The sequence below is a fragment of the Vibrio sp. 779(2023) genome, from assembly GCF_033344285.1.
Classification (GTDB): domain Bacteria; phylum Pseudomonadota; class Gammaproteobacteria; order Enterobacterales; family Vibrionaceae; genus Vibrio; species Vibrio alginolyticus.
Genome location: NZ_JAWPOM010000002.1, coordinates 403,454 through 461,124, shown reverse-complemented (window position 1 = coordinate 461,124; position 57,671 = coordinate 403,454). Strand labels below are relative to the sequence as shown.

Genomic DNA, 57,671 nt, shown 5'->3' with positions numbered 1-57,671 from the left:
GGCCTTGAAAGTGCGATGACCGACAAGCAGTTTCATTACCTTTCGATTCCGGTACTCGACCACAAAGCCCCGACGCTAGAGCGCCTTCGCCATGCGATTAACTGGATTGATACTCAAATCTCGTGCTCGCGGGCAGTGGTTGTGCATTGTGCGTTAGGGCGTGGTCGTTCAGTGTTTGTTGTGGCGGCGTATTTATTAAGCAAAGACCCGTCACTGACGGTTGAATCCGTGATGAAAAAAATCAATGACGTACGCAGTACCGCGAGATTGAATAAATTACAGATTAGGACGTTACGAGCGATCAGTGAAAAAGGCGTACTGGGGCTGGATCAATCCACTTGGATGGTGGTTAACCCTGTTGCAGGTGGCGGCAAATGGGAGGAAAACGAACAGCACTTGATTCGTGAACTAACCAAAAAATATCGCTTGAGTATTCATCAAACCACCACAAACCTCAGCGCCGAGCAGCTAACACAACAGGCAAAAGAAAGTGGAGCTAAGCAAATCATCGTAGCTGGTGGCGATGGCACAGTAACAGAGGTGGCGAGCCAATTGGTGGATACCGACCTCAAACTCGGTATTGTTCCGCTCGGAACTGCCAATGCGTTATGTCATGTGCTCTATGGCGTTGGCGCAAAATTCTCACCGGTCGAAAAAGCGTGTGAAGCGTTGCTTGGCGGACACTGCCAACGTATTGATACTGCGGAATGTAATCAGCGGCTTATTTTATTGGTCTTAGGCATTGGGCTAGAACAGAAAATGATCGAGCACGCTCAGCGAGAAGAGAAAAATGTTTTTGGACAACTCGCTTACCTCACTGGCTTTTTTAATGCTGTAGTGGCGGAAGAAACGCAAGCTTTAACCGTTTCGTTAGACGCTCCCACTGAAGATGGAAATCACGACAATAATACACAAACGCTTGAAGTCCATAGTTTTGTCGTTGCGAATATCGCTCCATTTAGTACGTTGCTTGCCCAAGGTGGTGATGCGCCGCAGCCTGATGATGGCAAGCTGCATATCACATATTTAGATAACACCGAGTCTTTAGGCGGACGTCTTATCGCCTTGTCGGATCTGACATTAACGAGCGTAGGCGCACAGGAAGAATCGACACATTTTCAATACGCGACGGCTCAGAGCGTCACTATTTCTGCGAATAAACCGATTGAGTATGTGATTGATGGTGAACTGTATTCTGATGAGCAATTGGCAATCAAGCTGCGTCCAAAGTCATTGAACGTATTTGTTCCAAGCCAGAGACGTAAATCAGCTTCGCTTTAACACAGATAATCCGCGGATAACGCGCCATTTGCTTCGTATTCTACATGGCGCTTTTTCTGTGTTGTTTGATGATTTGGTGTGCGTCGTAAAAAGGCTATTAAGGTCGCTGCGTAGATGCAGCGGCTTTTTTCTATCTGCCCCTTTTACTAGGTTGATTGGGGATGAGGGTTAAACAAAGTGAAGAAAGAAGGGCGAGTATAATTACTCACCCTGAGGCAAGTGCTTTTCAATTTCATCGTTTTCAACTTGTAAAGCAGCTAACCAATAAGAAACAAGTGCGGTTAAGTTGGTGTCGTCAATGGCTCTAAGCAGGGCTTTTAAATCATCTAACAGTAATTTATTCATAAAATGCATTTCTTTGTAATTACCTAGCTCGGCAACGCCGTATTCGGTGGCATTTTCTGCAATGAATTGTTCACCATCTTGGTCGAAAAACAGCTTCGCCATCTTTTTGATCATCACTTTTTCTATTTTCACGAATCGATATGCCGCTCTTGCGAGTGTCATATGTGATTGCGGGTTAACGAGAGGCAAACACGTTTGGCGATGGTGTGTCATTTTTACGAGTAGCTCCCTTACTCGATTGTTATCCAATGTCATAGTGACCTCTTTATTTATGACTATTGTCGTGGGACATTTCTCGTGATGGTTATGTTAATGCGCCTGTGGGCTTGTCAGAAATGGCCAAAGCAAGTTGGCCATTTCTTTGCTCAATACCGAGCTTTATTGCAAAGGCGACCACCAAGTTTTAGCTAATAAGGCTGATGCTGCTGAGTTTTTCTTTGCAGATTTTTATATCGCTACGAACTTTCAGCAGAACCGAGTTATCCGCCTGCTCTGGGTGGGAAGTAATCAAATTCTCAATCTCTTTGAGTACCTTGCTTTCGACACCTTCAAGCTGTTCTAAATACATAGACTCTTTGTCAGAGGACACTTCCTTCATCACGTCGCTGTAGACCTCACGCGCCTTGATGGTGTAGGAAACCGGAGTGTCGTCGGCAGATTCTTCATTGTTACTTGCTAGAGAGTAGGGAGTGAGCTCAATGACTGCACGCTCACGTACTCTGAGCAGTTCTACCAACACATTATTCAAAGAAGTGTTGTCGATGTTCTCGATGGCCTTGTTGTAAATTTCATTTCCGCTTTCGATAAGCTCAATGATTGAGGCGATGTTTTCATTTTTCATATGCCACTCCTTATTTACTGGTGATAGGGGTGTTTGAGCGTATGGAATACAAACACGATGTTTCATCTTCAGTTGCAGGTTGTATGCCAATGAACTTTAAGTCTTATTAATCAGTGACTTAATATCTTGTTTTGCAATAACTTGCTAACAGTCGGTAAGGCGCTAAGAAAAAATTACAAGAATGGCGGGGAAAGCCTGGAAAGAATTACACGTACAGATATGGCTTTTTATCGAAACAAAAATAAAATCAATAAAAAACAATAACTTAAAATCATGGCATGGATATGGCTTTGTAGGGAGTAAGTGAGGTCAAACATTGTTTCACTTGATTCACTATTCAACTCATTAACGGAGGCTAGTTATGGCTACTACAAAAGAAAGCACAGTAAAACCTCAAGAGCAGTTAGAAGAAGCATATCACTTAGCGGAGCAAGCCACGACGGAAGCCGTTGGCGCGATGAAAGACCAAGCCAAAGAGAAGCTGGATGTCGGTGCGCAGCAAGTTCAGCAGGCGACTAAGTCGGCAGAGAATGTAATCAAGGAGCGACCATTGCTGAGCATAGGTTGTGCCTTCCTTGCTGGTTGGGCGGTTTCGAAGCTGATCAAATAATAGTGGTCACCAAGGATTAAGCCACACAACAGAAGGGCGAGGCTTCACATGAATAATTCAGGGCAAGTTACCAATCAGCAATCAGGCTCGGCGGCTTCAGACAGCGGTCGAGCCCCTGATGGGGCCGAAGAACAGGACATCCAACAGACCATTAATGGTTTGAGCAGCATTCTTGCGCAATTGGACCAACTGACGAAATCGCTAAAAGTATGGTCAGGTTCAACGTTGGATTTGTTCCTCTTGGAGATGAAAGTTAACGTGTCCGCAGTGCGTCAGATTTTGCTGTGTACCGTTGTTTTTACCCTATTGTCGGTATTGTTCGTATTCAGTTTGTGCCTTGCCTCTGGGGTGGTGGCTTATCAGTTAACTGCCAACGTATATGTTGCCGTGGGTGTATTTATCACATCATTAGGCTTGGCATTATTTGCTTTAGCCTGGTGGCAGAAGCGTTTAGTTGGATTTCTTGGATTCAAAAATACGACAGAACAATTACAGGAGGGGTGGGATGCGCTCGCTACAAAAGCTCAATCGAGCCATGCGGATCAAGCGGATGGAAGGTAAAGCGTCTCTAGAGCAATGCTGTTTGTCGATGGAAATGTTCACGTTTACCACCAAGAAGTTTGTGAGAGAAAACCCTTGGACGACATTAGGCATTAGTGCTGTCGTTGCCGTTACCGCAGCAAAAGCAGGTCGATTGTCTCGACTGACTTCTTCTATTTCGTCAATGGGGCTATTGGTTAGCAGCGTGTCTGATATTACCGATTCGCTCACAAAGCCGGTCGCGGCAGCTTCTCTGGATGAGTCAGATGCGGAGCAAAATGGAAATGCAGCAACACAAGTAAGCAACGCTGCGACGACAGAGGGCGAACCACTCTAATAGCGGATTTCACCGCAAATTTTCTTACCGATTCTGAGCTTATTATGACAGCGAAATTGAACATTCCTGCCAACACTGCGATTAGTGCAACGCTTCTCGTCCTGTTACTCGTCCCAGGGCTGTATTTTGCCAAGCCAATATTGTTACCTATTGTGCTTAGCACCTTTATTTCTCTGCTGTGCAGCCCTTTCATTAATTATCTTGAAGACAAAGGCTTACCACGTGCTATTACCGTCGTGTTGACGCTGTCATTCCTCGTTGGCGCTTCAATTATTGGTCTTGCCGCCATGTCGGAGCCCGCCAAGCAATGGTGGTCTGAGCTGCCCAGTATCGTGAAAAATGTGTCGCAAGAAGTGAGTGAAGTGACTAAAGCTTCGGCTGATCACCTTAATACTCCATTGAATATCGCCAACGATATGAGTATGGATGAGGTCGGGAACAACACCGTATTTTCTTTGGTAAAAACGCTCGCGACCACTACGCCGACGATTTTGACACAAGCGATGATCGTGCTGTTTATGGTTTACTTTATGCTCAATCATGGACGAAGCTTATTTCGAAAGTCAGTGTCTTACTTACATGGGTTCGCCAAACAGCGCCAAGCGATTGAGTTGGTCAAAGCGCTACAGAAAGACCTATCTCGATACATTGGCACCATCACTTTAGTGAATGCGGGGCTGGGGTTGAGTGTTGGGGCCGTGTTTTTTGTTCTAGGCCTTGAAGATCCATTTCTATGGGGCGCATTTGCAGGCGTGATGAATTTTGCGCCGTACCTCGGCCCTGTCATATCCGTGGTGAGCTTTGGCTTTGTTGCTTATCTTCAGTTGGAGTCGGTCAGTTTTATGCTGACGGTGGTGTCTATCTATTTACTGTTCAATTTGATTGAAAGTCAGTTTGTTACACCAACACTATTGGGGAAAAGGTTTAACTTAAACCCGTTAGTGATTTTTGTTTGGCTTGTTTTTTGGGGCTGGCTTTGGGGCGGAATGGGACTATTGATCGGTGTGCCGTTACTGGTTTGTATCAATATTTTGGTTGATCGCCTAGAGCTATGCCAATCAACCCAAAATCAAGCAAAGCAAATCACCTCCGCGGACGTGGCACCGCGAGAGTGACTTGAGGAGCAAGCTGGTTCAACGAAACAGTTTTTCAGCGCTCACTGGCTGACTAAATAAATATCCCTGACCATAAATACAGCCTTTTTCGAATAAATAATCGGCTTGTTCCCGAGTTTCTATCCCTTCCGCGACGACTTTCAACGACAGCGTTTTTCCCATGGCAATAATGGCATTCACAATCGCGTTGCTGTCGCTATTACTTGGGACATCACTGACAAATGAGCGGTCAATTTTCAGTTTGTTGATTGGCAAACCTTTCAAGTAAGACAAAGACGAATAGCCAGTTCCAAAGTCATCCAGAGAAATCTCAATACCCAGCTCTCGTAATTGATTTAACGATGCAATGGCTTGTTGAGGGTCGATCAGTAAAAAGCTCTCTGTGATCTCCAAATCTAACCGTTGGGCAGGGTATCCGGTGTTATCGAGGATAGTACTTAATCGCTGAATGAAATTTGACTGCTGAAGCTGCAACGCAGAAACATTGACGGCGATTTTGCCAAACTCGATGCCCTGGTCCAGCCAAGCATTACCTTGCAAACAAGCGTGTTGTAACACCCACTCACCAATGCTTTGAATCAGCCCTGTTTTTTCTGCAATTGGAATAAAGTCTGCTGGTGGTACAAGGCCAAACTCTGGATGCTGCCAGCGCAATAAAGCTTCCACGCCGACAATCGTATTTTGTTCCAAATTGTATTGCGGTTGGAATTCTAACCGGAGTTGTTGTTTTTCTATTGCTTGATGCAAAGCGGATTGAATGCGTACATGGGATACGGATTTATCGGTCAAATCCGGTGAGTAAAACGCGTAGCCGTTGCGTCCATTTTTCTTCGCTAAGTACATCGCGGTGTCTGCGTTTTTCAGTAAGGTTTCACTGTCTTGACCGTCTCTTGGGTACAAGGCAATACCAATACTGGTCGAGACACGAAGTGAGTCGTGATTTGCTAAGTCGAATGGTTGCTGGAATACGCTTAGAATATCGCCGACGGTTTCCAGTAAGGCAACATCACTATGGATGTCTGGCAAAATAATCACAAATTCATCGCCGCCAATGCGAGCCACATGCGCATTGAGGTGAAGCACATCTTGCAGACGAATCGCTAACTTAGACAGCAATTGGTCACCACAGAAGTGGCCCATGCTATCGTTGATGTGTTTGAAATGGTCGATATCTAAGAATAGGGTGGCAAACGTCTGCTGGTTTTTGTGTCCGGTTTCGATGTGTTGTTCGAGTAAGCTGAGTAAATGGGTGCGATTAGGTAGATTGGTTAATGGATCGTAAAAAGCCATGCGCTGCAGCTTTTCTTCGTGTGCCTTACGCACAGAGATATCTTCAAACACACAAATGTAGTTAATAAGGTGGTTTTTATCGTCCATTACGGCGCTAATGGTCGCTAATTGCGGATAAATGCTGCCATCTTTCTTTCTGTTGATGAATTCGCCTTTCCATTGGCCTTTGTTTTCGAGTTGATGCCACAACTGTTGATAGAAACCTTGATCATGATGGCCTGAGCGCAGAATTCGTGGGTTTTTTCCTATCACCTCTTCAGAGCGGTAACCTGTAATTTGGGTAAAAGCCGTGTTTACATCAATGATGTTGGCATTGCGGTCTGTAATGACCATGCCTTCTTGCGAATTGTTGAAAATTTGGGACGCTAAGGAGAGCTGCGTTTCTACCATTTTTCGGCGGGTGATGTTACGTGTCATCCCCAGAATGCCGATTAAGTTTCCCGCATGATCACGGACAGGAGACTTAATGGTTTCTAACCAAGTGGGGTTATTTTTTTCATCAATTTGACGGCATTCTTCAACAATATTTTGCGTGCCAGTGGCTACCACCAATTTATCGGCATCAATGAATTTTTCCGCACGTTCATGGCTAAACAGGGCAAAATCGTCTTTTCCAATGATTTCACTGTTGGTTTTTTGCCACGCGTTTTCTACGCTTCGGTTGGTCATCGAATAAAGGCCATCCATGCCTTTTATCCATACGTGGTCTTCAAGGCAGTCGATAAACTCTTGTAGTGTTGGTGTTGGCTTTATTTCCGCGCTTTGATGTCGCGTTTGTTCTTGCTGACAGTGCAAGTTGATATCAAAGCTGATCCGCCCCGCGATTGCGCTTAGCCATGCCGAAACAACCGTCGATTGATCATTAGGGTGAGTCAATGTCAGTACGGCAAGCAATTCGCCATTAGGTAGCCAAATCGGTCCTATGCTCAAGGTTTGCTCTTCAAAAGGGGTATGGCTAACTGTAAAATCTGTCGGCGTAAAGTGATCGACAACTTGCGTTATCACATCGACGATAGCACGATGATTTTGGGTTGAGGTGGACACCTCAGTCGATAGCCACTGCTGAGTATCGCTCAGAGTATAAAGCTGTCCCTGAGCTTGAGTTACATCACAGCATTGTCGCAGAACGTGTTGCCAGTCTGCCATCAAAGGCGAAGGAATAGCGAAGCGAAACATAATTAATAACGAGTCCTAAATCGCCCAAAGGTAATTATATTAGAATCTAGCGTAAGCTATTGGGCTTTGTGAGTATCGTATCCAACGCGTAGCTAAATCCTAGCAGCGTAAAGTGCTTTCTATCATTAAAATGTTATCTATATCTCTTTTTTATCCAACTTATTGCATCGTTTTTTAGGGCTTTTGATAGGTGATTAAGAAGCGTTTACCGCTTTGGTTTTCTTGCCCCATGAGACTTGCTGAATGACTAAGCCACTGATGATCAACACCAGGCCAATCAAGGTTGAAGGATGAATTTCTTCGCCGATGATAGTAGCTAACAACATGAGTGAGATAAATGGAGAAGCAAAGATCAGATTACTGATACGCGCGGTGTTTTGCGTTGATTTGAGTGCGCTCAGCCACAAAACGAAAGTGATCCCCATTTCAAACAGTCCGACATACGTCACCGCTGCCCAGCCTTTAGCTGAGATCATCTGCCAGTTCGCACCTTCATAAAGACTTAAACCAATGGTGAATGGAATAGCGACCAAAAAGCCGAGCAGAACGCCAACCACAGGGTCGGCCTTATTTTTGGTATTTAAAATCCAGTAACCGGCCCACAGCAGCGTTGATAGCAGCGCAAGACCAACACCCAACGGGCTCTCAAATTCCATGCCTAAAAGATTGCCTTGTGTGGCAATCACTATCACGCCGACATAACTAAAACCGCAAGCCAGCCAGTCCTTACCACGGATCTTTTGTCCTAAGAAAACAGCGGCCATTAGCGTTAAGGTGATGGCCCAGCTGTAGTTGATCGCTTGAGCCTGAGATGCGGGCAGCAAGTCATATGCTTTGAACAGAATAACGTAATACGCCAAAGGGTTAATCAACCCAAGCAGTAGGTAATACCAAGGGTTTGAGAAAAATGTAGCGCTTAACTGGCCCAGTTTACCTTGCACACCACAGATTACTGTTAGCGCAATCGCAGAGACGATGCTGGCAATGCATAGCATTTGAATCGGCGTAAATTCTGCCAACGTGAGTTTAAATGCGGTTGCAACGGTAGACCAAAGTAATACTGCTGAGAGCCCAAATCCTAGGGCGCGACGCTCGTTCATGATGCCTCTGCGTGATGATGTGCCGCTCGGTTTGGATAATTTGAGCGGAAGAAAGAATATTATAGGAAGGCCTAGTGTATGCGAGGATTTTTCATCCAACAAACTGGACATTTATCCAGTGTCTAAATACCATTGTTATAGATACAAAACACAGGCTAACTCGCTATTATGCAATGGATTCTTGAGTACCAATCTCTCATTCTCTCTTCTCTTTGTGCTGCCACGCTTAGTGGTGTCGCTGCCGGTTGGTGGGTGAAACAGCGTTTTATCACCCAAACTCAGCTTCTCGAGCAACAACTTGTTTCAGAAAAACAGCTTCATCAACAGCAACTTGAACAGGTCAAGCAAAGCCTTGCCGATGCCCAGCAAGAGTTGGATGAATTAGATGATGAGCGCGATAAAGCCGCGTTTGAAGTGCGTCAAACGCACGGAAAGCTGATGGCAGCTATGGAAAAACTGCGTTACTTCGAGGCCGTAAAGCAAGAGCGCCAGCAATACTTCGATGAGCTTGGTCAAATGCGTGAACACAAATCACGTCTAGAAACGCAACTGCGTGAACAGCAAGCTCGCCATGAGCAAATTAACCAAGCCAATGCAGAAAAACTGCAAATTTTAGAACAAGCGGAAGCACGCTTGAAACAACAATTTGAGCACTTGGCAAATCAACTGTTTGAAGAAAAAACCGCGAAGGTCGATTTGCAAAACCGTCAGAGTTTAGAAGGCTTGTTGTCACCGCTTAGAGAACAGTTAGAAGGGTTCAAAAAGCACGTTAATGACAGCTTTAGCCAAGAAGCTAAAGAGCGCCATACCTTAGTGCATGAGCTGAAAAACCTGCAACGTTTGAACGAGCAAATGACGCGCGAAGCAGTTAATTTGACCCAAGCGTTGAAAGGGGACAACAAACAACAAGGTAACTGGGGCGAAGTGGTGCTCGCTAGGGTACTTGCCGAATCTGGCTTGCGTGAAGGGCACGAATATCAGACTCAGGTGAACTTACAAAATGAAGCAGGCAAGCGTTACCAACCTGATGTCATTGTTCATCTCCCACAAAACAAACAAGTGGTTGTGGATTCTAAAATGGCGCTGGTTGCCTATGAGCGCTACTTCAACGCCGAAACTGATGCTGAGCGCGATCAGGCTTTGAATGCGCATTTAGCCGCTCTACGTGCACATATCAAAGGGTTAAGCATGAAGGACTACCACAAACTCAAAGGTATTCAGAGTTTGGACTATGTTCTGATGTTTATCCCGGTTGAGCCGGCGTTCCAAGTCGCGATTCAAGCCGATCCAAGTTTGATCAAAGACGCGATGGAGCAAAACATCATTTTGGTGAGCCCAACAACGTTGCTGGTGGCATTGCGCACCATTGATAATCTATGGCGCAATGAACGCCAAAATGAAAACGCCAAAATGATTGCGCAGCGTGCGACAAAACTCTACGACAAATTACGATTGTTTGTAGACGACATGGAGGGGCTCGGTGGTGCGCTGGATAAGGCGAATCAAAGCTATCAAGGTGCGATGAACAAGCTTGCCACAGGGCGCGGAAATGTGATTCGTCAAGCCGAAAGCTTTAAACACTTGGGAGTTGAAATTAAACGACCGATTTCTTCCGACCTCGCGCAGTTAGCGCAGAGTGATGCATTTTCAGAAAATGACCCGTTAGTAGAAAGACATCCGGCTGAGGATAAAGTAAACTAATCGCCCGCAGTGCAGTGGGCGATTTTATTTGTCAACAAACGCCCCGTAGAGGAAAGCGCTGCCTAAGAGGAATTAGAATGACGGACACAAGTTTGCAATCCAATACAGCGTTAGAGAATGAAACCACTCACTTTGGTTTCTCTACAGTGGCAAAAGACGAAAAAGTGACTAAGGTTGCCGAAGTATTCCACTCCGTGGCAACAAAATACGACATCATGAATGACCTGATGTCAGGTGGTATTCACCGCCTTTGGAAGCGCTTCACTATCGATTGTAGTGGCGCTCGCCCTGGCCAGCGTATTCTTGACCTAGGTGGTGGTACGGGGGATTTGACGGCGAAATTCTCGCGCATTGTTGGCGATGAAGGCCATGTCATCCTTGCCGATATCAATAACTCAATGCTTAACGTTGGTCGCGATAAACTGCGTGACAACGGTATTGTGGGTAACGTGCATTACGTTCAAGCCAACGCAGAAGAACTGCCGTTCCCTGATGATTATTTTGATGTCATCACCATCAGTTTTTGTTTGCGTAATGTGACAGACAAAGACAAAGCGCTTCGTTCAATGTTCCGCGTACTGAAGCCAGGCGGCCGTCTATTGGTGTTGGAATTTTCAAAACCAGTGCTAGAGCCGTTATCGAAAGTATACGACGCATATTCATTCCACTTGTTGCCGAGAATCGGTGAGCTAGTTGCGAATGACTCAGAGAGTTACCGCTACCTAGCGGAGTCAATCCGTATGCATCCAGACCAAGAAACGCTGGAAGGCATGATGCAAGACGCAGGTTTTGAAAACACCAAATACTACAACTTAACTGGTGGTATTGTGGCTTTGCATCGCGGTTATAAATTCTAAGGGTTAACGGCATGCCATTTGAACCACTTATCACCGCTGTGATTGAAACGTCACTGAATACACTGATCAAAGACGACCCTGCATTGGGCCGTCGTTTAGCGCGTCTAAAAGGTCAAGTTATTCAAGTTCACCTGAAAGAGATCAATAAAACACTGACATTCGTTTTTAGTCAGCAAATTGATGTGCTCGGTCATTACGAAGGGCAGCCTAACTGCTATCTATCGCTCAACTTGAGTGTGTTACCAGAGCTGCGCGATCAGGCCAACATCACTCGTCTTATTAAACAAGATAAACTTGAACTCGAAGGCGATATTCAATTGGCGCAGAAATTCTCTCAGTTGATGGTGGATTGCAAACCAGATGTTGAAGAGTGGTTGTCTCGCGTGACTGGCGATGTCGCCGCACATACCTTTGTGCAAGGTTCAAAAAACATCGGCAACTTTCTTGCGTCTCAAGCAGAAAAACACCAGCGTCATCTTGCGCAAGTAGTGACTGAAGAATGGAAACTGGCTCCCGCTCCGTTAGAAGTGGCCTATTTCTGCGACCAAGTTGATGAGGTTCGCAGCCAGGCTTCTCGCATTGAAGCTCGTTTAACGGCTTTGCTGAATAAGCTGGATGCAGATAAGCCTGCATTGGAGAAACCATGACGCCAGCAGAACTAAAGCGCTTATACCACATCGCCAAAGTACAACTGGAATACGGCTTAGATGAGCTGCTTCCCGATCATCAACTGACCAAAGCTCCGCTTTTACTGCGCAAAAGCTTGTTTTGGATTAAGAACAAGCACCCAGAAAAACCACTCGGTGAACGTCTGCGTTTAGCACTGCAAGAGCTGGGGCCGGTTTGGATTAAGTTCGGTCAGATGATGTCGACGCGCCGTGACTTGTTTCCTCCGCATATCGCTGATCCCCTAGCTTTACTTCAAGACCAAGTCGCGCCATTTGATGGTGAGCTAGCAAAAAAGCAGATGGAGCAAGCATTAGGTGGTCCGTTAGAAAAATGGTTTACCGAGTTTGATATCAAACCACTGGCGTCTGCGTCGATTGCTCAAGTACATACTGCGCGCATAAAAGACACTAACCAAGAAGTGGTATTAAAGGTTATCCGCCCAGATATTCGCCCAGTCATTGATTCAGATCTAAAACTGATGCACCGAATGGCGCGTATAGTCGCCGGAGCGATGCCTGAAGCACGTCGTTTAAAACCAGTTGAAGTCGTGCGTGAGTACGAGAAAACCCTGCTTGATGAACTCGACTTGCGACGTGAGGCGGCGAATGCCATTCAGTTGCGCCGCAACTTTGAGGGCAGCGAAGAATTGTATGTTCCTGAAGTTTTTCCCGACTTCAGTAATGAAACTGTCATGGTTTCTGAGCGAATATATGGCATTCAAGTCTCTGATATTGAAGGCTTGAAAGCAAATGGCACCAATATGAAATTGCTCGCGGAACGCGGTGTGAGTGTGTTCTTCACTCAGGTGTTCCGAGACAGCTTTTTCCATGCTGATATGCATCCGGGTAATGTGTTCGTCAAACCCGAACATCCAGAGAACCCAATGTGGATAGGGCTAGATTGCGGAATCGTTGGTACACTTAATAGCGAAGACAAGCGTTATCTGGCGGAAAACTTCCTGGCGTTTTTCAATCGTGACTACCGCCGAGTGGCGGAGTTACATGTGGATTCAGGATGGGTGCCTGCGGATACCAATGTCGATGAGTTTGAGTTCGCGATTCGCATTGTGTGTGAGCCTATTTTTGCTAAGCCATTGTGCGAAATCTCCTTTGGTCATGTGTTGTTGAATTTGTTCAACACGGCACGTCGATTCAATATGGAGGTTCAGCCACAACTTGTACTGTTGCAAAAAACGCTGTTGTACGTGGAAGGGCTTGGTAGGCAGCTATATCCTCAACTTGATTTGTGGGAGACCGCAAAACCATTCCTGGAAGAATGGATGATGAATCAAGTTGGGCCGCAAGCTCTAGTGAATGCGATTAAAGACCGCGCACCATTTTGGGCAGAGAAATTACCTGAACTGCCAGAGCTACTTTACGATAGCCTGAAACAAGGTAAAGCGATGAATCAACGTATGGATCGGCTTTATCAAGGGTATCGCCAGAGCAAGCGCCAGCAGGCGACAGGAAAGTTTTTGTTTGGCGTTGGCGCGACTTTAGTCGTATGCTCGGCAATATTGGTGAACGATGCTTTTGAGCAGCTTTCGTTGGCCTGCGGTATCGCAGGTGTCACATTTTGGCTGCTTAGTTGGCGAGCTTATCGTCAATAGACGTTAAACTCTTGAAATATTTTTGTTTGTTTAAAGACCCGAGGTAAAGAGAATGGGTGGTATCAGTGTTTGGCAACTTCTAATCATTGCTGTAATTGTTGTATTGCTATTCGGAACAAAGAAACTACGCGGTATCGGTGGCGATCTGGGTGGTGCCGTTAAGGGCTTCAAAAAAGCGATGAGCGAAGATGAACCTGCGAAAAATGACAAAGACGCAGACTTCGAACCAAAAAGTCTAGAAGAGCAGCAGAAAAAAGAAGCTGCTCCTGAAACGAAAAAAGACAAAGAGCAGGCGTAAAACGTGTTTGATATCGGTTTTTGGGAACTGGTATTAATATCTGTTGTTGGTCTGGTCGTTCTTGGGCCGGAGCGTTTGCCTCATGCTATTCGCAGCGTGTCTCGCTTTATCGGTGCCGCTAAGAGTATGGCAAATAGCGTCAAAGACGAATTGTCACACGAGCTGAAAGTCCAAGAGCTGCAAGAAAACTTGCGCAAAGCAGAACAAATGGGGATGGATGATTTGTCCCCTGAGTTGAAATCTTCAGTTGAAGAGTTGAAGAAGGCAGCGCAATCTGTAAATCGTCCTTACGCAAAGAACACCGATTCAGAGGCTGAGCCTGTAAAAACAGAGCCAGCAGCAGAAAAGGTAGAGAAAGCGCAAGAGAGCAAGGTTACAGCGGCAGATAAGAAAGCCGAATAGTCTCATTAGGAGGAGCTACTAGTGATTGGTAGCTCCTTTTTGATCTGGTTTTTAATAAGAGGTTTGCCATGTCTACCGTCGAGCAGACACAACCTTTAATTAGTCATTTGTTGGAGCTTCGCAACCGACTACTGCGCTCAATCCTCGCAGTGTTGGTCGTGTTTGTCGGACTAATTTATTTCTCTAACCACATTTACGAGTTTGTTTCCGCACCTTTAGTAGAACGTCTACCTGAAGGCGCGACCATGATTGCTACGGATGTAGCGTCACCTTTTTTTACGCCACTTAAGCTGACGTTAATTGCTTCGGTATTTATTGCGGTGCCGTTTATCTTGTATCAAGTGTGGGCATTTGTAGCGCCAGGTTTGTACAAGCATGAACGTCGATTGATCATGCCACTGCTGTTCTCTAGTTCGCTATTGTTCTACTGTGGAGTGGCATTTGCCTACTTCGTGGTATTTCCATTGGTGTTTGGCTTCTTTACCGCCATCTCTCTTGGTGGAGTAGAGTTTGCAACTGATATCTCGAGTTATCTCGACTTTGTGCTGGCGCTATTTATGGCGTTTGGTATCGCATTCGAGGTGCCTGTTGCGATTATTTTGTTGTGTTGGACTGGGGCCACTACACCAGAAGATTTAAGACAGAAACGTCCTTATATTATAGTGGCTGCGTTTGTCGTAGGTATGGTGTTAACGCCACCAGACATGATCTCGCAAACCTTACTCGCTATTCCGATGTGTTTACTGTTTGAAGTCGGTTTGTTCTTCGCGCGTTTTTATACTCGTCGAAGCGAAGAAGTAGAAGCGGAAACCGAAGAATAAGGCTAATCTAGATGTGAAAAGCGGCTCAATTGAGCCGCTTTTTTTTGCGGTTGGTTTTTTCTTGGGCTAATTACTTAACTTTCATGACGTAACCACATTTTGTGCATACGTATACTTCCTTGATGCCCAGCAGCTTTTGAAAAAAACTGCGCGGTACGCGTTGTAAGTAAGCACCATGTGTACACACTTCAACTTCCATATTCATGCTGTTTTACATTTGTGCTAATTAATGGGCGTAAATCAGTATAGAAAAATAATGTGTCGAGTTGTCGACAGTTTTGCAAAGCGGACGAAGTAAAGTGACGATATGAGAAGTAAGTAGAGTTGCTAGTTAATTATTATGTTTATCAATAATTTTGTATGGATTGTTCTACTATTTCAACGGGTTGAATCGTTCATTCAATAGTTTAGGTGATAAAAAAGCGACGTTGATTTCGTCGCTTTTTTCAATTCTCGTGAATTAAATATTAAACAGCGTTTTGGCATTCTCAGTCGTTATGGCATCGATGGTTGCGATGTCGACATCACGCAAGTCGGCAACACGTTGTGCAACGAGAGAAGTGTAGGCTGGTTCATTACGTTTACCACGGTGTGGCACCGGCGCTAAATATGGACAGTCGGTTTCTAAAATGACCCACTGCATATCCAAATGTGGAATGACTTTATCCATCCCGCCATTCTTAAAGGTCGATACGCCACCCAAGCCTAAGTGGAAGCCTAGCTCATTGATTGCTTGCGCTTCTTCTAAGCTGCCTCCAAAACAGTGGAATACACCACGCAGACGACCATCTTGCTCTTGTCTTAGCAAAGTGAGTGTTTCTTCAATCGAATCACGAGTGTGGATAACGACTGGTAAGTCCATCTCTTTTGCCCAGTTAAGTTGAGCTACGAACGCCATTTCTTGCTCAGCACGATAGGTTTTATCCCAATACAGGTCGATACCGATTTCGCCCACCGCAATAAACTTGTGTTTCTCAAACCAACCGCGGATGATCTCCAACGTTTGTTCAACATTGCTGTCCACATAACAAGGGTGGAGTCCCATCATTGAGTGGCACACGTCAGGATATGCCGCTTCGGTTTGTAGCATGGGCTCAATAGAGTCCAGATCGATGTTTGGCAACAGGATTTTATTAATGCCTTGCGTTAAGGCGCGTTGTACTACTTCATCGCGGTCGTTATCAAATTCGCTGGCATAGATGTGCGCGTGGGTATCGATCATCGTTACTCTCTGTGCTTCATAGTTGGTTTCGTATTCGAAGTATACTTGAGTGTGAGTGCTGGGTCATTTTCAGTTTTTTTCATTACCTTTTTCCAGATTGTCACTCGCAACATGCATCAAGAGTGATATGATTTTGTTCACCAGATGATTTGATCATCATAACCGTCCAGACAAGGAGAAAATGGTGTCTGTATCAATTCAAGGTCCATTCCCTGCACGCCGTATGCGTCGTTTACGTAAGCACGATTTTAGTCGTCGTTTGATGGCTGAGAACCAACTTTCTGTTAATGATCTGATTTACCCAATGTTCATTCTTATGGGTAAAGATCGTCGTGAGAGCGTGGAGTCCATGCCGGGTGTAGAGCGTTTGTCGATTGATTTAATGCTAGAAGAAGCACAATACCTTGCAAATCTAGGCGTTCCAGCAATCGCGCTTTTCCCTGTCGTAAACCAAGACGCTAAAAGCTTATGTGCTACTGAAGCCTACAACCCAGAAGGTTTGGTTCAGCGAGCAGTACGAGCGCTTAAAGAACACATTCCTCAAATTGGTGTAATCACAGACGTGGCACTCGACCCATTCACGACACATGGCCAAGACGGCATCATCGATGAAGATGGCTACGTAATGAATGATGAAACCACAGAAGTATTGGTTAAGCAGGCTTTGTCTCATGCAGAAGCGGGTGCTGACGTAGTCGCGCCTTCAGACATGATGGATGGCCGAATTGGTAAGATCCGCGAAGCATTAGAAAACGCGGGCTACATTCATACTCAAATCATGGCTTACTCGGCTAAGTACGCATCGAACTACTACGGACCATTCCGTGATGCGGTTGGCTCTTCTTCAAATCTAAAAGGCGGCAACAAGAAAAACTACCAAATGGACCCAGCAAACATTGATGAAGCGATTCACGAAGTGGCGCTAGACATCAATGAAGGTGCGGACATGGTGATGGTTAAACCTGGTATGCCATACTTAGATGTAGTTCGCCGAGTAAAAACTGAACTTCAAGTACCGACATTTGCTTATCAAGTCTCTGGCGAGTACGCGATGCATAAAGCGGCGATCATGAATGGCTGGCTCAAAGAGCGTGAAATTGTGATGGAATCACTATTGTGCTTCAAACGTGCAGGTGCAGATGGCATCTTAACGTACTTTGCGAAAGACGTTGCTGAGTGGTTGGCAGAAGAGAATGCACAAACTGCTCAACACCTAAATCGTACTCCGGAAGCGACAGAAGAGTAATTATCGCTCAGTGAGAAATACCAGACCAACAAGAGTTGTTCGTCTGTATATACCCAAGTAACCTCAGGCGGATTACAACAGTAACAATCCAAGGTGCTTGGGTATTTTTATTTTGGAGAAGAGAACAATGACAATGCTGATTCGTGAAGGCACATTGGAAGAAGCACTTCAAGTTGTGGCGCGTGTTACCGAGTTTTCGAAAGGAGAAACGGTAGACTCCATGACTCAACGTTTAGAAGAGAAAAACAGTTTAATCCTCGTTGCAGAAAAAAATGGCACGATTGTCGGCTTCAAAATAGGTTACGAATTAGAGGATGGTGTTTTCTATAGCTGGTTAGGTGGTGTTGTCCCTGAAGCTCGAAATGAAGGCGTGGCACAACTGCTTTTGGAAGCTCAAGAGGATTGGGTGGCAGAACAAGGCTACAACACATTAAAAGTGAAATCTCGAAACCAGTTTCCGGCTATGCTTCGCTTGTTATTGAGAAATGGCTATATCATTGAAAAGTTTGAAGAAAAAGTAAATCTTCGAGAATCTAGAGTGCATTTCATTAAAGCAATGTGAAAATAAATGAGATTTTTTCTCATTTAACTGTTGACTACGAAATGAGAATCATTATTATTAAACCTGTCTTAGGGAATGAGGAAAGTTCACAAGGACGTTGAGTGACTTATTAACAGAAGTTAATTAACTGAAAGTTGAGAAGTGATGAAACATTTTTCCGAGAACTTGCACGAATTCTTTTTGACACGACATTGCTCACATTGCTTCCAGTGTAATTTATAGCTTCTTGGTTAAGCTGCTCTATTTACAGAATTTGCTTTACCACTTCTGCTAGGCGACCCCATTCGGGTCGCTTTTTTCTTTTCTACGATTTCTATTTGACGTCACTATTAATATCTTTTCCACATGCGATGATCATTTTAGGATCGTTGATCTTCTCGCCGTTATGCGAATTTGTTGTTATTAATCAATGGTTTGGGTTGGTGTTTTCTTGTGTTTTTTGTTATTGGATAACCAGTGGATAATTTCTATAAACAGAGTTATCCACAGGAGGTGGTGTTTTCGTGAATAAAGTCGGAAAAATTTACGCGACCTAGATCGAGCGAACAAGATAGATTCAGATCAGCAGTCATGGCATCCTAGGCAGATCTCTCAAGTACTGAATTGGATACAGACAATTATGGCAAGTATTCCTGAAAATCCGTTGATCCTTATCGACGGCTCTTCTTACCTATATCGCGCTTTTCACGCCTACCCGGGCACCATGAGCAATGGTGAAATTCCAACTAATGCCGTTTACGGCGTCGTGAACATGTTACGCAGCATGATGCGTCAGTTTGCGTCTGAGCGCATCGCGGTGGTTTTCGATGCAAAGGGAAAAACCTTTCGTGATGATATGTATGCAGAATACAAAGCGAATCGTCCGCCAATGCCGGATGACCTGCGTTGTCAAATTGAACCATTACACAATGTTATTCGTGCAATGGGTTTGCCGCTGATCTGTGTTCCTGGCGTCGAGGCGGATGACGTCATCGGTACGTTAGCATACCAAGCATCACAAAAGGGCATGCCTGTATTGATCAGTACTGGTGATAAAGACATGGCGCAGCTAGTGGATGATAACATTACCTTGATCAACACCATGACGAACGTCGTAATGGATCGTGAAGGTGTGGTTGAAAAGTTTGGCATTCCACCTGAGTTGATCATCGACTACTTAGCACTGATGGGCGATAAAGTAGATAACATTCCTGGTGTACCGGGTGTCGGTGATAAAACAGCGACCGCACTACTGCAAGGTATTGGTGGTCTGACGAAGTTGTATGAAAACCTCGATGATATTGCAGGGCTTGGTTTCCGTGGTTCTAAAACCATGGCGAAAAAGCTCATCGACAACAAAGAAAATGCCATGCTTTCGTATGAGCTCGCGACCATCAAATTGGATGTTGAGCTTGAGGAAACGCCAGAATCATTGCTGAAAGCGGAACCAAATAAAGACGAATTAGTGAAGCTGTATGGCCAACTGACGTTTAAATCTTGGTTGAATGAACTACTTGAAGGCGGTTCTGGATCTGTGGAGGCCGTAGAGCTTGCAGGATCTTCACAAGCTTCTTCTTCTCAAGCCGAGATGGAAACTTCTGCGGTAACAATCGATCGCAGCCAATATGAAACAATTCTGGATAAAGAAACCTTCAATGCTTGGCTAGATAAACTTCAAACGGCTGAGCTGTTTGCATTTGATACGGAGACCGATAACCTAGATTACATGCTAGCGAATCTAGTTGGTTTGTCATTCGCTGTCGATGAAGGTATTGCGGCTTATGTGCCAGTTGCACATGACTATTTAGATGCGCCTGAACAGCTTGATCGTGATTGGGTACTAGAACAGCTGAAGCCAATTCTTGAAGATGCAACGAAAGCAAAAGTCGGTCAAAACTTAAAGTATGATGCGTCTGTACTCGCTCGTTACGACATTGAGCTAAAAGGTATCAAGCACGACACGATGTTGGAATCGTATATCTACAACAGTGTCGGCGGTAAACACGATATGGACAGCTTGGCGCTTCGCTTCCTACAGCACAGCTGCATTTCTTTTGAGCAAATTGCAGGTAAAGGCAAAAATCAGCTTACGTTTAACCAAATCGAACTGGAACAAGCATCGCCATACGCGGCAGAAGATGCGGATGTGACCCTTCGTCTGCACAATCGCTTGTTTGCTAATATCGAGCAGGATGAAAGCCTGAAGACAGTTTACGAAGAGATTGAAATGCCGTTGGTGCCAGTTCTTTCGCGCATTGAACGCACTGGGGTCTTTATCGATGAAATGAAGCTGAGTGCGCAGTCGGTCGAGATTACCGCTCGCCTTGATGAGCTTGAAAAGAAAGCGTACGAAATTGCAGAGCAAGAGTTTAACATGAACTCGCCAAAGCAATTACAAGCCATCCTATTTGAAAAAATGGGTTTACCGGTTGTGAAGAAAACGCCATCAGGCACACCATCGACGAATGAAGAAGTTCTGCAAGAACTCGCGCTAGACTACCCACTACCAAAACTGATTTTGGAATACCGTGGTCTGGCGAAGCTAAAATCAACTTACACGGACAAACTGCCGAAGATGATCAACCCATCAACGGGTCGTGTGCATACTTCTTACCACCAAGCAGTGACCGCAACGGGTCGTCTATCTTCTACTGATCCGAACTTACAGAATATTCCAATTCGTAACGAAGCCGGCCGTCGTATTCGTCAAGCGTTTGTCGCGCCATCTGGGCATAAAATCTTAGCGGTCGACTACTCGCAAATCGAACTACGCATCATGGCGCACCTTTCTGGCGACCAAGCGTTGTTGGATGCATTCCGTGATGGCAAAGATATCCACGCGGCAACCGCAGCAGAAATCATGGGTGTTTCTATTGAAGACGTTTCAAGTGAGCAACGTCGTCGTGCGAAAGCGGTTAATTTCGGTCTTATTTACGGCATGAGTGCGTTTGGTTTGGCGAAGCAATTAGGCATTCCTCGTGGTGAGGCTCAAGCGTACATGGATACATACTTTGAACGTTACCCAGGCGTGATGCAGTACATGGAAGACACACGCAGCACGGCAGCAGATAAAGGGTATGTTGAAACGATTTTTGGTCGACGTTTGCATTTACCAGAAATCAAATCGCGCAACGGGATGCGTCGTAAAGCTGCTGAACGTGCGGCAATCAACGCACCAATGCAAGGTACGGCTGCGGACATCATTAAGAAAGCGATGCTGTTGGTTGATCAGTGGATTCAGGAAGAAGGCAATGGTCGTGTGAAGTTATTAATGCAAGTACACGATGAATTGGTCTTTGAAGTTGAAGAGTCATCATTGTCCGAAATTGAAAGTAAAGTACAGAAATTGATGGAATCTGCAGCAGAGCTAAAAGTACCGTTGGTTGCAGAAGCAGGTCACGGTGATAACTGGGATCAAGCTCATTAGTCACTTTTAGACCAAAATAACCAATTAATTATGAGCCAGCGCACAAACGCTGGCTTTTTTTTGAGATTAAAAAAGCTAGCGCAAAGTTAACTTTGATGTTGCTTAATAAAAATTTCATGAAAAAAAACTACAAAAATTCTTTGCAATTCTGACCAATTGTTGTACATTAATACTCGTAGGGTACAGAGGTAAGATGTTCTATCTTTCAGACCTTTTGTTTCACGTTATTGGATTAGGCTGATTCAGCCGCCCCAGTCAGTTTTTGACTGGGGCGTTTTTTATTGGGCGAAAGAAAATTATTCTTTTGGATCAGCAGCTTAAAGTTAGCCTTCAAAAACCTTCTTTTTTGACCTTTCTAAGTCACTGCAAAATCTCGATTTTTCCTTCAAATTTATTGCGTTATTCATCCTGTAAATTTACGTCAGTCACACTATTATTTTTTCTTGAAAGAAACTAAGTTACATCTTTTTGAAGATTTGCTTGGCTTAACTGTCTGAATTGTAACGCTATTGGGTGTTTTTGGAGTGAATGTTTGGTGATACACAGGAAACAAGAGCGCTTTTTAACCTATTGAAATCGAATCTCAGTTCAGCAATGCTTCGTCACATAACAATAATTACCAATTTTTCTCTCCCGTTATCCCTGCCAGGAAGGCGGGGATTTTTATTGCCTGTTATTTAGTTCAGATAAACAAAAGCCCCACCAAATGGCAGGGCCGTGTCGAAGAAATTTAACAAATATTGTTAATTATTCTTCATCGCTCGCAGGTATCTCTTGTTCGTCTTCTTCTATCAGGTGTGCTAGTGCTGGTGCAAACCAGGTATCCAGTTTTGCACGTAGCTGATCGACACCTAATCCTTTCAGTGAAGAGAACACATCAACAGAAACGTCACCACCGAAAGTTTCTACTTGCTTACGAACTTTCAGTAGAGTTTGTTTGCGTGCACCACTTTTTAGTTTATCTGCTTTGGTTAGCAAAACTTGCACAGGAATGTGGCTATCGATGGCCCAGAAAATCATTTGTTGGTCGAGATCTTTCATTGGATGACGAATGTCCATTAGAACCACTAAGCCTTTTAGGCACTCGCGTTTCTGTAGGTATTCACCCAAAGATTTCTGCCATTTGTTTTTCATCTCTACCGGTACTTGAGCAAAACCGTATCCAGGTAGATCGACAATGTGACAACCTTCTTCTACTTTGAAAAGGTTGATTAATTGCGTACGACCAGGTGTCTTTGATGTCTTGGCTAAGCTTTTTTGATTAGTTAGACGGTTAAGTGCACTCGATTTACCAGCGTTTGAGCGTCCTGCAAACGCAATTTCGACACCTTCGTCTTCCGGCAGGTGACGAATATCGGGTGCGCTGGTGATGAAATGCGTATTTTGGTAATGAATTTTTACGCTCACTGTTAACTCCATCTCGACTTTGTGTAGTCGATTGATTACTTTTTTGTGAAAATGTGTAAAATAACCGTGCTCGGCATAAGGTCGCCTATTGTACCATGAGTGTACGCGGTATGTTCACATTCCGTGGTACTGGAAGCTTGATAATTATAATGGAATGTCATGAATAAATTAGCGCTAATTTTGAGTCTTTTAGCCAGTTGCTCAGTATGGGCCCAAGGTAATATTGAGGCTGGTAAAGCAAAATCACAAACCTGTGTCGCCTGTCACGGAGCAGATGGCAACAGTGCAATAACAACGTACCCGAAACTCGCAGGCCAACACGCTAAGTATCTTGAGAAGCAGTTAAAAGAACTTAAGCTAGGCATGACAAGTGGTGGTAAACAAGGTCGTTACGATCCTGTAATGAGTGGTATGGCAATGCCACTGAGCGATGAAGATATCGCAGACCTATCTGCTTACTACGCTTCGCTACCAGTTTCAGAAAACTCAACACCTGAAGATGTAGTAGCAAAAGGCAAAACGCTTTATACCGCTGGTGATGCCGAGCGTGGCCTAACCGCATGTATTGCATGTCATGGTCCTCGTGGCAATGGTACTGAGCTTTCAGGTTTCCCGAAAATTTCTGGTCAGCATGCTGACTACATCAAAGCTCAGCTAGAAAAATTCCGTGATGGCGACCGTGGCAATGATATGAATGCCATGATGCGCGACATCGCGAAGAAAATGACAGACGAAGATATCGAAGTGCTGTCTAAATACGTTGGCGGTCTGCACTAATATACCTAAATCGCTCAAGATCCTGCATCTTGAGCTGGTTGGGTAGATGTCCCTACATCGTTCGAGCAACTTGTACAAAAATGCCCTAGTGAATCCACTAGGGCATTTTTGTTCGTGACAGATATCACAGTCGAGTTTGGATGCGAAAGCGATAGTTGGCTCGGCAGTTTGTGAGACATTTGCCATACTTGATGTTGGCTTTTTCTTGTTAGTGTTTTTAAGCTTTTGATTAAATGATAATTTTGATTTTTTAGAAAAATAGGCGGATTATTTTTTCAACCCATTACTTGTGAGCATAACGGGATGGCGTAAAGTAGAAGTCGTTCACAGGGAGTGAATGTAAGGATTTAAGACCACGGTTTAGGTCTCCAAGGATGTAGCTCGGATGCTTGGTGATTTAGAAAGGGATTTAGATAGGTAGGGAGCCTATCAGATAAGGATGGTCATCTCGTCTGACGGTTAAGACAGTGAAACGGATTAGGCACAGGAAGTTGCTCAGTAGACAGGAAGTAAACGGATAGCCAAAACTCATCAGGAAGATGAAAAACAACTCTTTTTGGCAGGGAAAGCTCTAAAAACAAAGGGATCATTGGTGCACCAAATGTGTGCAACACAGTTTCGCCAATTGATGGCACTTAGAAAGCGACAGTCTGACTGTCGCTTTTTTTATATCCGTTGACTTGCTCAGTCGTAACTTGAATTGAGATTACTGCACTTATTTAGCTTTATAGGTTGTAAACAAAGTTTTTTAATAAAAATTGCTGAAAAAATACTCAACAACACTCCAATCCGAGTTCACTTTCTGGTATGTTTCGCATCCCTGTTTGAGGAAGTCAGCATGCATACCTGTCCTTTATGCCAAAATCAGCGCACTCACCATTATTTTGAAGATAAGCGTCGTGAATATCTTCAATGTGAGCAGTGCAGCTTGGTATTCGTAAATCCAGACCAACGTTTGGATGCGGAAAGCGAAAAAGCTCACTATGATTTGCATGAGAACAACCCCGATGATTTGGGTTACCGACGCTTTTTGTCGCGTATTGCTGACCCGATCACAGAGCGAATTTCTCCACAATCAAATGGTATCGACTTTGGTTGTGGTCCTGGCCCAACGCTCTCCTTGATGCTGGAAGAGGCGGGGCACAACATGGCGTTGTACGATCTCTACTACCACCCTGATACGTCGGTTTTAGAAAAAACGTACGACTTCATGACAGCAACAGAGGTGATAGAGCACCTCTACCACCCAGATTTGGTGTGGAAGCAATGGTTGAATTTAGTTAAGCCAGGGGGCTGGATAGGCCTGATGACGAAAATGGTCATCGACGTGGAGGCTTTCAAATCATGGCATTATAAGAACGATCTCACTCACGTAGTGTTCTTTAGTCGTGACACGTTCCAGTTCCTAGCAGAGCGGGATAAGCTCGAACTCGAATTTATTGGTAATGATGTAATTTTACTGAGGAAACCCCAGTAATGAGCCGTAGTAAAAAATCTAGAAAACCGGGTGCCGCTGGTGCACCTGAGTTTGTTGTAACTCGTAACCGTACAGAATCTGATGTGGAAGGCCGCTTACGCAAGCGTGCTAAAAAGCGTAAAGGTCTGAAAACGGGTAACCGTAACTCAGAAGTTAACGAGCAGAAAAAGCAAGCTGCTGCACAAAATCGCGACCCGCGCTTAGGCAGCAAAAAGAAAATACCTCTGATTGTTGAACCTGCGAAGAAAATGACGAAGCAAGAGCGTCGTTTGTCGGCAGAGCAAGAACTAGAGATGCTAGAAAATGACGCGCAATTGAACGTGTTGCTAGACCGTATTGAAGCGGGTGAAAACCTGGGCACAGGTCTACAGAAATTCGTCGATGAGAAACTCGATCGCATTGAGAAGCTAATGGACCAACTAGGTTTGTTGGAACCTGAAGAAGAGGAAGACTTCACTGCACCTGCTGAGAAAAGCACGCGCAACGATGATGACTTGCTAGCAGATTTCGACGACATTAATTTCGACGACTATAAAGGATAATTAAGCTATGAATGTAACCTTATTAGCTATTGCTGGTGTTGTGATTATCATCGCACTCGCTTCTTATGCAGGTTACCTTCTGCTTCAATTGAAAAAGCAAAAGGAATTGCAGCTGAAGCATCAAAAATTGGCGATAGACAAACGTAACGCCAACATTTTTGAGAATGTGCATACCTTGTGTCAGGCGGGCATTCAAGGGCAGTGCGATTTATCTGAAATCAGTATCCGTGTGTATAACATCATGGATTATGTACAAGGTGAAGACCGCGTTGATTTCGATAAAACGTACCCTGCGATTTCTGAGCTTTACCACATAGTGAAAGATATGGCGCGTGGCGAAGAACGCCAAAAACTTGCCAAGAAAGAGCGTATGCAACAGAACTTGACGCGTCATAAAGCGGAAAGCCGCCTCACTGATGCGATTATTGAGGAGCTCAAAGTGTTGCAGAAAAACGTCCAGCCACTGAATAATCAAATCAATATTCAGATGATTTAAGCGCGACCTCCAATAGTCTCCTTATGGCTAATGGGGGTATCGTGATCACGCTAGCACTTCTTTAGTTTTATACTTAAAAAGCCAGTCGGCGTTGCCACGCTTGTCATCGTCGTATGGCAAAATAGCGGCTCTGAATATCGGGTGACGGCTTTCGTTGCCCTAGCATTTAACGGAAAGTACCACCATGTCGAATCAACACACTGAATCGAAACAGCAAATCGTCTGGGATCAAGCGGTATTGGATAAGTACAACTATTCCGGGCCTCGTTATACGTCGTACCCAACGGCGCTGGAGTTTCATGAAGCGTTCACCATTTCTGATTATGATATGGCATGCACTCAATACCCAGAACGCCCATTATCGCTGTACGTACACATTCCGTTCTGTCACAAGCTTTGTTACTACTGTGGATGTAATAAAGTCATTACGCGCCACTCGCACAAAGCGGATGAATACCTCGACGTGCTTGAACACGAAATTCGTCAACGTGCTGCATTACTTGTGGGTCGCACCGTGACGCAATTGCATTTTGGTGGTGGTACACCGACGTTTCTCTCTGAAAAGCAAATCACGCGTGTAATGAGCCTGCTACGCCAAGAGTTTACTTTTAGCAGCGATGCTGAAATCAGTATCGAGGTTGACCCGCGTGAAATAGAGCTGACCATGCTGGATCATCTGCGTAGTGAAGGCTTCAATCGCTTGAGCATCGGTGTTCAGGACTTCAACAAAGAAGTGCAAAAGCTGGTGAATCGTGAGCAAGATGAAGAGTTCATCGTTGCGATGGTTGCGCGCGCAAAAGAGTTAGGCTTTCGTTCGACGAACCTAGATTTGATTTACGGTTTACCGAAGCAGACCAAAGAATCTTTTGCCAAGACTCTAGAACAAGTGCTAGAAATGCAGCCGGGCCGTCTATCCGTGTTTAACTACGCGCACATGCCACAGCTATTTGCAGCGCAGCGTAAGATTAAAGACGAAGATCTGCCAAAGGCAGAAGAGAAGATGGCGATTCTGCAAGACACCATCGCGACACTGACTGATGCTGGCTACCAATTTATCGGTATGGACCACTTTGCTTTGCCGGACGATGAACTTGCTGTTGCCCAGCGCGAAGGTATTTTGCATCGCAATTTCCAAGGCTACACCACACAAGGTGAATGTGACTTGGTTGGCTTTGGTGTTTCTGCAATCTCGATGATCGGCGATGCGTACGCGCAAAACCAGAAAGAGCTGAAGAAATACTACGCTCAAGTCAACGAACTTCGTCACGCTCTATGGAAAGGGGTCTCTCTGGACTCCGATGATTTGCTCCGTCGTGAAGTGATTAAGCAGCTGATTTGTAACTTCAAGTTAGACAAGAAAGCCATTGAGTCTGAGTTTAAAGTGAGGTTTGAACAGTACTTTAAAGAAGATTTGCAGCTACTTCAGACCTTTATTAACGATGAGCTGGTGGAAGTGGATGATAATGAAATTCGTGTGACGCTGCGAGGTCGTTTGTTGATCCGTAATATTTGTATGAGCTTCGATAAATACCTACGAGCAAAGGCACGTCAGCAACAGTTCTCTCGTGTTATTTAATCAGAGATACAGATTCAAGATATAAAAAATGCCAGCAGATGCTGGCATTTTTTTATGTTTTCGCTGGATTTAAGCGCGATCTTTTACTTTTTCTCTCAGTTCCGATTTTTCTGCTTCTGAAAGGAACGCAATCTCAAGGCCATTGATTTGCGCTTGGCGAATCTGGTCTTGGCTCAGGCCAGCGGCTGGTGCTGCTACTTCGTATTCGTATGGCAGTTCGATGCCTTCAACCGCTGGATCGTCAGTGTTCAGACACGCAAGAACGCCATGCTCTAGGAACTGCTTGAGAGGGTGGTTTTCTAGCGTTTCTACCGTACTTGTTTGGTAGTTTGACGTCAGGCAAGATTCAATACCAATGCGGTTTTCTGCTAGGTAATCCATCAGTTTTGGATCGTGAATCGCTTTTACGCCGTGACCGATACGAGTTGCGCCCAGCTCATTGATTGCTTGCCACATGCTCTCTGCACCTGCTGCTTCACCAGCATGGACCGTTACCCCAAGGCCAGCATCGCGTACTTGCTTGAAGTGAGACACAAAGCGATCACCCGGTTGGCCTAGCTCGTCCCCCGCAAGGTCGACGGCAACGATGTGATCTTTCTGGCTCAGAATGCCGTCCAGTTCTTGTTGACATGCGTCAGTGCCAAATGTGCGACTCATGATACCGATCAGGTTGGCTTTCACGCCAAAATCGCGCATACCCGCTTGCACACCGTCCACGACGGCTTCAACAACCCCCGCTACTGGTAGTTTGTGTTTCATCGCCATGTAGTAAGGAGAGAAACGCAGCTCTGCGTAATCGATTTGTGCGTTTAGCGCGTCTTCTACGTTTTCGTACGCGACACGACGACATGCATCTAGATCGCCCAGTACAGCAACACCCCAGTCGAGCTTAGAAAGGAAAGCAACAAGAGAGGGTTCCGCTTCGACAATTTGAACGTGAGGAGTGAGAGACTCAATATCGTACGCTGGTAGGGCAATGCCAAACTTTTGGCCTAGCTCAAGAATCGTTTTAGTACGAATGTTACCGTCGAGGTGACGGTGCAAATCAGTAAGAGGAAGGTTCTTCGTTATCATTTTGTCGATCCGGATAGTTATGAACTGGAACAGGGCCCAAACATCATCTGTGACAATACATGGGTAAGATTTGCAGTTAAGTATAAATAACAGTTGGGTAGATTGTCAGTAGAGGATGACTAGGAAATCAACGATTCTCGCTCTTTTCTACTTCATGTTCACCAAATGTGTTGGCCATTCTTCTAGTGGCATAGGGCGGCTGTAGTAGAAGCCTTGCACCTGATTACAGCCTAAAGAGCGCAGTAATTGTGCTTGATTGCTATCCTCGACACCTTCCGCGACGACATTAGTTTTGAGACCTGCTGTGATATTGATGACGGCAGCGACGACTGAACTGTTTAAGTTTTCTTGTGTGAGTTGATTGATGAAGGTGCGATCAATCTTCAAGCAGGTAAACGGCAGAGAGTGGAGGTAACCCAGTGATGAGTAACCGGTGCCAAAGTCATCTATCGCGATACCAATACCCATTTCACGCAGTTTAGTCATGTTTTCTAGTGTGGTCGGTGCGCTATCAATGATACGTGATTCTGTGATCTCTAGTGTGAGGTTACTTGCTGGTAATTTCGTGATATCCAATACGCTTGTCACCGTATCAACAAAACTTGGGCAAGATAGTTGATTAACGGAGATATTCACATGCAGTTGGAAGTCCGACGGCCACTGTTTGCTTTCGATCGCTTGGTAAGTGTCGCGACAAGCTTGTAACAGAATCTGTTGGCCGATGGCTTTGATCATGCCGCTTTCTTCCGCGATTGGGATAAAATCTAATGGTGACACCATACCTGAGTCGCTATGCCAACGCGCAAGTGCTTCGGCGCCACACACTGTGCCACTGTCGAGATCCACAATCGGTTGGTAATGAGGAATAAACTCTCGGTTTTCAATGCCAGTTTGGATCTTGGTCAGCATTTGTGTACGAAACTTTGAAGCGCTCGCTAGTTCTGGGCTGTAGTGACAAACACCAGTCAGTGAGTCTTGTTTGGCGTAACTTAATGCGATGCTGGCGTTGCGTAACCATAAAGGCATGGTTTCGTTTGGCTGGGTTTGTACAATACCAAGTGAAATCTTCATCACTACATTCTCGCCTTCCACCATAAATGGGGTGGAAAAGAGTTGCTGTAATCGACGCTCGGTTTGTTTAATTTTGGTTTCCGTGTCGACATTTGAGAGAAACACCGCGAATTCGTCACCACCAATCCGAGCCAATAATGCGTTGTCACGAAACTGCTGTTTTAACCTTTTAGCGATGCTGACCAACAGCTGGTCGCCGTTGTGATGACCCACACTGTCGTTGATATCTCTAAATTTGTTGATACCAAGTAAAAATAAACTGCCGTGACAAAGATCAGACTGATTTTCACAGATTTCGACCAAACCCTGACGGCTATATAAGCGTGTCAGAGAGTCATAAACCAACTGTTCACGCAATGTTTTGAATGACGCTCTTAGATTGTTCGCCATTTCATTAAAAGCATGGACCAGTACGGTTGTCTCATACACATAACCAGGCTTTGGCATGCCGCTATCCCAATCCCCATTTGCCAGGTGCTGAGCGGCGGCGGCCGTCGCGTTAATTGGTCTGGTAACTCGGTTGAAAATGATCCAACTGATGGCGATACCAAATAGGCTTACAATAATGCCAACGAGCCAGCTCTCTTGCTGGCTTTTTGGTAACAGGCCGAGAAGCTCAGACTCCGAAATGGAGGTGCCGATAAACCATGTTAAGCCGTCTTGGTCTCGATACGGGGTTAGCCGACTGAAAATACGTTGGCCATCATGTTCAAATGAAAAAGTATAAGGTTGCTTGGTGTTGTTGAGATCGAAAGACCGGACTCGGCTCGCACTGATTTTGATGATCGGGTCTGCGTTTTCAGCGGCAAGCAAACGCTGCCCTTTATCCGAAAATTTTGTGCCCCATGAGATGACGCTTCCCGGGCCTGAGTGAGCGATTAAACGATGATCTGGGTCCATGATGTAGACCGACGCTTTAGTGTTGTATTTTAACTCGCGCAGGAATTCGTTGAATGTATTGATACGAATGTCTGTCACCAAAACACCAGCAAATTGGTCGTGTTTGTACACCGGCGTCATGGCTGATAGCGTAATATCCTGGCGTTCATCAGCATTGGTATAAATTTCAGACCAAGTGGCGTTTTGGCTCTCTGCAACGGGCTTATACCATGGGCGAGTGCGAGGATCGTATTGGGAGATAACCGTTCGAATGTTGTTACTCACATGGTTGGTTCCATAAATAACCAGATCACCATCGGTGTGGCGATCTTGCACCATTAAGGTGTAATCGTCGGAAAGTTCGCGGCGAAAGCCTGCAAAGTCACCGTTTTCTGAACCAAATGCGATTACATCCAACTGCGGTATCGATTGGTAAAGATTTTTGAATGCACTTAGCAGGTAGTTTTGAATGTCTGAGGTATCGTGAGGGCGATAAAGGTTGTGATAGCTGACGTTGTGCGCGAGAGCCATAACCGCAGTAAAAGGCTTACGTAGATAGCTATTGAGGTGGTCGTGGACACTTTCGGTTAACACGGAAAGTTGCTTGTCACTGATATCCGTGACCACTTCTTCGTAACTTTGTTTTTGGACGTAGACAATGACACCGATCGCCAGTAAGAAGATCATGACAAATGGAATCAGAACAGCAGTACGCAGTGTAATTTGAGTCGTAGCAGTAGACATCGTCTAATCACATAGATGGTGGTGCGCCACAATTGTACTGATGTTTTTATTAATATCGAGTGACAAACGACGCTCGTTGTTAACGCACCACGTAAGTGATTGTCAGTACAATTCTTTTAATTTTCTGGTGAGTGTATTTCGCCCCCAGCCTAATACTTTAGCGGCATCTTGCTTATGACCTTTAGTGTGCTCTAAGGCTGCTTCTAATAAAATGCGTTCAAATTCTGGTAAAGCGTAAGAAAGTAGTTCTTTATCTCCTGCTGCGAGTGAATGCCGTGCCCAATCCGCCAATTGTTCTTGCCAACTACCATGTGCAGAGTCTGAAATGGATTTTTTCTCTTCGAGTAGTTCGCTTGGCAAGTCATTTGGTAACACTTCGCTACCACTGGCCATAACGGTTAACCAACGGCAAATATTCTCTAATTGACGAACGTTGCCAGGCCAATCAAGGCGGTTAAGAATCTCCACGGTCGATGGGTGGAGAGTTTTTGTTTCCACACCAAGCTCATCAGCCGCACGGATAAGAAAATGCTGTGTAAGCTTTTCAATGTCTTGCTTACGCTCACGCAGTGCCGGGATCTGCACGCGAATCACGTTTAAGCGATGAAAGAGGTCCTCACGGAAGTCACCTTCTTGCACCAGCTTTTCTAAGTTCTGGTGTGTTGCCGCGACAATTCGTACATCGACACTGATCGGAGAGTGACCGCCCACTCGATAAAACTGCCCGTCAGCTAGAACGCGTAGCAAACGAGTTTGAATGTCCAATGGCATGTCGCCGATTTCGTCTAAAAATAGAGTGCCGCCATTGGCTTGTTCGAATCGTCCTTGACGAACATTGTTTGCCCCCGTAAACGCGCCTTTTTCGTGGCCAAACAGTTCTGATTCAATCAAGTCTTTGGGAATTGCCGCCATATTGAGCGCAATGAAAGGTTTGTTAGCACGTGGACTGTGACGGTGCAGTGCATGAGCAACGAGTTCTTTACCCGTGCCCGATTCACCGTTAATCAAGACTGAAATAGAGGAGCGAGAAAGACGACCAATGGCGCGAAACACCTCTTGCATCGCTGGTGCTTCACCGATAATTTCAGGCGTTTCTGCTGGAATGTCTTCTGGAGAGAGCTGCTCGCGTTTGTTTTCGTGGCTGTGTGCAATGGCTCGTTCAACCAGAGTTAAAGTTTCATCAATATCAAAAGGTTTTGGTAAATATTCAAAAGCACCTTTTTGGTACGCATTCACTGCCGCATCTAAATCTGAATGCGCGGTCATGATAATCACGGGAAGGTCTGGGTAATCGCGCTGTACTTGCTTTAGTAGCTCCAACCCATCAATACCTGGCATGCGAATGTCTGATACTAGAACATCCGGCACTTCGCGTTCGAGCGCCATTAACACGCTTTCTCCATCGGCATAGGTTTCACATTTGATGTTGGCAGAGGAGAGTGTTTTCTCCATTACCCAGCGAATTGAACTGTCGTCATCAACGACCCAAACATATCCTTTACTCATGTAGTAATCCTTGCAGCAAACCGAAAAGCTGACGCGACTTGAAGTCCATTAGCGCACTCAGATCGGCAGATAAATAGTAAATGTTGTGTGACCAGGCCAGCTTTCTACGTCTATTTTTCCATTGTGCTGGTCGATCAAATTTTGCGAAATAGATAGCCCTAATCCAGTTCCTCCCTCGCGGCCACTGACCATGGGATAGAACAGCGTGTCTTGTAGTTCCGGTGGAATACCTGGGCCGTTGTCTGTGATTTCGACACGAGCAGCGAGTTTACAGCGTTTGCCGTGAATATTGGCTTGATGCACCGTTCTGGTGCGAATGGTTATTTTCCCGTGCTCTTGATGGCTAAGAATTTGTGCGGCGTTGCTGACGATATTAAGCATTGCCTGCTCGATTTGGTCTGTATCCATCAAAATCTCTGGCAAGCTTGGGTCATAATCTCGTTCAATGATGATTGAGCGTTGTGACTCTAATTCAACCAGTTGGCGAACCTTTTCAAGAATTTGGTGCAGATTCTCTTGTGTCTTCTTACCTGGCTTCTGCGGTCCTAGTAATCGATCCACGAGCGCCCTTAAACGGTCTGCTTGCTCAATGATGATGTGTGTATATTCGGTGAGAGAGGGCTCTGGCAGCATTTTTTCTAACAATTGCGCCGCACCGCGTAAGCCGCCAAGCGGATTTTTGATCTCATGTGCAAGCCCTCGGACTAACAGCTTCGCCGCTTGTTGTTGGGCGTGTTGGTTCAGTTCTTGAGAGAGTCGGCGCTGCTGATCAATTTTGCGCATCTCGACCAGAAGCATTAACTGCTTTTGCCAAGTGATAGGGCTAACCGTCACCTCTAGCATTAAAGGGCGGCCATCAACAACGAAAGTGACGTCACTGTCGGTGATGCTTTGGCCACTTTGCAACGGTTGAGTGAGCAGCGCGAGATCCAGCGACGCATGCTGAATCAATTGAGAAAGTGATTGTTCAATAATTCGTTTGGCGCTTTGAGAAAACAGCAATTCGGCAGCCGGATTGGCATAACGGATGGCCAATCCATCATCAAGAATCAGCGTTGCTGTCACCATATTGTTGAGAATGGCACTAGGAAGACTGGTATCCACATTACGTCCTTGTTTTGCTTTAAGATTGTGCGATGCACAATAATGGTGCAATTGAACGTTAAGTATGGCGAATAAATCTTAGAAGAAAAAGTGAAAAGCATCGCTGTGATGTGATTTTTTTTCACCAGATATTCTATTTTGCCCCTTTTACGGTCGGCTTAACACTTGCTTTATGTAAATGCACCGTTATAGGGCTAGTAGATGCAATAAGCTTGCCGCTTCTTTTCGCGTGCACAGCAAGTGTGTGAGTGCCTCGGTCAATATTGTTTAACTGCCACACTATATGGTTTTGTGGTGCACCATAAGGTTTTCCATCGAGTAACAATTGCAATTGCTCACCGATACCAAGCTTGCGATTGGTTTCTAATTGAATATTGATGATGCCTCGATTACTGCGGATGGTCTCGTTGTGCTTGGGAGTCAGCATCGAGAGTTGTAATGGGAGAGGCTTCTCGGTTGTTTTCTCTGGCTTGTTTTGTGATGCAGTAGATGGCGTAGTCTGAGGTGCGAGCGATTCAGTACTTTCTACCTCAGGAGCTGGTGCGCTGGCTTCAAGGTTTGGCAGTGCGATCGCTTTTGCTCCTTTGTTTGGCGTATCACTAAAGTGAACCACGCCATTTTCATCTACCCACGTATACGCGACCTGCGCGAAGGCGATAGAGGCGATTAACAATCCGCTGAGTGCACACAGTGATGGAATAAGCTGAACTTTCATTGCTCACCTTCTCTTGTTCGATGATTTCACGTTTCAATGGCTTAGCTCTTTGACCTGTAAGGAAAAAATTCTAAGCGTATTTTTATTATCCCCTCATGTTAAACGTCGAAGCTTGACTGGCGAATACAAAAAAGGCCCGCCTGCGAGGCGAGCCTAATATTTTATTGCTGTGTTTACATTTTACACAGTGTCGACCTTACACAGAGTAGTAAAGTTCGAACTCAACAGGGTGAGTTGTCATGTTCACACGTTCTACGTCCTGAGACTTAAGGTCGATGTATGAATCGATGAAGTCGTCAGAGAATACGCCGCCCGCTGTTAAGAACTCACGATCAGCATCTAGCTCTGCTAGCGCGTCTTTTAGTGAGTATGCAACAGTTGGGATTTCTGCTGCTTCTTCAGCTGGAAGATCGTAAAGGTCTTTATCCATCGCTTCGCCTGGGTGGATCTTATTCTTGATACCGTCAAGACCAGCCATAAGCATTGCTGCGAAACATAGGTATGGGTTCGCCGCTGGGTCACCGAAACGAACTTCGATACGACGTGCTTTCGGGCTTGGTACCACTGGGATACGGATTGAAGCAGAGCGGTTACGCGCTGAGTAAGCTAGCATTACTGGTGCTTCGAAGCCTGGTACAAGACGTTTGTACGAGTTTGTTGATGGGTTAGCGAATGCGTTGATTGCACGAGCGTGTTTGATGATACCACCGATGTAGTAAAGCGCCATTTCAGATAGACCGCCGTACTTGTCACCAGCAAATAGGTTTACGCCATCTTTTGCTAGAGACTGGTGAACGTGCATACCGCTGCCGTTGTCGCCAACAAGTGGTTTAGGCATAAACGTCGCTGTTTTACCAAACGCGTGAGCAACGTTGTGTACAACGTACTTGTAGATTTGGATTTCGTCAGCTTTGGTTGTTAGCGTGTTGAAACGAGTTGCGATTTCGTTTTGACCCGCCGTTGCCACTTCGTGGTGGTGCGCTTCAACAACAAGACCCATTTCTTCCATTACTAGACACATAGCAGAACGGATGTCTTGAGATGAATCTACTGGAGCTACTGGGAAGTAACCACCTTTAACGCCTGGACGGTGACCTTTGTTACCTTCTTCGTAGTCAGAACCTGTGTTCCATGCCGCTTCTACGTCGTCGATTTTGAAGAAAGAGCCTGACATGTCTGTCGAGAACTTCACGTCATCAAATAGGAAGAATTCTGGCTCAGGACCGATAAGTACAGTATCTGCAACACCAGTAGAACGCATGAAGTCTTCAGCGCGTTTTGCGATAGAGCGTGGGTCACGGTCGTAGCCTTGCATTGTTGCAGGCTCTAAGATGTCACAACGGATATTTAGTGTTGCGTCTTCCGTGAATGGGTCAAGCACAGCAGAAGATGCGTCAGGCATCATTACCATGTCTGATTCGTTGATACCTTTCCAGCCAGCAACTGATGAACCATCGAACATTTTACCTTCTTCGAAGAAGTCTGCGTCGATTTGGTGAGCAGGGATCGAAATGTGCTGCTCTTTACCTTTTGTATCAGTGAAGCGTAGGTCAACAAACTTAACTTCGTTTTCTTGGATCAGCGATAGAACGTTTTCTACTGACATCTTGGATAACCTCCAGTGTTAATAAGCGGTAAAAGCTCGATTTATGAATTATTCATGAAACCTGGCATTGATTAATCAATTTGACTTTTCATTAATCGATGCTGTTTTAACTAAAGCCAAAACCGTGCCAAAAAAAATATTCCATTAATTTCAAGCAATTGTGTTTTTGAATGCTAGTTTGGTGCACTTGCTTGCACCAAAATGATCTTTGCTTGCACTATTATGGTGCCAAAAATCATTGTTGCACCATAATGTGACAGGTACATTGCGTATTCAGCCCAGTTTTTGAGCAAGAGTCAATTTGAATTATGCATCGATTGGAATAAAGTTGCGTTTAATCAATTCGTTCTGAGGAAGAAAATGGGCATTAAGCGTAAAAATCGCAGAAATGCTCGGGAGTAGATCACATATTTCTAGGCTTTTTGCTAAAATCTGGTACATTATGGCCGTTTTTTTAATCAGCAAATGTCGCCAGAGAGCACCCGTTCTCAGCGTGGGGGCATTTCATCTATCTAAGTGAATCAATATCCATGGCTACTCCACAGATTGATAAATTAAGAAATATCGCGATCATCGCGCACGTTGACCACGGTAAAACCACGTTGGTTGACAAGCTGCTACAACAATCAGGCACGCTTGAGTCTCGCGGTGAAGCTGAAGAGCGAGTCATGGACTCGAACGACATCGAGAAAGAGCGCGGTATTACCATTCTTGCTAAAAACACAGCAATCGACTGGAACGATTACCGTATCAACATCGTAGATACTCCGGGACACGCGGACTTCGGTGGTGAAGTTGAGCGTATCATGTCGATGGTAGACTCTGTACTACTTATCGTTGACGCAGTTGATGGTCCAATGCCTCAAACGCGTTTCGTAACACAAAAAGCGTTTGCTCACGGTCTAAAACCAATCGTTGTAATCAACAAGATTGACCGCCCTGGCGCACGTCCTGATTGGGTTATGGACCAAGTGTTCGACCTGTTCGACAACCTAGGTGCAACTGATGACCAGCTAGACTTTAAAGTAGTTTACGCATCAGCACTTAACGGTTGGGCTTCTCTAGAAGAAGGCGAAACTGGCGAGAACATGGAACCACTATTCCAAACTATCGTTGATGTTGTTGACGCGCCAAATGTTGATCTTGATGGTCCACTACAGATGCAAGTTTCTCAGCTAGACTACAGCTCTTACGTTGGTGTTATCGGCGTGGCTCGCGTAACTCGTGGTAGCGTTAAACCAAACCAGCAGGTAACCATTATTGGTGCTGACGGTAAAACTCGCAACGGTAAAGTGGGTACAGTAATGGGCTACCTTGGCCTAGAGCGTCACGAAGTGGAACAAGCTAACGCGGGTGATATCATCGCAATCACTGGTCTTGGCGAGCTGAAAATTTCTGACACTATCTGTGCACAAAACGCAGTAGAAGCATTACCACCATTGTCTGTTGATGAACCAACAGTAACGATGACGTTCCAAGTAAACACGTCCCCATTCGCGGGTAAAGAAGGTAAGTTCGTAACGTCACGTAACATCCTTGAGCGTCTTGAGAAGGAACTGGTACACAACGTTGCACTACGCGTTGAGCAAACAGACGATCCAGATAAATTCCGCGTATCAGGTCGTGGTGAACTTCACCTTTCTATCCTGATCGAAAACATGCGTCGTGAAGGCTTCGAGCTTGCGGTATCTCGTCCAGAAGTAATCATCAAAGAAGAAGATGGTCAGTTGATGGAACCGTTCGAAACGGTAACTATCGACGTAATGGAAGAGCACCAAGGCGGCATCATGGAGAACATCGGCCTACGTAAAGGTGAGCTGAAAGACATGTCTCCAGACGGTAAAGGTCGTGTACGTATGGACTTCGTTATGCCATCACGTGGTCTGATCGGTTTCCAAACGGAATTCATGACACTGACTTCAGGTTCAGGTCTTCTTTACCATACGTTTGATCACTACGGCCCTCACAAAGGCGGTAACATCGGTCAACGTGTAAACGGTGTACTAATCGCGAACGCGATGGGTAAAGCGCTAACTAACGCACTGTTCAACCTTCAAGAGCGTGGTCGTCTATTTATCGGTCACGGTGTTGAAGTTTACGAAGGTATGGTTATCGGTATTCACAGCCGTGACAACGACCTAACGGTAAACGCACTGAAAGGTAAGCAGCTAACCAACGTTCGTGCATCAGGTACAGATGACGCACAGGTTCTTACTCCGCCAATCAAGATGACTCTTGAGCAAGCACTAGAATTCATCGATGACGACGAGCTAGTAGAAGTAACGCCTGAAAGCATCCGTATCCGTAAGAAGTTCCTAACGGAAAGCGACCGTAAGCGTGCTTCTCGTGGCGCGAAATAATTTTCGTTAAGCGATTCAATTAAGAAGAAGCCTCGAGTTATGCTCGGGGCTTTTTGTTTTCTGGAGTTGAATATGAACCCGATTATTATCACCGGTGGGCCTGGTGCGGGAAAAACAACACTGCTGAATGCGCTAGACGCGTGTGGTTACGCCACGTTTCCTGAAGGGTCTCGCGACTTGATTGAGCAGCAAAGCCAGTTAGAAAATGGTATTTTGCCGTGGACGAATTTACCTGAGTTTGCCAAGTTATGCCTTGGGTTGATGGACAAACAAAAGAGTGATGCGCGTTGTCATGATGTTGCGTTTGTTGATCGCGCCATCCCCGACATCATTGCATACCTACAAGTGGGCGGCTGTAAGGTTGACCAAGCTTTCTTAACCGAAAGCGCTGGGTACCATAGTCAGGTGTTTACTTGTCGACCTGAAGCATCCATTTACGTACAAGATGAAGTGCGTCCGCACAGCTTTGAAGAAGCATTGGAGATTCATCAGTCGTTAGTGAGTGTCTATACTGAGTTGGGTTATGAAGTGGTAGAAGTGCCATGGGGAACTGTGCCAGAGAGGGTAGGCTTTGTTCGAAGAGTCATCGGTTTACTCGGTAAGGTCGCCGACTAAAACCTCCTCGCTAGGAGGAGGTCTGAATCATTTACTTTTGATTGAGCTTTTGTAGGAATTTATCGGACTCTGCAATCGCTTCGTTCATTTGTTTGATCGCAAACTGAATGTCCTTCTCTAAGCTAGAGAACTCACCTTGCAAAGAACCAATCGCACTGGCGTTAAGGTTGTGTTTTAAGTACAACGTGTTGTCACGCAGCGTGTCCAGTACCGGTGTCATCTTTTTCTCTGCACGCTTCATAGCGCTAAGCATGGTTTTGTACGAGGCTTTGGTTTCACGTAGTTTTTGCTCGCTTGAACGACGCAGTTTCGCACTCGAGTACAGCTCTAGCTCATCTTGCCACTCATCAAACAGTGCGCCGGATACGTCTTCAATCGCAGCAATACGGTCACGTACGTCTTGAGCCGCTTTTTCGCTATCTTCGTATTTGTCATTGATGTTGTTGTAGACATTTTCTAGCTCACCACCATCAAAGTTGGTGATCGCAGACAATGCTTCAAGTGCACTGGTGAATTCTTCTTGTGCATCTTGTTGAGATTCTTTGGCATCTTCGACGCGGTCGACCATAATATCTCGTTTATGATACCCAACCTGCTCCATTGCTGAGTAATAAGCAGATTGACACCCTGTTAAAGTGAAAATTGATAGTACAATTGCTAATAAATAAGGCATTCTTATGTCCTCGGCGCTAATTATGGGATGAACTATGAACCAGTTATCAGAGAGTTACAAGGCGAGATTAATCAATCTACTGCCAAGTTGCGTCGCGTTTTTTAAGTATCTTCTTAAGCGATTAACGCATGACCGTGTGAATGTGAACGCGGGCTATCTTGCCTACATTACCTTGTTATCCATCGTGCCAATGCTGACGGTATTGTTATCAATATTGTCGAAATTTCCCGTTTTTGCGAACGTTGGTGAGGTGCTGCAAGGCTACATTATTGAGAATTTTGTGCCAGCTTCTGGAGAAGCTGTACATACGGCATTACAGGAATTTGTGGCGAATACGGGCAAAATGAGCGCGGTTGGCGGTGGGTTTTTATTCATCGCAGCGGTCATGCTGATTTCCAACATTGATAAGAACTTAAACTACATTTGGCGAGTTAAAGACAAGCGCCGTTTAGTCTTTTCATTCTCTATGTATTGGATGGTACTCACGTTAGGGCCGATCATGGTCGGTGCGAGTATTGCGGCGACGTCGTACGTGACTTCGCTGCAAATTTTAGAGAACGAGACATTATCTGGTGCGTTTAATTTATTTCTGCGTTGGCTACCGTTGTTGCTGTCCTTTTTTGCTTTTCTTGGCTTGTATATTCTAGTGCCGAATAAAAAAGTACACCTCGCTCATGGTGCCATGGGGGCAGCAGTCGCCGCGATACTGTTCGAGTTGAGTAAAAAAGGCTTTGCACTCTACATCACTCAGTTTCCGTCTTATCAGCTCATCTACGGCGCGTTAGCGGCGATTCCTATCTTATTTGTTTGGGTGTATTTATGCTGGATGATCGTGTTATTGGGGGCGGAAGTTACGGCTGCGCTTGGTGAGCGAGAGCACTGGAGTGAAGATTTAGACATGATACACTCGACCGCTGAATCTCAGTTAACAGATGAAGGAAGCGAGAGTAGTGATAGCGCTAATTCAACGAGTCAGTGAAGCTGCCGTCCGTGTGGATGGTGAAGTCGTAGGAGAAATTGATCGTGGTCTGCTGGTCTTATTGGGCGTAGAGAAGGACGACGATGAAGCTAAAGCAAAGCGTTTAATGGAGCGTGTTACAACCTACCGTGTGTTCGAAGATGACGAAGGCAAGATGAACCTGAACGTTAAACAGGTGGAAGGTAAAGTGCTGGTGGTTTCTCAATTTACGCTGCCTGCGGATACAAAAAAAGGCACGCGAGCTGGCTTTTCTCGCGGTGCGCATCCTGTTGATGCAGAGCGCTTGTATGATTACTTTTCTGACTTGTGTGAAGAAGTCTTACCCACACAGCGTGGCCGCTTCGCTGCCGATATGAAAGTGTCCTTGGTGAATGACGGTCCTGTGACGTTTTGGTTGCAGGTCTAATCTGGTAACACAGGCGCCATAGTCTAAGCTTTAACTCCAAGCTCATGGAATTGGCTTGGAGTAATTTTTCCGACACTGATTAGTGTTGTGCTTTCAAAGGATTGATATGTTCAAACTCATTACTCCCAAAACCGATAATCAGATAAACAAGTATTATCAGTTTCGCTGGCAACTGCTTCGTGAGCCATGGCGTATGCCGATCGGCTCAGAGCGCGATGAATACGACGAAATGAGTCATCACCGCATGATTGTTGATGGTCGAGGTCGTCCTATGGCGATTGGCCGTTTATACATTACGCCGGACAATGATGGCCAGATCCGCTATATGGCGGTTAAAAATAATCGCCGTAGCAAAGGGATGGGTTCGCTGGTTTTGGTTGCACTAGAGTCGTTAGCACGCCAGGAAGGAGCGAAACGCTTGGTGTGTAATGCCCGTGAAGATGCCATCGCCTTTTATGAAAAAAATGGCTTTGAGCGTCGAGGCGAGCTAACCGATGAGCGTGGCCCTGTGCGCCATCAGCAAATGGTGAAGCAACTGGATCCGATGGCCAATGTGTTACGTCGCCCTGAATGGTGTACTGAGCTTCAACAGCGCTGGGAGCAACAAATCCCAATTAGCGACAAAATGGGGATCAAGATTAACCAGTACACGGGTTACCAGTTTGAATGCTGTGCGCAGCTTAATCCTAACCTTAATCCGCATAACACCATGTTCGCTGGGTCAGCTTTTACCTTAGCAACCCTGACAGGGTGGGGGATGACGTGGCTGCTGCTTAAAGAGCGTGGGCTGCACGGTGATATTGTGTTGGCCGACAGCTCGATTCGCTATCGTCAACCAGTCGAACAAAACCCCGTGGCGAGTACTTCGTTGGATGGGATCAGTGGTGACCTAGACCGATTGGAGTCGGGACGCAAAGCACGCATCGTTATTCACGTAGTGATTTATAGTGGTGACACGCCAGCTGTTGATTTTGTCGGTACCTATATGTTGATACCGAACTACTCGCAGTTACTCAGTTGCTGATGGGGTAAGCGCCGACTGATCTGCTGGGCGCTTATCTGTTTCACCTTCTTGCTCTGTCGGTGAGAGGGTTTGTTCTGCTGCGGAATTCGTGTCGGGTACTTCATCTTCTTCGATAACTTCTTCGTAAAGCTCTTCCTCTTGAGTCTCCAAATTGATGTTATCAATCACGATTGGCTTCTCGATGGAAGGTTCATTTTTCTGTGGAGTCTCAATATCAGTAGGCTCGGCCAGTTTTGATGCGTTCACGCACTCATTACGGTGGGTTTCGCCACTTAGTAGATCGCCTTCAATGTTTCCGCACGACTCTTCCAATTGATAAGTAATGCCACTTAGCGGGTTGTTGGCCATATCAAATGTACCCCAAACCTTACCACTTATGGCTTTTCCTGAGATGGTGACCGGCTTTATGGCAACTTCCCCTCGTTGCGCGCTTAAACGCAGTGGACTTAAGGTAATGGCTTTGAGCGAATGATCCGCTTGGGACTTCAAGCGGGTATCTCGGAGATTGGCTTCCACTTCACCCGATAAGCTGTAGGCCAGCATGTTGCGATCACCTGATAACCCTTGTAGATCGAGGCTGAGATCGGAAAAACCATCAATAGCCAGTGTGTCGGGTAAAAAATAATCGTGGAAGAGCGATAAGGGAATACCATCAGCATTGACGTTGAGCGCCCAAGGTTGGCTCGGGGTACTCAAATCTATTTGTCCGATGCCTTCTACGTAGCCATGCTCGAGTGGCGCAAAAAGGCGAGTCAATTGCCAAAAGCCATCTTTGCTTTGCATGGCAAGTGCTGCGTGAGACGTGAGTATTTGGTCATAGCTGGCGTTGACAACGCTGACTTCCAATTCGCCTTGCCAAAGGCCCCAACGTTGAGCCGACTGTTTAATATCAAGCTGTTGTCCTTCGATATTTAAACCGGAAAGTTGCCAATAAGGTTCGTGAGATAGCTGGATAATTTGGCTGCGCTCAATGTCGAGTCGTTCGATTGCAACATGCTCTAACTCGCTGGTGGCGGCGTGCCACCAATTTAGGTTGTCTTCTGGCTGTGTTGCCCACTTGAGGCCTTGAATAGAGGCTTCTTTGAGCTTCCATTGTGTTGGCGTGAACAATCCAGAAACTTGCACTCGACCTTGCTGCCAATCTAAGCTGAGCTCGTTGAGCTGGATTACTCCTGGCTCGATAGCGGCACTCAAACGTGGCTCTATTGCGGTTTGCTGCTGGAATCGAACGCTATCCGCCTGCAATGACACTTGAGCTTTTGTCTTCCAGAGAGACAGTGGCAGTGTGGCGTTTTCCACAGAAAGATCCAAGTTCTGCCAGTGCCAGTCGCCCCATTCAATATCGGCGTTAAGCAAATCTAAGCTATTAATATGATTAATGTTAAATGGTAGATCGTGCCAAGGTTTTGCAAGCAGTGATTGGCGCTGCGTATTACTCAGTTTCAGCTTGTTGATGGTCACATTTACTAAAGACCAGCCTTGAGGGTACTGCTCCCCTTGCCCAGATATTTGACTGTTACGCCAGTTAAAAGAGGTGCCATAAAGCGTACTGTCTTGCGGTTTGTAGTCTATATCGACTAAGACTTGATTAAAGGCTTCGCCATTCCAATAGAGTTGGTCAGCTGCAAGTTGAACTTCGCCATATGGTATTAATTGACCATTCCATTGTGGTGATTGAATTTGAAGGTCAATGCCATTGGCAGAGAACTGCTCGTCGGCGTAATCAATATTTTTGAGCGCGATTTGATGGAATAAAACGTTATCTAAAGGTGGGAGCTTTGGTGCGCCATACTGCAATCTCATACCATCAATCAATAAACTATCAACGATCCATTTACCATCGCGATAAACATCGGGATTCATCCATAAATCGACTTGCTCGATGTAAGACGCATCGTCTCCGCTGGTGTTCACGCGTTGTAAAGTTAGGTGATAGGGAAAGCCATAACGCACGCTTTCGGCCCGGAAGGGAAGAGAAAAGGTGTTTGACAGCAAGCGCCAGGTTGCGTCCGCGTAAGATGTTGTTAGCAGCGCAATCGTAGCGGCTGGAATGGCAACTAAGATAACCAGTAACAGAAGTAGAACTCGACGCGCTGTTTTCATCTTTGCTAGAACCTACGTGTGTTATGAAATAAAACTAGATAGGCTTTAGCTTGTATCAATATTCTGTGGTATTCAATAAAAAGCCCCTCAAAAGAGGGGCTTGAAGCAATTTTTGTAACTTGGCCTACGTAAAGGTGATAAGTTAATGCCAACTTTTCACTGAGTTTACGCGACGTCGCTGTTACTCGATTTAATCAATCTGAGGACCAGCCGCAACCAGAGATTTACCTTCAGCGTTGTCTGTGTACTTATCAAAGTTATTGATAAAGCGCGCTGCTAAATCTTTCGCTTTGCTTTCCCACTGAAGTGGGTCAACGTACGTGTCGCGAGGGTCTAGAATGCTTGGATCCACACCTGGTAGTGACGTTGGTACTTCAAGATTGAAGATAGGAATGTGCTTAGTTGGTGCATCTTCAATCGAACCATCAAGAATTGCATCAATAATTCCGCGTGTATCTTGAATAGAGATACGTTTGCCAGTGCCGTTCCAACCAGTATTCACTAGGTAAGCCTCAGCGCCTGCTGCTTCCATGCGTTTAACCAGTACTTCTGCGTATTTAGTTGGGTGAAGCGTTAGGAACGCCGCGCCGAAACAAGCAGAGAAAGTTGGTGTTGGCTCAGTAATACCGCGCTCTGTTCCCGCTAGTTTGGCGGTAAAGCCTGATAGGAAGTGGTACTTAGTTTGCTCGGGTGTCAATTTAGATACTGGAGGCAGTACGCCAAATGCATCGGCTGATAGGAAGATCACTTTATTCGCGTGACCGCCTTTTGATACTGGCTTAACGATATTATCGATATGGTAGATAGGGTAAGAAACACGTGTGTTTTCTGTTTTCGAACCATCATCAAAGTCGATAGAGCCATCGCCACGTACTGTTACGTTTTCTAGCAGTGCATCACGACGAATTGCGTTGTAGATGTCCGGCTCCGCTTCTTTCGAAAGTTTGATGGTTTTTGCGTAACAACCACCTTCGAAGTTGAAGACACCGTCATCATCCCAGCCGTGCTCATCATCACCAATTAGCGCACGTTTAGGATCAGTCGACAGGGTCGTTTTACCCGTACCAGATAGACCGAAGAATACCGCTACATCGCCATCTTTGCCCATGTTAGCGCTACAGTGCATTGATGCGATGTCTTTTAGTGGAAGGAAGTAGTTCATCATGGCGAACATACCTTTCTTCATTTCACCGCCGTACCAAGTACCACCGATAAGTTGCATGCGCTCAGTTAGGTTAAATACGGTGAAGTTTTCTGAGTTCAGGCCTTGCTCTTCCCATTTTGGATTAGTGCATTTTGCGCCATTCATTACTACGAAGTCTGGTTCAAATGTCGCTAACTCTTCTTCTGTCGGGCGAATAAACATGTTTTTAACGAAGTGCGCTTGCCATGCGACTTCTGTGATAACACGAATGCTCAAACGTGTATCTGGGTTTGCACCACAGTAACCGTCAACAACAAACAAGCGTTTGTTAGAAAGCTGGTTTGTGACCAGTTCTTTTAGCTCGTCCCACACTTCAGGAGTGATTGGCTTGTTATCATTTTTCACTTGATCAGACGTCCACCACATATGTTCTTCTGTCGTAGCGTCTTTGACGATGTATTTATCTTTTGGTGAGCGACCAGTAAAGATGCCAGTGTCAACGGCAACCGCACCTAGTTCAGTAACCACGCCGCGCTCATAACCGGTTAGGTCTTCACGCGTTTCTTCCTCAAACAACATTTCGTAGCTTGGGTTGCGAATAACCTCTTTTACGTTATGCAGTCCGTGCTTGGTTAGATCAAGTGTTGCAGCCTTAGTATGTTCCATAACGGTCATAGGTGCTCCTTATAAGGATTTTGTAGGGATTTTGTAAGAATGTTTTAATTTTAATCTGCTCACCATGCTAGCAACGGGGCGGGGAGAAAACAGGGAGATAGCTCAAAATTTACCCATGATTTCAATAAGGTTTTAGGTAACCCGTCACATATTGGTGGGAATAGTCTATCGTGCACGCAATCCTTTGCGCTAGGGCAAAATCATTATTAATTGTTTAAAATTAAGCAGTTGTTTTATTACGCTTGAGGCTAGTTATTACGAGGGGTTGATCACAAAAAGGCCAGCATTAAGCTGGCCTTTTGTAGGGTAAATTACGTGCTTGATAAGCTATGTAAATTAATGCAGGGTTTTCTTGTCTGTAGAAGCTTGTGCATACAGTTCAGTGACTTCAGATTCGTCGAACGTATAAGTTGTGCCACAGTAATCACAATGTAAAGAAACTGATCCAACTTCTGCCAAAATGTCATAAATTTCAGCTTTCTCAACGGTGATGATTGCTGCACCGCTACGCTCACGAGAACAGCCACAATGGAACTCGACAGGTTGCGGCTCGTACAGACGTACTTTGTCTTGGTTATATAGTCGATACAATAACTCGTTCGCTTCTAAACCAAACAATTCTTCATCTTTTACTGTGTCAGTGAGCTGCTCTAGATGTTCGAAATCATCTGGAGAGCCAGTGCCGTCAGGGATCACTTGAATCAACATACCTGCTGCGTGTGCTTTGCCTTCATGCTCACCAGTGCGGATCCATAGGCGCGTTTTTAACTGCTCTGAGTTTGCAAAGTAGCCTTCTAGCACTTCTGCTAAAGTGTCACCTTCTAATCCAACGACGCCTTGGTAACGCTCGCCGTTTTTCGGTTCGATGGTGATCACAAGGTAGCCCTTACCCATTAGATCGTGAATATTTGCGTCATCGGCAACATCGCCTTCCCAGCGAGCTACGCCACGAACACGTTGGTTATGGTCACCGTTGATAACGGCAAGAGACACAGGACCGTCGCCTTGTAGCTGGATGGTGATCGAACCTTCGAACTTAAGAGTGGCAGTTAAAAGAGTAGTTGAAACGAGTAGCTCACCCAGCAGTTTCTCTATTGCTGCCGGATATTCCTTGCTGGAGATAACACGTTGGTACGCTTCATCCAATTGTACCAACTCGCCACGTACTGAAAGATCTTCGAATAGGTAGCGGTTTAAAACATTATTTGCCATGGAGTGCTTTCCTCGTTGGTAATTCCGGCTTTTATTGGTGTTTGAACTTAATGATGTCTCGGCGCTGCTTTTTATCTGGGCGGCGTTCCGGACTTGGGTTGTGGGCATTAAGCTTACGTTGAGTCGCGTGTTCCTCACGTTTCGCGATACTCTCATTGGTTTCGCGATATAAGGTTTGTGCGATGGGAGCGCCTCGGCGTTGATCTGAGATTTGTTCGATGATCACGATTTTTTCTTCGTTGCCTTGACGAAGTCTGACTTCAGCGCCCACTTCAACGATTTTACTCGGCTTGCTTCGTTGGCCATTATAGTGGACTTTACCGCCATCGACCATGTTACGCGCGATGGAGCGGGTTTTGTAAAATCTTGCGGCCCATAGCCATTTATCTAGCCTAACGGCTTCATTTAGGGAACTCATAGAACACTACGCTATCTAATCACTGCCCGAATACGGCAATGAGTGATGGATTATTCACCTACAGATGGAGTCAAGGCGTATTTTTTTCAAGGGAGTTGGCAAAAACTGCATAAGAAAAAGGTATGAAAGACAACTTGTGATATAGTTCACTGCTCTTTGTTGAGTAATAATTTTATTGCAAATTTAGCAATTTAAAGTCGATAGCTATCGTTATAGCTTAAATGACGGACGTTAGAATAAAGGAATCCATTCAGTGAAACGTTTAGAGCTAAGTGCAGGATTATCAAGCAGACCGCTACTGGCTCAGATCAAGTCCAATCATTATACCATTCAAGCCAAACTTAGCTTGTTGCTTACCTGTCTGTTTATTGCGATAACCGGATGGATACTTGGCAAAATTGTGTGGTTAGCCATACCTCAATCGTCGGAAGTGCCGCAATGGCGTCCATCGGCGAGTAGCGTTGCTGCGAGCAATAAAGGCGACGCGATAGATTTTAATGCCCTTCAGAATGCCAACCTATTCGGTAAATACACTGAGCAAAAAGCGGCGGTTGTAGAACAGCCTATTGTTAAAGACGCCCCTAAGACGCGCCTTAACCTCACCCTAGTCGGTGCGGTTGCCAGCAGTGATGCCAATACCAGCCTTGCTGTTATTGCTAACCGAGGTAAGCAAGCTACGTACGGTTTGGGTGAAGAAATCGAAGGGACACGTGCGACGCTAAAAGCGGTATTGGTGGATCGCGTCATCATTGATAACCAAGGTCGAGACGAGACCTTAATGATGCAAGGTATAGAATATAAGAAGCTATCTGAATCGCCGCAGGTAGCTAGGGCGCAAGCTCAGCGAGCAGAAGCAGCGACGTCTGACGTTGGAGAGAAATTAGAGCAAATCCGCGAAGAAATTGCGAAAGATCCACAAAGCGTTTTTAAATACATCACCATTTCACCCGTCAAAAAAGACGGAGACATTGTTGGTTATCGAGTATCACCTGGTCGTGATGCCGCATTATTTAATGATGTAGGGCTACAACCTGGTGATATTGCGGTTCAACTGAACGGGATCGATTTAAGTGATCCGTCTTCTTCAGTACAACTGATGCAAGTGATGAGCGATCCGCAAGAATTAAATTTAACTGTTGAGCGAGACGGCCAACAGTACGATATCTATATCCAATTGTAAGACTTAGGCAACCGGCGTAAGTTCAGGGAGACATACGTGAAACATTGGTTCAGCAAAAGTGCTTGGCTACTAGCAGGAAGTTTACTCTGCGTACCAGGTGCAATGGCAAACGAATTTAGTGCGAGCTTTAAAGGCACTGATATTCAAGAATTCATCAACATAGTGGGTCGTAACCTCGAAAAGACCATCATTGTTGATCCTTCAGTACGCGGTAAGATCGATGTCCGCAGCTATGACGTACTTAACGAAGAGCAATATTACAGCTTTTTCCTTAATGTCCTTGAAGTATACGGTTACGCAGTCGTAGAGATGGACAATGGGGTACTTAAGGTTATCAAAGCAAAAGACTCAAAAACCTCAGCAATCCCTGTGTTAGGTGATGGTAGCGCGCAAGGCGATAGTGTTATCACTCGAGTTGTCGCGGTGCGTAATGTGTCGGTCCGTGAGTTGTCTCCTCTACTTCGTCAGCTGATTGATAACGCCGGTGCCGGTAACGTGGTTCATTATGATCCAGCGAATATTATCTTGATTACTGGTCGTGCGGCAGTAGTGAATCGCTTAGCAGAGATCATCAAGCGTGTTGACCAAGCCGGCGATAAAGAAATTGAATTGGTGGAGCTGCGTAATGCATCTGCTGCTGAAATGGTACGCATTGTCGAAGCACTGAATAAAAGTGCGAATCAGAAAAGCACGCCAGAGTTCCTTGAACCTAAAATTGTGGCCGATGAACGTACTAACGCGATTTTAATTTCTGGTGATCCAAAAGTAAGAGCCCGCTTGAAACGTTTGATTCGTCAACTTGATGTTGAAATGGCGACAAAAGGTAACAACCGAGTTGTGTACCTGAAAAATGCGAAAGCTGAAGACTTGGTGGATGTATTGAAAGGTGTTTCCGATAACCTGCAAGCTGAAAAGCAAGCCGGTCAGAAAACATCAGGTGCATCGCGTGGTGAGGTCGTCATTGCTGCTCACGCTGCAACTAACTCGTTAGTTTTAACAGCGCCGCCAGACATTATGATGGCATTACAAGACGTCATTTCTCAACTCGATATTCGTCGTGCTCAGGTTCTTATTGAAGCGTTAATTGTCGAAATGTCTGAAGGTGATGGTATTAACCTAGGTGTTCAGTGGGGTTCGTTAGAAACGGGTGCTGTAATTCAGTACGGTAACTCAGGAGCCCCGATTGGTCAGGTGATGGTTGGTCTAGAAGAAGCAAAAGATCAAACCCGAACTGAATACTATACCAACTCTAATGGCGAACGAACGCCATATGATGTTACTGAATCAGGTGACTACTCTACGCTAGCGTCAGCACTTAGCGGAGTAAATGGTGCGGCAATGAGTATTGTCATGGGTGACTGGACAGCGCTAATTAGTGCTGTTGCTTCTGACTCCAACTCAAACATTCTATCTTCTCCGAGTATTACCGTAATGGATAATGGCGAAGCATCATTTATTGTGGGTGAAGAGGTTCCGGTTATTACGGGCTCTACGGCTGGCTCAAACAACGACAACCCATTCCAAACGGTTGACCGTAAAGAAGTCGGTATCAAACTCAAAGTAGTGCCACAAATTAACGAAGGTGACTCTGTACAGTTAAACATTGAACAAGAAGTTTCCAACGTATTAGGCGCAAACGGTGCGGTTGACGTTCGCTTTGCTAAACGACAGTTAAACACCTCTGTCATGATCCAAGATGGTCAGATGTTGGTTCTTGGTGGTTTGGTCGATGAACGCGCACTTGAAAGTGAGTCTAAAGTGCCGCTATTGGGTGACATTCCGGTACTTGGCCATCTGTTCAAGTCAACGAGCACGCAAACAGAAAAACGTAACTTGATGGTGTTCATCAAGCCGACGATTATTCGCGATGGTGTGACGGCCGACGGTATTACGCAGCGTAAATACAACTTTATTCGCGCAGAACAGCTTTACAAAGCGGATCAAGGTTTGAAGTTGATGGCAGACGAGAAGATCCCGGTTATGCCTGCCTTTGGCCAGGAGCGTCAGCACCCAACAGAGATTCAAGCGTTTATTGATCAAATGGAAAACAACTAATGGTTGATATGTTAGACACAGCGCCAAGTATGCGTCGTCTGCCATTCAGTTTTGCCAACCGCTTTAAACTGGTGCTGGAGACAGAGCATCCTGAGCGTCCACCTATTCTTTACTATGTCGAGCCGCTTAACCCTGCGGCTCTGGTTGAAGTCCGTCGTGTATTAAAGAAAAGCTTCGTACCGCAACCTATCGATAAAGAAGCCTTTGATAAAAAGCTGACTGAAGCATATCAACGCGACTCGTCTGAAGCGCGTCAGTTGATGGAAGATATTGGTGCTGATAGCGATGATTTCTTCTCTTTGGCTGAAGAACTGCCGCATGATGAAGACTTATTAGAATCGGAAGACGATGCGCCAATCATCAAATTGATCAACGCCATGTTGGGCGAAGCGATCAAAGAAGGTGCGTCGGATATTCATATTGAGACGTTCGAGAAAACCCTTTCGATTCGTTTCCGTGTCGATGGCGTATTGCGTGAAGTTCTGACCCCAAGTCGTAAGCTAGCGCCTTTGCTAGTTTCTCGTGTGAAGGTTATGGCTAAACTAGATATCGCAGAAAAGCGTGTGCCTCAAGATGGCCGTATTTCGTTGCGTATCGGTGGTCGTGCGGTGGACGTGCGTGTATCTACGATGCCGTCCTCTCATGGGGAGCGCGTGGTAATGCGTCTGTTGGATAAAAACGCGACTCGTCTTGATTTACATAGTTTGGGCATGACCCCTTCAGTGCATGACAACTTCCGTCACTTGATTGGTCGCCCTCACGGTATCATCTTGGTGACGGGCCCGACAGGTTCTGGTAAATCCACCACCTTGTACGCTGGCTTGCAAGAGATCAATAGCAACGAACGCAACATTCTAACGGTTGAAGACCCGATCGAATTTGATATTGATGGCATCGGTCAAACTCAGGTGAACCCAAAGGTCGACATGACGTTTGCGCGCGGCTTGCGTGCCATTCTGCGTCAGGACCCGGATGTGGTGATGGTCGGTGAGATCCGTGACTTAGAAACCGCACAAATTGCAGTGCAAGCGTCCTTAACGGGTCACTTGGTAATGTCGACTCTCCACACCAACACCGCAGTGGGTGCGATTACGCGTCTACGTGATATGGGTATTGAGCCATTCCTTATTTCTTCTTCGTTATTAGGGGTGCTAGCGCAGCGCTTAGTTCGAACGCTTTGTCCAAGCTGTAAAGAGCCGTATGAAGCCGATGCGGAACAGAAAAAACTGTTTGGTATGGAAGCGCATGAACCGTTAGAACTGCACCGAGCAAAAGGCTGTGAAGCGTGTAACCAAAAAGGCTACCGAGGTCGAACAGGTATCCACGAGCTCATTATGGTTGATGAGCAAGTGCAAGAGTTGATTCACCGAGAGTCTGGTGAGCAAGAAATTGAGAGAGCCGTTCGCGCCCATACGCCAAGTATTCGCAGCGATGGTTTAAGCAAAGTGCGTCGTGGCATTACGTCACTTGAAGAAGTGATGCGAGTGACGAAGGAAACCTAATGGCGGCATTTGAGTACAAAGCGCTAGATGCAAAAGGCAAGCATAAAAAAGGCACGATAGAAGGGGATAACGCCCGACAAGTGCGCCAGCGACTCAAAGAGCAAGGGATGATCCCGATTGAAGTGGTTGAGACGAAAGCTAAATCGGCTAAGTCTTCAGGTTCAGTCAGCTTTAAGCGCGGCATCTCAACATCTGAGTTAGCACTCATCACACGTCAATTGTCTACGCTAGTCCAATCAGGAATGCCTTTGGAAGAGTGTTTGCGTGCGGTCTCTGAGCAGGCTGAAAAGCCGAGGATTCGTTCTATGTTGGCTGCGGTTCGCTCGAAAGTAACTGAGGGTTATCCGCTCGCCGACAGTTTTGCCGATTACCCACACGTGTTTGATGAACTGTACCGCTCCATGGTTGCGGCGGGCGAAAAATCAGGTCACCTCGATACCGTATTAGAGCGTTTGGCAGACTACGTCGAAAACCGCCAAAAGATGCGATCTAAATTGCTTCAAGCCATGATTTATCCTGTAGTTTTGGTGGTATTCGCGGTTGTCATCGTTTCGTTCTTATTGGCGACAGTTGTTCCTAAAATCATTGAACCCATCATTCAGATGGGCCAAGAGTTACCTCAATCGACGCAATTTTTACTGGCAGCCAGTGAGTTTGTGCAAGATTGGGGGCTGATTATTTTCGTTGTGCTGGTGGCGCTTTTCTATGGCCTCAAACTGGCGTTGCAAAAGCCAGACTTTCGCTTAGCTTGGGACAGAAAAATCTTGAGCTTACCGCTAATAGGTAAGATCTCTCGAGGTTTGAATACCGCACGATTCGCACGAACACTTTCGATCTGTACTTCCAGTGCGATTCCAATTCTCGAGGGTATGCGCGTTGCGGTAGATGTTATGTCTAACCGTTATGTGAAGCAGCAAGTCTTGCTTGCAGCGGATAACGTCCGAGAGGGCGCTAGTTTGCGTAAGGCGTTGGACCAAACTCGCTTGTTTCCACCAATGATGCTACACATGATCGCCAGTGGTGAGCAAAGTGGTGAATTAGAGAGCATGTTGACGCGGGCAGCCGATAACCAAGATCAAAACTTTGAATCAACAGTCAATATTGCTCTGGGTGTGTTTACTCCTGCGCTGATTGCATTAATGGCTGGATTAGTGTTGTTCATTGTGATGGCGACCTTGATGCCAATGCTAGAAATGAATAACTTGATGAGCGGATAATTTCGAATTAAGACGTGTCTACTAACGGCATGGCTTTAATCTAACTTTCGGAGAAAAAAATGAAGTTTAAGCGTAGTAAACAACAGGGTTTTACACTTTTAGAAGTGATGGTTGTTGTAGTTATCCTGGGTATTTTGGCAAGTTTTGTTGTTCCAAACCTATTGGGTAACAAAGAGAAGGCAGACCAACAAAAAGCGATTACGGACATTGTCGCGTTGGAAAATGCCTTAGATATGTACAAGTTGGACAACAGCGTTTACCCAACAACGGACCAAGGTCTAGAAGCATTGGTTAGCAAGCCATCTAACCCAGAGCCACGCAACTACCGTGATGGTGGTTACATCAAACGTCTTCCTAATGACCCTTGGGGCAACCAGTACCAATACTTAAGCCCAGGTGATAACGGTACAATCGATATCTTCACTCTAGGCGCAGATGGCCAAGAGGGTGGAGAAGGTCCAGCTGCAGATATTGGCAACTGGAACATGCAAGACTTCCAATAATTGAGCCTAAGCCAGCACTAATGAAACAAATGCGAAAACATAACGGTTTTACATTGATAGAAATTCTATTAGTGCTGGTTTTGCTATCTCTTACGGCTGTGGCCGTGATCTCGACGTTACCGACTAGCCAAAAAGATCTTTCCAAACAGTATGCTCAAAGCTTTTTTCAGCGTTTACAGCTGCTCAATGAAGAAGCGGTGCTGAGCGGTAAAGATTTTGGCGTTCGAGTGGATGATGCCAAATCGACCTACGCTCTACTGAGTTTAACCTCAGAAGGTTGGCAGCCTCTGAAATTAAAGCAGATTCCGAGCAAAACCAAGCTAGAAGAAGATATTGCGCTACAACTCGAGCTCGGAGGTGGTGCTTGGGATAATGATGAGCGCTTATTCAAACCAGGTTCTCTTTTTGATGAAGACATGTTCGCAGAAGAAGAGGACGAAAAGAAAATTGAGCCACCGCAAGTGTTTATCTTTTCCAGCGCTGAAGTCACGCCATTCACCCTGTCTTTTTTTCCGCAAAATGGTGATGCCTTTAATGACGGTTGGCGAGTCATTGGCAAAGAAAGTGGACAAATTTTGTTATTAGCTCCGGGCGAAGAAGTGAAAGAGGATGAGAATGCGCAATTTTAAGCAAGCTCGCCCCAATTTGAGTCATCGCCGGACGAGAGGCATGACCTTACTGGAAGTATTGGTCGCACTGGCAATTTTCGCCACCGCTGCCATCAGTGTCATTCGCTCCGTGAGCCAGCATATTAATACAATCAGTTATTTAGAAGAAAAAATGTTTGCAGCCATGGTTGTGGATAATCAGATGGCAAATGTGATGTTGAATACCGGAGAACTCAAAGCGAAAAACGGCACAGAAGAGCTGGCAGGACGCACTTGGTTCTGGAAAGTCACGCCAGTCGCCACGACGCAGCCATTGCTGAAAGCATTTGATGTGAGCGTCTCGGTAGAGAAAAGCGCGAGCCCTGTAGTAACGGTACGAAGCTATGTGGCGCAATAATCATCTCCGCGCAAACACGCGCCAAAGGGTAAAAGGTTTTACACTTATTGAAGTGTTGGTATCGATTGCCATCTTTGCCAGTTTAAGTGTCGCAGCGTACCAAGTGGTATCGCAAGTACAGCGTAGCAATGCGCTATCACAAGAACGAACCCAACGCTTAAACGAAATTCAGCGTGCCATGGTTATGATGGATAACGATTTTCGTCAAATGGCGATGCGTCAAACACGTACTAATGGTGAAGAGCCTGCTAGCCGGCTAATTTTTTGGTCCGATTACCTGTTGGACTCCGATACTAAAGGGCTGATGTTTGCCCGTTTAGGTTGGCACAATCCTCAGCAGCAGTTCCCTCGTGGAGAAGTAACCAAGGTTGGCTATCGCTTAAAAGAAGAAACACTGCAGCGAGTATGGTGGCGCTATCCTGATACGCCGGTTGGGCAACAAGGTACTGTTACTCCATTGCTAACGCAGGTCGAGTCATTTGATATGCGTTTCTATGATGGTAAGCAATGGAAAAAAGAGTGGGCTGAAGAAAAAGCGCTGCCGAAAGCGGTTTCTGTTGTTCTCACTCTCAAAGACTATGGAGAAATTGCCCGCACTTATCTCACTCCTGATGGCACATTGAGTCAGAAAGAGGAAAGTTCAGGAGACAGCAATAATGGTTAACCGTCAGCGCGGTGTTGCTTTGATTATAGTGTTGATGTTGCTGGCGATTATGGCGACGGTTGCCGCCAGCATGTCGGAACGTTTGTTCTTACAGTTTCAGCGAGGCGCTAATCAAATCAATTACCAGCAAGCGTACTGGTACAGCCTTGGCGTCGAGGCGCTAGCAAAAGTGGGTATCGAACAAAGTTATAAAGACACCGACACGATTAATATGAGTCAACCGTGGGCGATAAAAGAGCAAGTCTATCCGTTAGATTATGGTCAAGCGGCGGGACGAATTAGAGACAAGCAAGCGTGCTTTAATCTAAATGTATTGAGTCGTGTGCAACCAACGGGTCAGCAAATTACAAGACCATATTTAGTGAATGTATTGCAGCGCCTATTAGAAGAGTTGGATGTCGAGCCATATCAAGCAGAAATCATTGCAGACTCTACTTGGGAATACATTGATGCTGATGACTCTGTCCGTTCGACTACTGGGGTTGAAGACAGCACATATGAAGCGATGAAACCTTCCTATTTGGCATCAAATGGTTGGATGGCAGATGCTTCCGAGTTACGGGCTGTCTATCAGGTGAGTGGTGAAATTTTCCAAAAATTGGAGCCGTTGGTCTGTGCATTGCCAAGTGATGACTGGCGTTTAAACGTGAATACGATTGATGTTGAGCAAACTCCGATTTTGGTGGCAATGTTCTCACCAAACTTAAGCAGTAGTGATGCGATTCAGCTAATTGAAAAACGCCCATTTGATGGGTGGGATAGCATTGATGAATTTTTAGCAGAGTCAGAAATGGCTGGCTTAAGTGAAGATGTAAAGAAAAACGCCAAAGGCTATTTGGGTGTGGATAGCGCCTTTTTTGAATTGGATGCACAAGTGTTGGTGGATGAATCACGTGTACGTATCCGAAGCCTTTTGCAAAGTACAAATAGAGAAACGGTGACCGTAGTTCGCCGTCGTTTTGGAGGGATCAGTGAGCGAGTTTCTGACCGTTCGGCTGAGTAGCGAACAACAAAGTACCATTCCTTGGGTGGTGTGGTCGACAGATCAACAGGAAGTGATTGCTAGCGGTGAAATCGCCGGGTGGGAACACTTAGATGAATTGGTCTCATATGCTGGTCAGCGCCAAGTTGTGGCGCTGTTGGCGAGTAATGATGTGGTCCTGACGCAAGTGGATATACCGCCTGGTGCAACACGCCAATTCGAGGCGATGTTACCGTACTTAGTGGAAGACGAAGTTGCTCAGGACGTTGATGGCCTGCACTTTAGCGTGTTGGGTAAACAAGCGGATAAAGCGCAGATTTGCGCAGTTGAACGTGCTTGGATTCAGACTGTACTGCAACGTTTCTCAAGCCAAGGTATCGCCATTAAACGCATTTTACCCGATGTGCTTGCGTTACCGGTTCGTGGAGATCACAGCAGTGCTGCAATGATTGGCGAGCAATGGCTAATTCGTCACTCTGTGACAGAGGGCGCGGTTGTCGACGCTTCTTGGTTAGACCTTTACCTCTCTTCTTATCTACAAAATCATGAAGG

At 45.6% G+C, this 57,671-nt stretch carries 52 protein-coding genes (2 of these 52 running past the window's edge); 35 read left to right on the top strand and 17 right to left on the bottom strand.

What is annotated here, in order from left to right; all coding sequences use genetic code 11:
* Positions 1–1,281, top strand: partial view of a diacylglycerol kinase family protein gene (locus tag R8O70_RS04770; protein ID WP_062730778.1) — the 3' portion only. 384 nt of this gene lie to the left of the window's left edge; only the last 1,281 of its 1,665 coding nucleotides appear in the window; the start codon falls outside the window, past its left edge; its stop codon occupies positions 1,279–1,281.
* A 201-nt stretch (positions 1,282–1,482) separates the two neighbouring features.
* Here the strand turns inward: R8O70_RS04770 and R8O70_RS04765 are convergent, their stop codons facing one another.
* Both R8O70_RS04765 and R8O70_RS04760 read right to left on the bottom strand, forming a co-directional pair.
* Positions 1,483–1,881: a hypothetical protein gene (locus R8O70_RS04765; protein ID WP_005379193.1), complete on the bottom strand. Its 399-nt coding sequence runs from the start codon at positions 1,879–1,881 to the stop codon at positions 1,483–1,485.
* 148 nt (positions 1,882–2,029) lie between these two features.
* Positions 2,030–2,467 carry a DUF2383 domain-containing protein gene (locus tag R8O70_RS04760; protein ID WP_213893893.1) on the bottom strand — a complete coding sequence of 146 codons (438 nt, stop codon included), beginning with the start codon at positions 2,465–2,467 and terminating at the stop codon, positions 2,030–2,032.
* A 361-nt stretch (positions 2,468–2,828) separates the two neighbouring features.
* On the opposite strand from R8O70_RS04760, the gene R8O70_RS04755 reads away from it, so the two are divergent.
* Genes R8O70_RS04755 through R8O70_RS04740 form a run of 4 tightly spaced genes read left to right on the top strand, consistent with a single transcriptional unit; the run spans position 2,829 to position 5,069 of the window.
* Positions 2,829–3,077, top strand: coding sequence for a hypothetical protein (locus R8O70_RS04755; protein WP_005379196.1), 249 nt, complete (start codon positions 2,829–2,831; stop codon positions 3,075–3,077).
* 48 nt (positions 3,078–3,125) lie between these two features.
* Positions 3,126–3,638: a hypothetical protein gene (locus tag R8O70_RS04750; RefSeq protein WP_033905884.1), complete on the top strand. Its 513-nt coding sequence runs from the start codon at positions 3,126–3,128 to the stop codon at positions 3,636–3,638.
* Entirely contained in the window at positions 3,628–3,954 is a 327-nt protein-coding gene (locus R8O70_RS04745) for a hypothetical protein (RefSeq protein ID WP_005379200.1), read from the top strand. Before R8O70_RS04750 ends, R8O70_RS04745 begins: the two co-directional genes overlap by 11 nt.
* A gap of 44 nt (positions 3,955–3,998) precedes the next feature.
* Positions 3,999–5,069 carry an AI-2E family transporter gene (locus tag R8O70_RS04740; RefSeq protein ID WP_318184062.1) on the top strand — a complete coding sequence of 357 codons (1,071 nt, stop codon included), beginning with the start codon at positions 3,999–4,001 and terminating at the stop codon, positions 5,067–5,069.
* Between the two features lie 18 nt (positions 5,070–5,087).
* Here the strand turns inward: R8O70_RS04740 and R8O70_RS04735 are convergent, their stop codons facing one another.
* Both R8O70_RS04735 and R8O70_RS04730 read right to left on the bottom strand, forming a co-directional pair.
* Complete coding sequence (locus R8O70_RS04735; protein ID WP_318184061.1) at positions 5,088–7,535, bottom strand: EAL domain-containing protein; 2,448 nt, start codon at positions 7,533–7,535, stop codon at positions 5,088–5,090.
* Between the two features lie 194 nt (positions 7,536–7,729).
* Positions 7,730–8,635: a DMT family transporter gene (locus R8O70_RS04730; protein ID WP_318184060.1), complete on the bottom strand. Its 906-nt coding sequence runs from the start codon at positions 8,633–8,635 to the stop codon at positions 7,730–7,732.
* A 168-nt stretch (positions 8,636–8,803) separates the two neighbouring features.
* Between R8O70_RS04730 and rmuC the strand changes: the two genes are divergently transcribed.
* The 7 genes from rmuC to tatC all read left to right on the top strand — a co-directional run bounded on the left by rmuC (position 8,804) and on the right by tatC (position 14,992).
* The gene (rmuC, locus tag R8O70_RS04725) at positions 8,804–10,336 is read left to right on the top strand and encodes a DNA recombination protein RmuC (protein WP_005379209.1); all 1,533 of its coding nucleotides are present in this window, start codon (positions 8,804–8,806) and stop codon (positions 10,334–10,336) included.
* Positions 10,337–10,413: 77 nt separating this feature from the next.
* On the top strand, positions 10,414–11,193 hold the full coding sequence (gene ubiE / locus R8O70_RS04720) for a bifunctional demethylmenaquinone methyltransferase/2-methoxy-6-polyprenyl-1,4-benzoquinol methylase UbiE (protein ID WP_005379210.1): 780 nt from the start codon (positions 10,414–10,416) through the stop codon (positions 11,191–11,193).
* A gap of 11 nt (positions 11,194–11,204) precedes the next feature.
* Complete coding sequence (locus R8O70_RS04715) at positions 11,205–11,840, top strand: SCP2 domain-containing protein (protein ID WP_005379213.1); 636 nt, start codon at positions 11,205–11,207, stop codon at positions 11,838–11,840.
* On the top strand, positions 11,837–13,471 hold the full coding sequence (ubiB, locus tag R8O70_RS04710; protein WP_258645026.1) for a ubiquinone biosynthesis regulatory protein kinase UbiB: 1,635 nt from the start codon (positions 11,837–11,839) through the stop codon (positions 13,469–13,471). Before R8O70_RS04715 ends, ubiB begins: the two co-directional genes overlap by 4 nt.
* 52 nt (positions 13,472–13,523) lie before the next feature.
* The gene (gene tatA / locus R8O70_RS04705; protein ID WP_005382958.1) at positions 13,524–13,769 is read left to right on the top strand and encodes a Sec-independent protein translocase subunit TatA; all 246 of its coding nucleotides are present in this window, start codon (positions 13,524–13,526) and stop codon (positions 13,767–13,769) included.
* Positions 13,770–13,772: 3 nt separating this feature from the next.
* Entirely contained in the window at positions 13,773–14,171 is a 399-nt protein-coding gene (tatB, locus tag R8O70_RS04700) for a Sec-independent protein translocase protein TatB (protein ID WP_033905892.1), read from the top strand.
* Between the two features lie 68 nt (positions 14,172–14,239).
* Positions 14,240–14,992: a twin-arginine translocase subunit TatC gene (tatC, locus tag R8O70_RS04695; RefSeq protein ID WP_005379234.1), complete on the top strand. Its 753-nt coding sequence runs from the start codon at positions 14,240–14,242 to the stop codon at positions 14,990–14,992.
* Between the two features lie 460 nt (positions 14,993–15,452).
* On the opposite strand, the gene R8O70_RS04690 is transcribed toward tatC, so the two are convergent.
* Entirely contained in the window at positions 15,453–16,214 is a 762-nt protein-coding gene (locus R8O70_RS04690; RefSeq protein WP_137281629.1) for a TatD family hydrolase, read from the bottom strand.
* Positions 16,215–16,398: 184 nt separating this feature from the next.
* Here R8O70_RS04690 and hemB point away from each other — a divergent pair, with 184 nt between their 5' ends.
* From hemB to polA, 3 genes are all read left to right on the top strand, one after another.
* On the top strand, positions 16,399–17,460 hold the full coding sequence (gene hemB, locus R8O70_RS04685; protein WP_031777176.1) for a porphobilinogen synthase: 1,062 nt from the start codon (positions 16,399–16,401) through the stop codon (positions 17,458–17,460).
* A gap of 127 nt (positions 17,461–17,587) precedes the next feature.
* Positions 17,588–18,022 carry a GNAT family N-acetyltransferase gene (locus R8O70_RS04680; protein ID WP_005379245.1) on the top strand — a complete coding sequence of 145 codons (435 nt, stop codon included), beginning with the start codon at positions 17,588–17,590 and terminating at the stop codon, positions 18,020–18,022.
* Positions 18,023–18,641: 619 nt separating this feature from the next.
* Positions 18,642–21,428, top strand: a complete 2,787-nt coding sequence (gene polA, locus R8O70_RS04675) for a DNA polymerase I (protein ID WP_053307273.1) — start codon at positions 18,642–18,644, stop codon at positions 21,426–21,428.
* 747 nt (positions 21,429–22,175) lie between these two features.
* On the opposite strand, the gene yihA is transcribed toward polA, so the two are convergent.
* Entirely contained in the window at positions 22,176–22,835 is a 660-nt protein-coding gene (gene yihA, locus R8O70_RS04670) for a ribosome biogenesis GTP-binding protein YihA/YsxC (protein WP_017635019.1), read from the bottom strand.
* A 159-nt stretch (positions 22,836–22,994) separates the two neighbouring features.
* Here yihA and R8O70_RS04665 point away from each other — a divergent pair, with 159 nt between their 5' ends.
* The 5 genes from R8O70_RS04665 to hemN all read left to right on the top strand — a co-directional run bounded on the left by R8O70_RS04665 (position 22,995) and on the right by hemN (position 27,703).
* A complete protein-coding gene (locus R8O70_RS04665; RefSeq protein ID WP_017821950.1) occupies positions 22,995–23,612 on the top strand; it encodes a c-type cytochrome in 618 nt (205 codons plus the stop codon).
* 838 nt (positions 23,613–24,450) lie between these two features.
* Positions 24,451–25,089 carry a class I SAM-dependent methyltransferase gene (locus tag R8O70_RS04660; protein WP_005379250.1) on the top strand — a complete coding sequence of 213 codons (639 nt, stop codon included), beginning with the start codon at positions 24,451–24,453 and terminating at the stop codon, positions 25,087–25,089.
* Positions 25,089–25,631 carry a Der GTPase-activating protein YihI gene (yihI, locus tag R8O70_RS04655; protein WP_005379252.1) on the top strand — a complete coding sequence of 181 codons (543 nt, stop codon included), beginning with the start codon at positions 25,089–25,091 and terminating at the stop codon, positions 25,629–25,631. Before R8O70_RS04660 ends, yihI begins: the two co-directional genes overlap by 1 nt.
* 7 nt (positions 25,632–25,638) lie before the next feature.
* Complete coding sequence (locus R8O70_RS04650) at positions 25,639–26,127, top strand: DUF2489 domain-containing protein (RefSeq protein WP_054579549.1); 489 nt, start codon at positions 25,639–25,641, stop codon at positions 26,125–26,127.
* Between the two features lie 184 nt (positions 26,128–26,311).
* The gene (hemN, locus tag R8O70_RS04645; RefSeq protein WP_017821952.1) at positions 26,312–27,703 is read left to right on the top strand and encodes an oxygen-independent coproporphyrinogen III oxidase; all 1,392 of its coding nucleotides are present in this window, start codon (positions 26,312–26,314) and stop codon (positions 27,701–27,703) included.
* A gap of 69 nt (positions 27,704–27,772) precedes the next feature.
* On the opposite strand, the gene add is transcribed toward hemN, so the two are convergent.
* The 6 genes from add to glnA all read right to left on the bottom strand — a co-directional run bounded on the left by add (position 27,773) and on the right by glnA (position 36,402).
* Positions 27,773–28,777, bottom strand: coding sequence for an adenosine deaminase (gene add, locus R8O70_RS04640; RefSeq protein WP_005382965.1), 1,005 nt, complete (start codon positions 28,775–28,777; stop codon positions 27,773–27,775).
* Between the two features lie 147 nt (positions 28,778–28,924).
* Positions 28,925–31,471, bottom strand: a complete 2,547-nt coding sequence (locus R8O70_RS04635) for an EAL domain-containing protein (RefSeq protein ID WP_258645028.1) — start codon at positions 31,469–31,471, stop codon at positions 28,925–28,927.
* Positions 31,472–31,573: 102 nt separating this feature from the next.
* Positions 31,574–32,977: a nitrogen regulation protein NR(I) gene (gene glnG / locus R8O70_RS04630; RefSeq protein WP_017821941.1), complete on the bottom strand. Its 1,404-nt coding sequence runs from the start codon at positions 32,975–32,977 to the stop codon at positions 31,574–31,576.
* 57 nt (positions 32,978–33,034) lie between these two features.
* A complete protein-coding gene (gene glnL / locus R8O70_RS04625) occupies positions 33,035–34,081 on the bottom strand; it encodes a nitrogen regulation protein NR(II) (RefSeq protein WP_017821940.1) in 1,047 nt (348 codons plus the stop codon).
* A gap of 133 nt (positions 34,082–34,214) precedes the next feature.
* Entirely contained in the window at positions 34,215–34,796 is a 582-nt protein-coding gene (locus R8O70_RS04620) for a DUF4124 domain-containing protein (RefSeq protein WP_170890695.1), read from the bottom strand.
* A 196-nt stretch (positions 34,797–34,992) separates the two neighbouring features.
* On the bottom strand, positions 34,993–36,402 hold the full coding sequence (gene glnA, locus R8O70_RS04615) for a glutamate--ammonia ligase (RefSeq protein ID WP_005379275.1): 1,410 nt from the start codon (positions 36,400–36,402) through the stop codon (positions 34,993–34,995).
* A 530-nt stretch (positions 36,403–36,932) separates the two neighbouring features.
* Between glnA and typA the strand changes: the two genes are divergently transcribed.
* Positions 36,933–38,762 (top strand): translational GTPase TypA, encoded by a 1,830-nt coding sequence (typA, locus tag R8O70_RS04610; RefSeq protein WP_005379276.1) that lies wholly within the window; start codon positions 36,933–36,935, stop codon positions 38,760–38,762.
* A gap of 72 nt (positions 38,763–38,834) precedes the next feature.
* Complete coding sequence (locus tag R8O70_RS04605; protein ID WP_065275007.1) at positions 38,835–39,377, top strand: AAA family ATPase; 543 nt, start codon at positions 38,835–38,837, stop codon at positions 39,375–39,377.
* Between the two features lie 31 nt (positions 39,378–39,408).
* Here the strand turns inward: R8O70_RS04605 and R8O70_RS04600 are convergent, their stop codons facing one another.
* Positions 39,409–40,050: a DUF2959 domain-containing protein gene (locus tag R8O70_RS04600; protein WP_005382972.1), complete on the bottom strand. Its 642-nt coding sequence runs from the start codon at positions 40,048–40,050 to the stop codon at positions 39,409–39,411.
* A gap of 34 nt (positions 40,051–40,084) precedes the next feature.
* Here R8O70_RS04600 and R8O70_RS04595 point away from each other — a divergent pair, with 34 nt between their 5' ends.
* From R8O70_RS04595 to R8O70_RS04585, 3 genes are all read left to right on the top strand, one after another.
* A complete protein-coding gene (locus R8O70_RS04595; protein WP_005379281.1) occupies positions 40,085–41,029 on the top strand; it encodes a virulence factor BrkB family protein in 945 nt (314 codons plus the stop codon).
* Positions 41,001–41,435, top strand: coding sequence for a D-aminoacyl-tRNA deacylase (dtd, locus tag R8O70_RS04590; protein ID WP_005379282.1), 435 nt, complete (start codon positions 41,001–41,003; stop codon positions 41,433–41,435). Before R8O70_RS04595 ends, dtd begins: the two co-directional genes overlap by 29 nt.
* Before the next feature lie 106 nt (positions 41,436–41,541).
* Positions 41,542–42,459: a bifunctional GNAT family N-acetyltransferase/hotdog fold thioesterase gene (locus tag R8O70_RS04585; protein WP_005379283.1), complete on the top strand. Its 918-nt coding sequence runs from the start codon at positions 41,542–41,544 to the stop codon at positions 42,457–42,459.
* On the opposite strand, the gene R8O70_RS04580 is transcribed toward R8O70_RS04585, so the two are convergent.
* The 4 genes from R8O70_RS04580 to hslR all read right to left on the bottom strand — a co-directional run bounded on the left by R8O70_RS04580 (position 42,445) and on the right by hslR (position 48,011).
* Positions 42,445–44,562, bottom strand: coding sequence for an AsmA family protein (locus R8O70_RS04580; RefSeq protein WP_258625046.1), 2,118 nt, complete (start codon positions 44,560–44,562; stop codon positions 42,445–42,447). The two genes, R8O70_RS04585 and R8O70_RS04580, sit on opposite strands and share 15 nt — an antisense overlap.
* A gap of 190 nt (positions 44,563–44,752) precedes the next feature.
* Entirely contained in the window at positions 44,753–46,381 is a 1,629-nt protein-coding gene (gene pckA, locus R8O70_RS04575) for a phosphoenolpyruvate carboxykinase (ATP) (protein ID WP_017820689.1), read from the bottom strand.
* Between the two features lie 336 nt (positions 46,382–46,717).
* Positions 46,718–47,593 carry an Hsp33 family molecular chaperone HslO gene (gene hslO / locus R8O70_RS04570; protein WP_005379290.1) on the bottom strand — a complete coding sequence of 292 codons (876 nt, stop codon included), beginning with the start codon at positions 47,591–47,593 and terminating at the stop codon, positions 46,718–46,720.
* Positions 47,594–47,624: 31 nt separating this feature from the next.
* Complete coding sequence (gene hslR / locus R8O70_RS04565; protein ID WP_005379292.1) at positions 47,625–48,011, bottom strand: ribosome-associated heat shock protein Hsp15; 387 nt, start codon at positions 48,009–48,011, stop codon at positions 47,625–47,627.
* Positions 48,012–48,264: 253 nt separating this feature from the next.
* On the opposite strand from hslR, the gene gspC reads away from it, so the two are divergent.
* The 10 genes in view from gspC to gspL are tightly spaced (at most 59 nt apart) and all read left to right on the top strand, a layout consistent with a single transcriptional unit that may run on beyond the window.
* Positions 48,265–49,191, top strand: a complete 927-nt coding sequence (gene gspC, locus R8O70_RS04560) for a type II secretion system protein GspC (protein WP_053303408.1) — start codon at positions 48,265–48,267, stop codon at positions 49,189–49,191.
* 36 nt (positions 49,192–49,227) lie between these two features.
* Complete coding sequence (gene gspD / locus R8O70_RS04555; RefSeq protein WP_005379295.1) at positions 49,228–51,246, top strand: type II secretion system secretin GspD; 2,019 nt, start codon at positions 49,228–49,230, stop codon at positions 51,244–51,246.
* Complete coding sequence (gspE, locus tag R8O70_RS04550) at positions 51,246–52,748, top strand: type II secretion system ATPase GspE (RefSeq protein WP_005379296.1); 1,503 nt, start codon at positions 51,246–51,248, stop codon at positions 52,746–52,748. Before gspD ends, gspE begins: the two co-directional genes overlap by 1 nt.
* On the top strand, positions 52,748–53,965 hold the full coding sequence (gene gspF, locus R8O70_RS04545) for a type II secretion system inner membrane protein GspF (protein ID WP_005382993.1): 1,218 nt from the start codon (positions 52,748–52,750) through the stop codon (positions 53,963–53,965). Before gspE ends, gspF begins: the two co-directional genes overlap by 1 nt.
* 59 nt (positions 53,966–54,024) lie before the next feature.
* Positions 54,025–54,468 (top strand): type II secretion system major pseudopilin GspG, encoded by a 444-nt coding sequence (gspG, locus tag R8O70_RS04540; protein WP_005379298.1) that lies wholly within the window; start codon positions 54,025–54,027, stop codon positions 54,466–54,468.
* A 29-nt stretch (positions 54,469–54,497) separates the two neighbouring features.
* A complete protein-coding gene (locus R8O70_RS04535) occupies positions 54,498–55,097 on the top strand; it encodes a prepilin-type N-terminal cleavage/methylation domain-containing protein (protein WP_151514505.1) in 600 nt (199 codons plus the stop codon).
* Positions 55,084–55,473: a type II secretion system minor pseudopilin GspI gene (gene gspI / locus R8O70_RS04530; RefSeq protein ID WP_017635009.1), complete on the top strand. Its 390-nt coding sequence runs from the start codon at positions 55,084–55,086 to the stop codon at positions 55,471–55,473. Before R8O70_RS04535 ends, gspI begins: the two co-directional genes overlap by 14 nt.
* The gene (gene gspJ, locus R8O70_RS04525; protein WP_132936677.1) at positions 55,460–56,137 is read left to right on the top strand and encodes a type II secretion system minor pseudopilin GspJ; all 678 of its coding nucleotides are present in this window, start codon (positions 55,460–55,462) and stop codon (positions 56,135–56,137) included. Before gspI ends, gspJ begins: the two co-directional genes overlap by 14 nt.
* Positions 56,130–57,140 carry a type II secretion system minor pseudopilin GspK gene (gene gspK / locus R8O70_RS04520; RefSeq protein WP_005382999.1) on the top strand — a complete coding sequence of 337 codons (1,011 nt, stop codon included), beginning with the start codon at positions 56,130–56,132 and terminating at the stop codon, positions 57,138–57,140. The genes gspJ and gspK overlap by 8 nt, the downstream gene beginning before the upstream one ends.
* Positions 57,109–57,671: the beginning of a type II secretion system protein GspL gene (gspL, locus tag R8O70_RS04515; protein ID WP_053303405.1), read on the top strand. The gene runs 640 nt beyond the window's last position; the window shows 563 of its 1,203 coding nt (coding positions 1–563); its start codon is at positions 57,109–57,111; its stop codon lies beyond the right edge, outside the window. Before gspK ends, gspL begins: the two co-directional genes overlap by 32 nt.

Excerpts from the sequence above, each read along its gene's own strand:
- R8O70_RS04765 (WP_005379193.1), bottom strand. The coding sequence starts at position 1,881 with ATGACATTGGATAACAATCGAGTAAGGGAGCTACTCGTAAAAATGACA.
- R8O70_RS04760 (WP_213893893.1), bottom strand. The coding sequence starts at position 2,467 with ATGAAAAATGAAAACATCGCCTCAATCATTGAGCTTATCGAAAGCGGA.
- R8O70_RS04755 (WP_005379196.1), top strand. The coding sequence starts at position 2,829 with ATGGCTACTACAAAAGAAAGCACAGTAAAACCTCAAGAGCAGTTAGAA.
- R8O70_RS04750 (WP_033905884.1), top strand. The coding sequence starts at position 3,126 with ATGAATAATTCAGGGCAAGTTACCAATCAGCAATCAGGCTCGGCGGCT.
- R8O70_RS04745 (WP_005379200.1), top strand. The coding sequence starts at position 3,628 with ATGGAAGGTAAAGCGTCTCTAGAGCAATGCTGTTTGTCGATGGAAATG.
- R8O70_RS04740 (WP_318184062.1), top strand. The coding sequence starts at position 3,999 with ATGACAGCGAAATTGAACATTCCTGCCAACACTGCGATTAGTGCAACG.
- R8O70_RS04735 (WP_318184061.1), bottom strand. The coding sequence starts at position 7,535 with ATGTTTCGCTTCGCTATTCCTTCGCCTTTGATGGCAGACTGGCAACAC.
- R8O70_RS04730 (WP_318184060.1), bottom strand. The coding sequence starts at position 8,635 with ATGAACGAGCGTCGCGCCCTAGGATTTGGGCTCTCAGCAGTATTACTT.
- rmuC (WP_005379209.1), top strand. The coding sequence starts at position 8,804 with ATGCAATGGATTCTTGAGTACCAATCTCTCATTCTCTCTTCTCTTTGT.
- ubiE (WP_005379210.1), top strand. The coding sequence starts at position 10,414 with ATGACGGACACAAGTTTGCAATCCAATACAGCGTTAGAGAATGAAACC.
- R8O70_RS04715 (WP_005379213.1), top strand. The coding sequence starts at position 11,205 with ATGCCATTTGAACCACTTATCACCGCTGTGATTGAAACGTCACTGAAT.
- ubiB (WP_258645026.1), top strand. The coding sequence starts at position 11,837 with ATGACGCCAGCAGAACTAAAGCGCTTATACCACATCGCCAAAGTACAA.
- tatA (WP_005382958.1), top strand. The coding sequence starts at position 13,524 with ATGGGTGGTATCAGTGTTTGGCAACTTCTAATCATTGCTGTAATTGTT.
- tatC (WP_005379234.1), top strand. The coding sequence starts at position 14,240 with ATGTCTACCGTCGAGCAGACACAACCTTTAATTAGTCATTTGTTGGAG.
- R8O70_RS04690 (WP_137281629.1), bottom strand. The coding sequence starts at position 16,214 with ATGATCGATACCCACGCGCACATCTATGCCAGCGAATTTGATAACGAC.
- R8O70_RS04680 (WP_005379245.1), top strand. The coding sequence starts at position 17,588 with ATGACAATGCTGATTCGTGAAGGCACATTGGAAGAAGCACTTCAAGTT.
- polA (WP_053307273.1), top strand. The coding sequence starts at position 18,642 with ATGGCAAGTATTCCTGAAAATCCGTTGATCCTTATCGACGGCTCTTCT.
- R8O70_RS04665 (WP_017821950.1), top strand. The coding sequence starts at position 22,995 with ATGAATAAATTAGCGCTAATTTTGAGTCTTTTAGCCAGTTGCTCAGTA.
- R8O70_RS04660 (WP_005379250.1), top strand. The coding sequence starts at position 24,451 with ATGCATACCTGTCCTTTATGCCAAAATCAGCGCACTCACCATTATTTT.
- yihI (WP_005379252.1), top strand. The coding sequence starts at position 25,089 with ATGAGCCGTAGTAAAAAATCTAGAAAACCGGGTGCCGCTGGTGCACCT.
- R8O70_RS04650 (WP_054579549.1), top strand. The coding sequence starts at position 25,639 with ATGAATGTAACCTTATTAGCTATTGCTGGTGTTGTGATTATCATCGCA.
- hemN (WP_017821952.1), top strand. The coding sequence starts at position 26,312 with ATGTCGAATCAACACACTGAATCGAAACAGCAAATCGTCTGGGATCAA.
- add (WP_005382965.1), bottom strand. The coding sequence starts at position 28,777 with ATGATAACGAAGAACCTTCCTCTTACTGATTTGCACCGTCACCTCGAC.
- R8O70_RS04635 (WP_258645028.1), bottom strand. The coding sequence starts at position 31,471 with ATGTCTACTGCTACGACTCAAATTACACTGCGTACTGCTGTTCTGATT.
- glnG (WP_017821941.1), bottom strand. The coding sequence starts at position 32,977 with ATGAGTAAAGGATATGTTTGGGTCGTTGATGACGACAGTTCAATTCGC.
- R8O70_RS04620 (WP_170890695.1), bottom strand. The coding sequence starts at position 34,796 with ATGAAAGTTCAGCTTATTCCATCACTGTGTGCACTCAGCGGATTGTTA.
- glnA (WP_005379275.1), bottom strand. The coding sequence starts at position 36,402 with ATGTCAGTAGAAAACGTTCTATCGCTGATCCAAGAAAACGAAGTTAAG.
- typA (WP_005379276.1), top strand. The coding sequence starts at position 36,933 with ATGGCTACTCCACAGATTGATAAATTAAGAAATATCGCGATCATCGCG.
- R8O70_RS04605 (WP_065275007.1), top strand. The coding sequence starts at position 38,835 with ATGAACCCGATTATTATCACCGGTGGGCCTGGTGCGGGAAAAACAACA.
- R8O70_RS04600 (WP_005382972.1), bottom strand. The coding sequence starts at position 40,050 with ATGCCTTATTTATTAGCAATTGTACTATCAATTTTCACTTTAACAGGG.
- R8O70_RS04595 (WP_005379281.1), top strand. The coding sequence starts at position 40,085 with ATGAACCAGTTATCAGAGAGTTACAAGGCGAGATTAATCAATCTACTG.
- R8O70_RS04585 (WP_005379283.1), top strand. The coding sequence starts at position 41,542 with ATGTTCAAACTCATTACTCCCAAAACCGATAATCAGATAAACAAGTAT.
- R8O70_RS04580 (WP_258625046.1), bottom strand. The coding sequence starts at position 44,562 with ATGAAAACAGCGCGTCGAGTTCTACTTCTGTTACTGGTTATCTTAGTT.
- pckA (WP_017820689.1), bottom strand. The coding sequence starts at position 46,381 with ATGACCGTTATGGAACATACTAAGGCTGCAACACTTGATCTAACCAAG.
- hslO (WP_005379290.1), bottom strand. The coding sequence starts at position 47,593 with ATGGCAAATAATGTTTTAAACCGCTACCTATTCGAAGATCTTTCAGTA.
- hslR (WP_005379292.1), bottom strand. The coding sequence starts at position 48,011 with ATGAGTTCCCTAAATGAAGCCGTTAGGCTAGATAAATGGCTATGGGCC.
- gspE (WP_005379296.1), top strand. The coding sequence starts at position 51,246 with ATGGTTGATATGTTAGACACAGCGCCAAGTATGCGTCGTCTGCCATTC.
- gspF (WP_005382993.1), top strand. The coding sequence starts at position 52,748 with ATGGCGGCATTTGAGTACAAAGCGCTAGATGCAAAAGGCAAGCATAAA.
- gspG (WP_005379298.1), top strand. The coding sequence starts at position 54,025 with ATGAAGTTTAAGCGTAGTAAACAACAGGGTTTTACACTTTTAGAAGTG.
- R8O70_RS04535 (WP_151514505.1), top strand. The coding sequence starts at position 54,498 with ATGCGAAAACATAACGGTTTTACATTGATAGAAATTCTATTAGTGCTG.
- gspI (WP_017635009.1), top strand. The coding sequence starts at position 55,084 with ATGCGCAATTTTAAGCAAGCTCGCCCCAATTTGAGTCATCGCCGGACG.
- gspJ (WP_132936677.1), top strand. The coding sequence starts at position 55,460 with ATGTGGCGCAATAATCATCTCCGCGCAAACACGCGCCAAAGGGTAAAA.
- gspK (WP_005382999.1), top strand. The coding sequence starts at position 56,130 with ATGGTTAACCGTCAGCGCGGTGTTGCTTTGATTATAGTGTTGATGTTG.